This window comes from Planctomycetota bacterium (assembly GCA_035574235.1).
GTDB lineage: Bacteria > Planctomycetota > MHYJ01 > MHYJ01 > JACPRB01 > DATLZA01.
Map to the genome: position 1 here is coordinate 1 of DATLZA010000009.1, position 42,172 is coordinate 42,172.

General features: G+C 70.2%; 33 protein-coding genes. 16 read left to right on the forward strand and 17 right to left on the reverse strand.

Annotated elements, in window-relative coordinates:
* The first annotated feature begins 172 nt into the window (after positions 1–172).
* From VNO22_00515 to VNO22_00540, 6 genes are all read left to right on the forward strand, one after another.
* Positions 173–1,129 (forward strand): metallophosphoesterase, encoded by a 957-nt coding sequence (locus tag VNO22_00515; protein ID HXG59830.1) that lies wholly within the window; start codon positions 173–175, stop codon positions 1,127–1,129.
* Between the two features lie 33 nt (positions 1,130–1,162).
* Entirely contained in the window at positions 1,163–2,299 is a 1,137-nt protein-coding gene (locus VNO22_00520; protein HXG59831.1) for a FecR family protein, read from the forward strand.
* 3 nt (positions 2,300–2,302) lie between these two features.
* On the forward strand, positions 2,303–4,474 hold the full coding sequence (locus tag VNO22_00525; protein ID HXG59832.1) for a hypothetical protein: 2,172 nt from the start codon (positions 2,303–2,305) through the stop codon (positions 4,472–4,474).
* Between the two features lie 10 nt (positions 4,475–4,484).
* Positions 4,485–7,526 carry a hypothetical protein gene (locus VNO22_00530; protein HXG59833.1) on the forward strand — a complete coding sequence of 1,014 codons (3,042 nt, stop codon included), beginning with the start codon at positions 4,485–4,487 and terminating at the stop codon, positions 7,524–7,526.
* A 56-nt stretch (positions 7,527–7,582) separates the two neighbouring features.
* The gene (locus VNO22_00535; GenBank protein HXG59834.1) at positions 7,583–8,278 is read left to right on the forward strand and encodes a hypothetical protein; all 696 of its coding nucleotides are present in this window, start codon (positions 7,583–7,585) and stop codon (positions 8,276–8,278) included.
* 66 nt (positions 8,279–8,344) lie between these two features.
* Entirely contained in the window at positions 8,345–9,844 is a 1,500-nt protein-coding gene (locus VNO22_00540; protein HXG59835.1) for an AAA family ATPase, read from the forward strand.
* Between the two features lie 10 nt (positions 9,845–9,854).
* Here the strand turns inward: VNO22_00540 and VNO22_00545 are convergent, their stop codons facing one another.
* The 5 genes from VNO22_00545 to VNO22_00565 all read right to left on the reverse strand — a co-directional run bounded on the left by VNO22_00545 (position 9,855) and on the right by VNO22_00565 (position 15,071).
* Positions 9,855–10,721 carry a serine/threonine-protein kinase gene (locus tag VNO22_00545; protein HXG59836.1) on the reverse strand — a complete coding sequence of 289 codons (867 nt, stop codon included), beginning with the start codon at positions 10,719–10,721 and terminating at the stop codon, positions 9,855–9,857.
* A gap of 100 nt (positions 10,722–10,821) precedes the next feature.
* On the reverse strand, positions 10,822–12,669 hold the full coding sequence (locus VNO22_00550) for a protein kinase (GenBank protein HXG59837.1): 1,848 nt from the start codon (positions 12,667–12,669) through the stop codon (positions 10,822–10,824).
* Positions 12,670–12,756: 87 nt separating this feature from the next.
* The gene (locus VNO22_00555) at positions 12,757–12,960 is read right to left on the reverse strand and encodes a LapA family protein (GenBank protein HXG59838.1); all 204 of its coding nucleotides are present in this window, start codon (positions 12,958–12,960) and stop codon (positions 12,757–12,759) included.
* A gap of 47 nt (positions 12,961–13,007) precedes the next feature.
* Positions 13,008–13,727, reverse strand: a complete 720-nt coding sequence (locus VNO22_00560; protein HXG59839.1) for a hypothetical protein — start codon at positions 13,725–13,727, stop codon at positions 13,008–13,010.
* 24 nt (positions 13,728–13,751) lie between these two features.
* Entirely contained in the window at positions 13,752–15,071 is a 1,320-nt protein-coding gene (locus VNO22_00565; protein ID HXG59840.1) for an aspartate kinase, read from the reverse strand.
* A gap of 76 nt (positions 15,072–15,147) precedes the next feature.
* On the opposite strand from VNO22_00565, the gene VNO22_00570 reads away from it, so the two are divergent.
* Positions 15,148–16,551 (forward strand): hypothetical protein, encoded by a 1,404-nt coding sequence (locus tag VNO22_00570; protein ID HXG59841.1) that lies wholly within the window; start codon positions 15,148–15,150, stop codon positions 16,549–16,551.
* On the opposite strand, the gene truD is transcribed toward VNO22_00570, so the two are convergent.
* Together truD and VNO22_00580 are read right to left on the reverse strand one after the other, a co-directional pair.
* Positions 16,548–17,741: a tRNA pseudouridine(13) synthase TruD gene (gene truD, locus VNO22_00575; protein HXG59842.1), complete on the reverse strand. Its 1,194-nt coding sequence runs from the start codon at positions 17,739–17,741 to the stop codon at positions 16,548–16,550. The two genes, VNO22_00570 and truD, sit on opposite strands and share 4 nt — an antisense overlap.
* A 16-nt stretch (positions 17,742–17,757) precedes the next feature.
* Positions 17,758–18,114, reverse strand: a complete 357-nt coding sequence (locus VNO22_00580; GenBank protein ID HXG59843.1) for a metallopeptidase family protein — start codon at positions 18,112–18,114, stop codon at positions 17,758–17,760.
* A 60-nt stretch (positions 18,115–18,174) separates the two neighbouring features.
* Between VNO22_00580 and VNO22_00585 the strand changes: the two genes are divergently transcribed.
* Genes VNO22_00585 through VNO22_00600 form a run of 4 tightly spaced genes read left to right on the forward strand, consistent with a single transcriptional unit; the run spans position 18,175 to position 23,560 of the window.
* Complete coding sequence (locus VNO22_00585; GenBank protein HXG59844.1) at positions 18,175–19,344, forward strand: acyl-CoA dehydrogenase family protein; 1,170 nt, start codon at positions 18,175–18,177, stop codon at positions 19,342–19,344.
* An 18-nt stretch (positions 19,345–19,362) separates the two neighbouring features.
* Positions 19,363–20,517, forward strand: coding sequence for a hypothetical protein (locus VNO22_00590; GenBank protein ID HXG59845.1), 1,155 nt, complete (start codon positions 19,363–19,365; stop codon positions 20,515–20,517).
* Between the two features lie 53 nt (positions 20,518–20,570).
* Positions 20,571–22,445: a 3-deoxy-7-phosphoheptulonate synthase gene (gene aroF / locus VNO22_00595; GenBank protein ID HXG59846.1), complete on the forward strand. Its 1,875-nt coding sequence runs from the start codon at positions 20,571–20,573 to the stop codon at positions 22,443–22,445.
* Positions 22,446–22,486: 41 nt separating this feature from the next.
* Positions 22,487–23,560: a class I SAM-dependent rRNA methyltransferase gene (locus tag VNO22_00600; GenBank protein ID HXG59847.1), complete on the forward strand. Its 1,074-nt coding sequence runs from the start codon at positions 22,487–22,489 to the stop codon at positions 23,558–23,560.
* Positions 23,561–23,563: 3 nt separating this feature from the next.
* Here the strand turns inward: VNO22_00600 and VNO22_00605 are convergent, their stop codons facing one another.
* The 3 genes from VNO22_00605 to VNO22_00615 are packed head-to-tail and all read right to left on the reverse strand — an operon-like array spanning position 23,564 to position 27,284.
* Positions 23,564–24,430, reverse strand: coding sequence for a hypothetical protein (locus tag VNO22_00605; GenBank protein ID HXG59848.1), 867 nt, complete (start codon positions 24,428–24,430; stop codon positions 23,564–23,566).
* Complete coding sequence (locus VNO22_00610) at positions 24,427–25,701, reverse strand: DUF1501 domain-containing protein (protein HXG59849.1); 1,275 nt, start codon at positions 25,699–25,701, stop codon at positions 24,427–24,429. Before VNO22_00610 ends, VNO22_00605 begins: the two co-directional genes overlap by 4 nt.
* A 17-nt stretch (positions 25,702–25,718) precedes the next feature.
* Entirely contained in the window at positions 25,719–27,284 is a 1,566-nt protein-coding gene (locus VNO22_00615; GenBank protein HXG59850.1) for a DUF1549 domain-containing protein, read from the reverse strand.
* Between the two features lie 85 nt (positions 27,285–27,369).
* Here VNO22_00615 and VNO22_00620 point away from each other — a divergent pair, with 85 nt between their 5' ends.
* The 3 genes from VNO22_00620 to VNO22_00630 are packed head-to-tail and all read left to right on the forward strand — an operon-like array spanning position 27,370 to position 29,191.
* Positions 27,370–27,678, forward strand: coding sequence for a hypothetical protein (locus VNO22_00620; protein HXG59851.1), 309 nt, complete (start codon positions 27,370–27,372; stop codon positions 27,676–27,678).
* The gene (locus VNO22_00625; GenBank protein HXG59852.1) at positions 27,666–28,448 is read left to right on the forward strand and encodes an enoyl-CoA hydratase/isomerase family protein; all 783 of its coding nucleotides are present in this window, start codon (positions 27,666–27,668) and stop codon (positions 28,446–28,448) included. Before VNO22_00620 ends, VNO22_00625 begins: the two co-directional genes overlap by 13 nt.
* A complete protein-coding gene (locus VNO22_00630) occupies positions 28,445–29,191 on the forward strand; it encodes a hypothetical protein (protein HXG59853.1) in 747 nt (248 codons plus the stop codon). Before VNO22_00625 ends, VNO22_00630 begins: the two co-directional genes overlap by 4 nt.
* 10 nt (positions 29,192–29,201) lie before the next feature.
* Here VNO22_00630 and rpsD read toward each other — a convergent pair whose 3' ends face one another.
* The gene (gene rpsD, locus VNO22_00635; protein ID HXG59854.1) at positions 29,202–29,813 is read right to left on the reverse strand and encodes a 30S ribosomal protein S4; all 612 of its coding nucleotides are present in this window, start codon (positions 29,811–29,813) and stop codon (positions 29,202–29,204) included.
* Positions 29,814–29,969: 156 nt separating this feature from the next.
* Here rpsD and VNO22_00640 point away from each other — a divergent pair, with 156 nt between their 5' ends.
* Both VNO22_00640 and VNO22_00645 read left to right on the forward strand, forming a co-directional pair.
* Positions 29,970–30,974 (forward strand): mechanosensitive ion channel domain-containing protein, encoded by a 1,005-nt coding sequence (locus tag VNO22_00640; GenBank protein ID HXG59855.1) that lies wholly within the window; start codon positions 29,970–29,972, stop codon positions 30,972–30,974.
* A gap of 67 nt (positions 30,975–31,041) precedes the next feature.
* Complete coding sequence (locus tag VNO22_00645) at positions 31,042–31,938, forward strand: sugar phosphate isomerase/epimerase (protein ID HXG59856.1); 897 nt, start codon at positions 31,042–31,044, stop codon at positions 31,936–31,938.
* Between the two features lies 1 nt (position 31,939).
* Here the strand turns inward: VNO22_00645 and VNO22_00650 are convergent, their stop codons facing one another.
* The 6 genes from VNO22_00650 to VNO22_00675 all read right to left on the reverse strand — a co-directional run.
* Complete coding sequence (locus tag VNO22_00650) at positions 31,940–34,333, reverse strand: hypothetical protein (GenBank protein HXG59857.1); 2,394 nt, start codon at positions 34,331–34,333, stop codon at positions 31,940–31,942.
* A gap of 127 nt (positions 34,334–34,460) precedes the next feature.
* A complete protein-coding gene (locus VNO22_00655) occupies positions 34,461–36,164 on the reverse strand; it encodes an SMP-30/gluconolactonase/LRE family protein (protein HXG59858.1) in 1,704 nt (567 codons plus the stop codon).
* 80 nt (positions 36,165–36,244) lie between these two features.
* Complete coding sequence (locus VNO22_00660) at positions 36,245–37,642, reverse strand: hypothetical protein (GenBank protein ID HXG59859.1); 1,398 nt, start codon at positions 37,640–37,642, stop codon at positions 36,245–36,247.
* A gap of 76 nt (positions 37,643–37,718) precedes the next feature.
* A complete protein-coding gene (locus VNO22_00665) occupies positions 37,719–39,386 on the reverse strand; it encodes an FHA domain-containing protein (protein ID HXG59860.1) in 1,668 nt (555 codons plus the stop codon).
* A 23-nt stretch (positions 39,387–39,409) separates the two neighbouring features.
* A complete protein-coding gene (locus VNO22_00670) occupies positions 39,410–40,675 on the reverse strand; it encodes a hypothetical protein (protein ID HXG59861.1) in 1,266 nt (421 codons plus the stop codon).
* A 2-nt stretch (positions 40,676–40,677) separates the two neighbouring features.
* A partial coding sequence (locus VNO22_00675; GenBank protein HXG59862.1) for a PQQ-binding-like beta-propeller repeat protein occupies positions 40,678–42,172 on the reverse strand: 1,495 nt, incomplete at its 5' end.

The following is a 42,172-nucleotide window of genomic DNA, read 5'->3' on the forward strand; positions in this document are numbered from 1 at the left end:
CGTGGGGCCAGGCCGAGAACCCCGTGGGAGCCGGCGGAGGCATCGAACGCACGTCGACCCGCTGCACCATGGCCGGGTAGAGCGCCCCGTTCGTCCGAGCATCCGCCCCGTGATTAGGCGCGCGCCGGATTGCTATACTGCACGGACGTCCCTTTCCCGAAGGAGCGCCGCCATGCGGGCCCTCGCGCCGGCCGCCGCCGCCCTCGGCGCCCTCGCCCTGACCGCGGCCGCCCTCTGCGGCCTCCTTCACCTGGCCCTCGACGACCCCCCCATCCCCGGCGCCGGCGAAATCCCCTCCGTGACGGAGCCGCGCTACCGCGTCGCCGTCCTGGGCGACTCGCAGAAGGGCCTCCGCAACCTCGCCAACCTCCTGCGCGAAATCCGGAAGGAAAACGTCCGGTTCGTCCTGCATACCGGCGACCTCGTCTCCGACAACGACGACGGCCACTACCGCCTGGCCGCCCTGGCCCTGCGGCGCGGAAACCCGGGCGTGCCCTTCCTGGCCGTGCCGGGCAACCACGACGTCAAGGGCGGCTACGAACGCTTCGAACGACGCCTCGGACCGCCCGAACGCGCCTTCGTCGCCGGCCGCGTCGCCTTCGCCCTCTTCGACAACGCCCTCGGCGCGCCCCCCGATCCGGCCCGCATCGAACGCGCGCTCGGCGCCCTCCCGCCCCACGACGCCGTCGTCCTCGCGTTCCACATCCCTCCCTTCGACGCGCCGGGAAACGTCCTTCCCGGATACGAGCCCTTCCTCGAGTGGCTCCGGCGCACCCCCCGCGTCCGCTACGTCCTCTCCGGCCACGTGCACGACTACGTCCGACGCCGGATCGGCAACGCCGTCCTCATCGCCAACGGGGTCGGCGGCGACTACGAATCCTGGCAGCTTCGCCAGAAGGTCTACGCCACGATCCTCGAGGTGGACGGCGACCGCATCGCCGACCGGACGCTCGAGCTGCCCCCCGAACACGGCCTGCTCGAGAACTTCGAGCATCTCGCGCTCGGCCACGTGGGCGAGACCTACCGCCGGCGGCCGGCGCTCGCCTGGGGGGCCACGATGCTTGCCGCGTGCCTCACCGGCCTCGGCTGGGGCTTCTGGCGCCGCGGCCGGCGCGCGCGAATCGCGTGAACCTTCCGGACCCCGGCCGGTTCAAGAGATCGGATGGAGTGCGCGCGCTTCCAGGACGAGCTTCACGCGGTCCTCACGGGCCGCGCGGCGGCCGACCTCGCCCGCGAGGTCCGCGGGCATGGGAACGCCTGCCCCGCCTGCGCCGCCGAGACGCGCGGGATCGAAGCGGTCCTCGGGCTCCTGCGCCGGCTTCCCGAGGAGGCCCCCGCGCCCCGCGTCTGGGAAGGCGTCCGCCGCGGCCTCGCCCCCCGCGCCGCCTCCGGAGCCCTCGCCTTCTGGATCCGCACGGCCGCGGCCGCCAGCCTCCTCGTCGCCGCCTTCTCCTTCGCGCTCCTCTTCGTCCGCGCGCCCGCCGAGGCGCGCCCCGTCGTCGTCGAAACCAGCCGCGCCCTCGCCTGGAACGAAGTCCTCTCCGTCCAGGACATCGCCACGGTCAAGGTCCCCGACGTGGGCACCCTCAAGGCCGGCCCCGGCACGGCCCTTCGGTTCCTGGACGCGCGGCGCGCGGTCCTGGAACAGGGCGAGGTCTTCGCCGAAATCCTCCCCTCCGGACGCGGCTTCGAGGTCCGCGCCCCCGAGGCCCGCGCCCGCGTCCACGGCACCCGCTTCGGCGTCCGCGCGCCCTCCACCGTCTACGTCCTCGAAGGGCGCGTGGAAGTGGAAACGCCCGCCTGGAAGGGCGAACTCGGACCCCGCCAGGGCGTGGTGGGCCCGCGCCTCGTGGAAGTGAGCGCCGAAGACCACCTCCGCTGGCTCCTGGAGCGCGAACGGCCCGGCGTGCGACTGACGCTCGATCCCGGCGAAGCCGCGGTCGTCACCCCCGGCGCGCCCCTGCGCTGGCGGCTCATTCTGGAAACGGACGCCCTGGCGCCTCTGCGGCTCGCGCCGCTCTCCGATCCGTCGCAGTTCGTCTCGCTGCGGATCGACGGGGCGCTCGTTCCCCTCGAGCCCGGCCGCCTTTCGCTCCGGGAAGCCGCTCCCGGACCCAACGGAGGCGTGCGCCTGGACGTATCCCACCGATGCGTGATCGAATGCGCCGTGGACCCCGCGCTCTTCCGCGAAAAGGGGACCGCCCGCGTGCGCGCCTTCTTCTCCAGCGGCGCCCAGGCTCCGGAAGGGTTCTGGGTGGGCCTGGTCGCATCCAATGAAATCCTCGTGGAGGTTCGCTGACCCTTGAGCCCCCTGGCGGAACGTCTGGCCCCGGTGACCGGCCGTCTCGCGCGCCTCCGGCGCTCGATGCGGCGCCTCTTCGCCCTCGACGGCCTCTCGCGCCTGGCGCTGGCCCTGGGCGCCTTCGTCGCGGTGACGTTCGCGGCGGACTGGACGTTCCACTTGCCCGCGCCCGTCCGCCTGGCGCTCTCGATCGCGGGCGTGGGCCTCGCGGCCGTCCTTCTGGTCCGCCGCGTCCTCTATCCTCTCCTCGTCCGCATCAGCGACGACGATCTGGCGCTCTTCGTGGAACGGGAGTATCCCGAACTCAACGACCGCCTCCTCTCGGCCGTCCAGCTCGCCCGCGAGCCGCTCGACCCCGAAGGGCGCCGCGTCTCGCCCGAGCTCGTCCAGGCTCTGGTGGCCGAGGCGGAGGAGGCCTCGCGTGGGATCGATTTCGGACGGGTCCTCGTACGGCGGTACGTGCTCCGGGCCGCGGGGGCCGCCGCCGTCGTCGCGGCCGCCCTCACGGGCCTGGCCGTCTGGAACCCCCAGGACCTCGCCGCGATCTACGCGCGCCGCATGGCGGGCCTCGACGTCAAGTGGCCCCGGCGCACGCACCTTCAGGTCCTCGACTTCCAGGACCGCCGGCGCGTCTGGCCCCGCGGCGAGGACCTGCCGGTCGCCGTGGCCTACACCGGCGCGCGGCCCAAGAAAGTCACGCTCCGCTACCGCTTCCGCACGGGCGAAACCGGCCAGGAGCGCATGATCCCCCTGGCCGGCGACCGCTTCCAGTTCCTCTTCACCCGCGTCACCGGACCCTTCGAGTTCGTCGTCGAGGGCGGCGACGACGTGACCGACCCCCACGTCGTCGAGACCGTCACGCCCCCCTCGATCGACGCCCTGCGGCTCTACTTCGAGCATCCCCCCTACACGCGCAAGCCCGACACGCCGGCCGACCGTCCCGAAACGTCGGGGAACATCGTGGCCCCGATCGGAACGCGCGTGCGCTTCGAGGCGGAGGCCAACGAGGATCTCCGCTCGGCGCGGCTGTCGGTCGGATCCAAGGGGAAGGAGACGGTCACCGAGCTTCCCGTGAAGGCCGACGCGGCGGGCCGCCCGCGCGCGTTTTCCGGCGCGTTCGCCGTCTCGGAGCCTTCCGGCGAGTACGCGCTGCATCTGGAGGCCCGCAACGGCCTGTCCAACCGCGATCCCATCCGCTACACGATCCGCGGGATCGAGGACCGGCCGCCCGAGATCGTCGTCCGCGAGCCGCTCGGGGACGAGTTCGTCACCGAAGTGTGCGAGCGGCCGCTCGAGATCGACGTGCGGGACGATTACGGCGTGGCCCGGATCGTCCTGAGGACCGTGGTGGTGGCCCAGGGCCGCGCGCGCGAGGAGTCGGCGGTCGCCTTCACGCGGGAGCAGAATTCCCGCGACTACGGGGAGCCGCAGATCCGCAGCCAGGCGGTGCTCGACGTGGCTCGGCTCAAGCTTCAGGCCGGCGACCACGTGGAGATCCAGTTCCAGGCGGAGGACACCCGCGAGCCCGCGCCGCCCAACGCGCGGCCGTCGCGCGTGTACCGCCTCTCGGTGGTCTCCATGGCCACGCTCGAAAAGGAGCTGCAGGACGCGATCGAGAAGATCAAGGCGCTCCTGAAGACCCAGAAGGTCCGCCAGGAAACCGCCTGGAACCGGACGGGGCGGCTTCTGTCGACCCACGGGCGGTCGGACGCGCTGACTCCGGAAGCCCAGGGGGAAATCCGCCAGGCCGCCCTCGAACAGAACGACGTCACCTCCCGGCTCGACGGCGCCCGCCGGGAGATCCGGTACATCCTTCGGCGCGGCGTCTACAACAAGATCTACGACGAGACCGCGGCCCGGAAGCTCCAGTCGGCCGCGGAGGAGCTGGATGCGCTCGTGGGAGACCTGGCCGATCCGTCCCGGGGCGGCCTTTCGCGGATCGTGACGGCGCGGCTGGACCAGGCGTCCAAGCACCGTTCGGGCCGCGAGCGGGGGGAGGCCCTTCGCGAGGCGATGGACCTTCAGAGCCGCGTGGCCTCCGGCATCCAGCGGGCGATCGATTTTCTGGAGAACTGGTCGAGCTACCAGGAAGTCATCCGCATCGCGCGGGAGCTCAAGGAGTCGCAGGACCGCGCGAACCGGGAGATCAAGAGGATCGGGACCGGAAAGTAGGGGAGGCGTTATGCGCTTGGGCGGATGGATCGCGGCGGGACTCCTGGCGGCGCTGCCGGCGGGGGCCGGGGCGCAGGAGAAGCCCGAGGAGAAGAAGCAGGCCGTCCTGCGCGACCAGGCCCGCATCGAGGCCGAGCTCGAGAAGCTCGAAGCCAAGATGGGGGAGCTGACCGAGCAGCTGCGCAAGAAGGGCCAGGAGCACTACGCCGCCCGGCTGGAGCAGGGCCTGCGCAGGCTCCGGCAGGACCGCGTGGGCGTCCAGATCCGCGCGGTGATCGAGCACCTGGAGGCCAACCGCGTGGAGAAGGCCCTTCAGGCGGGCGAGGACGTGACGCGGGCGCTCGAGGCGCTGATCGCGCTTCTGGAGGACCGGACCGATCCGGCCGAGATCGAGAAGAAAAAGAAGGAGCTGGAGGAGGCGCTGGCGCGCCTGCGGGACGCGCGGCGGCAGGAGGAGGAGCTGCGCCGGGACACGGCGGCGCTGGGGCGCGAGCGGGAACGCGAGTTCGAAGAGGTCCTCGGAGCGCTCGCCGAGCTGGAAGGCCGTCAGCGGGAGCTCCGGGAGCGCACCGAATCCGGAAAGCCCGTGGAGCTTCTCAAGAAGTCGGAGGAGCTGGCGCGGGAGCTGGCGCGCCTGGAGGCGGAGCAGAAGCGGGAGGAGGAGGCCTTCGAGGCGTCCAAGTCCCGGGAGCTTCGGGACGTGGGGCGGCTGGCCCGCCGGCTGGACGACCTCATCGCGCGCGAGGAAGGGCTGCGGCGGGCGCTTTCGGAGCGCCGGGACCGGCAGGCGCTTCTGGAGAAGGCCGCGGCGGAGCTGGACCGCATCCTGGAGGAGCAGAAGCGGCTCCGGGAACGGGCCGGGAAGGCGGCGGCGGCCGGGGACAAGGAGGCCGCGCGGGGCCTGTCCAAGGAGCAGAAGGACCTCAACGACCGCACCTGGACGCTCGGCAACGAGCTTTTCCACGCCAAGGCGCTTTCCGAGGAGGAGCGTCCGTCGATTCTCAAGCCGCTCGTCGAGGCCAACGACGCGCAGGACGCGGCGCGGGCGGGCCTGGACGAGGGCGTGCCGGATCTGGCGGCGGGGGACCAGGAACGGGCGGTGAAGGACCTCGAGCGGGCGCGGGAGGCGCTGCGCGCGCTGCGGGAGAAGGACGCGCAGGCGCGTCCGGCCGAGGAGGAGCGGCTCCGGGGGGAGCAGGAGCGGGTGGGGCGCGAGGCCGCGGAGCTCGCCGGGGCGATGAACGAGGCCGGCAAGGCCGCCGAGAGTCCCGCGGCCGGGCGGTCGCTGGAGCAGGCCGGGCAGCGCACGGCGCAGGGGGCGGAGCACGCCCGCCAGGCGGCCGAGCGGATGGGGCGGTCCCGGCCGGACGACGCGGCGCGCGAGCAGGAGCGGGCGCTGGAGCGGCTGCGGGAGGCCCGGCAGGAGCTCGAGAAGCTCGAGAACGCCCTGGCGCGGGCGGAGCGGCCGCGCTTCGAGGAGTCCGCGCGGCGGCAGGAGGATCTGGCGCGCCGGGCCGCGGAGCTGGCGGATCGGCTGGGAGAAGCCGCCCGTTCCCCGGAGGCGCGCCGCCAGGACGCGGAGGCGCAGAAGGCGCTTCTGGACGCGGCGGGGGAGACCCGCGGGGGCGAGCAGGGCATGCGGCAGGCGTCCGGCGAAATGCGGCAGGGCCGGACCGCGCAGGCCCAGCAGTCCCAGGAGCAGGCGCGCGAGGGGCTCCGGCGGGCGCGCGAGGCGCTCGAGAAGGCCCGGCGCGGCATGGAGGGGCGCCCGACGCCGGATCTGGCCAGGCTCGCCGAGGAGCAGGCCCGGCTCGAAAAGGAGCTGGAGGAGAAGGTGACCCGCTGGCTGGAGCGCAAGGCCCGGGAGGAGAAGGACGCGCCGAAGGCCGAGGCGCTGGGCGGGGCGGCCCGCGAGTCGCGCGGGGCGCAGGAGGAGATGAAGGGGGCCGCCGGCGAGCTGGGGCGCAACGACCCGGAGGCGGCCCCGCCCGCGGCGCGCCGCCAGGGGGAGGCGCTCCGCCGCCTGGAGGAGGCCCGCCGGAAGCTCGAGGGGCTGGCCAAGCGGCCGCTCACGGAGGAGGAGAAACGCAAGGCCGAGGAGCTGGCCCGCCGCCAGGAGCGGATCCGGAACCTCACCGCGGAGCTCGAAAAGCAGTTCGAGCAGATGCAGCAGGAGCTGGCCCAGCGGTCGGCCCGCGGCGCCCAGCAGAACATGCAGCGCGCCCAGAGGAACCTCGGACAGGGTCAGCCGGACGAGGCGCTCGAGGACGAGGACCAGGCCATCAAGGATCTCGAGCAGGCGGAGCGGGACCTCGAGCGGGCCGCCGAGGAACTCAAGCGCCTGGCGGAGGAAGAGCGGTACGTGGAGCTTCAGACCGAGCTCCGGAAGGTCCTCGAGGTCCAGGAGGGCGCGATCACGAAGGCTACGCGGGAGCTCGACGAGGTGCGCCGCACGAAATCCGCGCTCAACCGCGAGGAGGTGATCCGGGCCAAGCGCCTGGGGACCTCGCAGGAGGAGCTGGCGCGCCGCGTCCTCGAGATCCGCAAGAAGCTCGTCCAGGAGAACGTGGACGTCTTCACCTACGTGCTCGACAGCGTGGCGGGGGACATGAACGACGCGGCGGCGGCGCTGAAGGAGGCGGAGACGGGGCCGCGCACGCAGGATCTGCAGGCGGACGCGGCGCGGAAGATCAAGGATCTCCTGGAGGCGTTCGATCTCAAGCGCCAGCAGGCGCGCAACCGGCCGCCGGGCGGGGGAGGCGGGGGCGGAGGCGGCGGCGGGGGACGCCATCCGCTCGTTCCGGATCTGGTGCAGCTCAACATGATGCGGCGGATTCAGGAGGAGCTGCTGCGCAAGACGCGCGACGTGCGCCGCCAGGTGCGGCCGGACCGCGAGGATCTGACGCCCCTGGAGAAGCAGACGCTCACGCGGCTGTCCGACGAGCAGGGGAAGCTGAGCGAGATCATGAAGAAGTTCATCGAGAAGTTCGAGGACGAGAAGCGCCGGCAGGAAGGGGAACCTCCGAAGAATCCCCGGCGGGGAGACGAGTGAGGGAGTCGGCCCGTCCCGGAAAAGAGGTATAATCCTTACGGAACGAGGAGGCGCGCATGAGGAAAGCGTGGACGATCTGGGGGGCGGCGCTGGGGGCGGCGCTGGCGGGTCCGGCCTACGCGCAGGAGGGGCCGCCGGCCCCCCGGAAGGCGCCGGCGGAGGACGAGGAACTCACGCCCGAGAGGGCGATGGAGATGCTCCGGGAAACCCACCAGCTCATGCAGCTGGCGGAGGAGCTTCTGAACGGATCGGCGCAGGGGAAGGCGCTCGAGACGGAGGAGGCGCTTCTGGCGCGCCTGAAGGAGCTTCTCAAGGAGGAGCCGCCCGCGGGAGCCGGGGACGCCCAGAAGAAGGCGATCCAGAAGATCGAGCGGCTCATGCAGAAGTCGGAAGGGTCCCAGCAGGGGGCGCTCGAGCGCCTGGCGGAGATCATCCGGAAGGCCAAGCCCTGCGCGAACGGCGCCTGCAAGCAGCATCAGCCCCAGTCGGGGCCTCAGCCGCAGCCGACGCCTCAGCCCAACCGCCCGCGGGAGCCCGGAGATCCGGCGCGGGAGCCGTACGACCCGAACCGCACGGGCGAGCCGATCAACAAGTTCCGTTCGACCGCGGACCGGACGGGCCGGTGGGGAGACCTTCCGCCGCGCGTCCGGGAGGCGATCCTTTCGGGGAAGCGCGACCTGGACGAGTTTCCGCCCGAGTTCCAGCAGGTCCTCAAGGAGTACATGAAGAAGCTTGCGGAGCAGAAGGAGTGACGCGGGGCGGAAGGCGCCGGAGCGCGTTCCGGGCTCCGGACGTGATATCCTAGTCCCGGGTTTCTCATGGTCGCTCCTCCCCGGGACGTGTTGAGAGAAGCGGAGCTTCTCGTCCGTTCCCGCTACGCCGTCCTCCTCTGCGACACGGAAGAGGAGGACCGGGCCGAAACCCTCCTGCGGTACCTGGCCGCGGCGCTCGGGATTCCTTTCTTCACGTGGACCCGGACCAAGGGGCTCGGCCGCGACGGCTCGGAGAACGCCGCCTACGGCACGGCCGATCCGTCCGGCGCGCTGGGCCACGTGGAAGCGTCGGGCCTTTCGGCGATCTACTTTTTCCGCGGCCTGCGGCGGGACCTCGAGGACAAGACCGTCGCCGAGAAGCTGGCGGACGCGGCGCGGCGCCTGTCGCAGAAGCTGGGGGCGATCGTCCTGGTCGGCCGCGGGATCGAGCTGCCGGACTCCGTCAAGCCGATGGCCGCCGTCGTCAAGCTTCCGCCCCCCACGGTGGAGGATTATCGGGATCTTTTGCGGAGGATCCTGGAGGATCTTTCCCGGAAGACGGGCGCGCGGGCGGAGCTGTCGCCGGAGGACCTGTCCCGCCTGCTTTACAATTTGAAGGGTCTGACGCTTCTGGAGGCCGAGAAGATCCTGACGAAGGCGATCATCGAGGACGGCCGGCTGACGGCGGACGACATCCGCAAGGTGATCCAGGCCAAGAAGTCGATCGTCGAGCGCGAGGGGGTGCTGGAGTATTTTCCCGCCGAGGAGAAGATGGCGGACGTGGCCGACCTGGCGGGGCTGAAGACGTGGCTGGCGGAGCGCCGGGCGATCCTTGCGGATCCGAAGCGGGCCGCGGAATTCGGCCTGACGTTTCCGAAGGGGATCCTGCTCCTCGGGGTCCCGGGCTGCGGCAAGAGCCTCTGCGCGAAGGCGGTGGCGTCGGAATGGGGCCTTCCGCTTCTGAAGCTCGATCCTTCGACCCTCTACAACAAGTATCTGGGGGAGAGCGAGAAAAACCTCCGGCGGGCGATCGCCACGGCGGAGAAGGTGGCCCCCGTCGTGCTCTGGATCGACGAGATCGAGAAGGCGTTCTCCTATTCGGGCGGGGCCGAGGACGGGGGCGTCTCGATGCGCGTCTTCGGGACGTTTCTCTCGTGGCTTCAGGACCGCACGGCGGAGGTCTTCGTCGTGGCCACCGCCAACGACGTGACGCGGCTTCCTCCCGAATTCCTCCGCAAGGGCCGGTTCGACGAGATCTTCTTCGTGGACCTTCCGGACGCGGAGGTCCGGAAGGCGCTTTTCGCGATCCACCTGCGCAAGCGCGGGCAGGATCCCGCCCGCTTCGATCTCCCCCGGCTCTCGGGGGCCACGGAGGGGTTCTCGGGGTCCGAGGTTGAGCAGGCGGTGGTTTCGGCGCTGTACGCCGCCTTTGCGGCGGGGACGGCGCTTTCGACGGAGGCGCTGCTCGAGGAGGTTTCCCGGACGCGGCCGCTCTCCCGGACGATGGCCGAAAAGATCGCCTGGCTGCGGGAGTGGGCCCGGGGGCGGACCCGGAGCGCGCACTGAGGCGGGCCGCCTACGGCTCGGAGCGCAGGCGGAGGAAGGGCTTGCGGTCGAGGAAGAGCTCGAGATCCTTGCGCAGGGCGCGGGCGTCCGGATAGCGGTCCTCCGGGCGGACGGCCAGGAGGCGCTGCAGGACCGCCTCGAGGGAGCGGGCCAGGCCCGGCCGGCGCGCCCGCGCCGAGGGACGCCGGGCGTCCAGGTGCTTGCGCACCACGGATTCGGGGGAGCGGCCCTCGAACGGGCGGCGGCCCGTGAGCATCTGGTAGAAGGTGACGCCGAGCGAGTAGAGGTCGGAGCGCCCGTCCGCGGGCAGTCCCTGAGCCTGTTCGGGGGAGACGTAGTACGGGGTTCCGAGCACCGTTCCGTCCTCGCCCAGCTCGCGTTCGCCGGCGGCGCGCGCCAGGCCGAAGTCGGTGATCTTCACCCGTCCGTCCTTGCGGAGGAGGATGTTGGCGGGCTTAATGTCGCGGTGGACGACGCCCGCCGCATGGGCGTGCTGGAGGGCGCGGGCGACCTCGCGGACGATTTCGGCGGCGCGGCGCACGGGGAACGCGCCGCGGCGCCGGATCGCCTCCTCCAGGTCCTCGCCTTCGACGTACTCCATCACGATGAAGGGACGGCCCTGTTCCTCGTCCACGTCGTAGATGCGCACGATGTTTTCGTGGTCCAGGCGGGCGGCGGCCACCGCTTCGCGCTCGAAGCGGGCGGTCTCTTCGGGGTCGGCGGAAAGGTCGCGGGAGAGGATCTTGATGGCGACGCGGCGGCGGAGGAAGAGGTGCTCCGCGAGATAGACGCTCCCCATCCCCCCCTTGCCCAGGAAGCGCAGGAGCTGGCACTTGCCGAAGGTCTGGCCGACCAGCGGCGCGGACGTCGGTTCCATGGAGAACGACCCCTCCCTCTCGGGTCCCGCGAGGGCGGCCCATTATAGCATCGGGCGCGGCGGCCGCAAGGGCGAATCGGGCGCGGGCGCGGGAAAGGGTCTAGCGGCGGGAGGCGCGGGCGGCGTCGATCCGGGCCACGAGCGCCGGGTCGAGCCCTTCGCGGACGGCGGCCAGGCGTTCGAGGAGCTCGGCCGGGGCGCCCTGGGCGAGAGCCGCCTCGACGAGTTCCCCCAGCCAGGGACGGATTTCGGGGCCGGGGGCGCCGCGGCGCAGGGCCTCCTCGAGGGCCCCGCGGGCGTCGCCGTCGACCAGGCGGAAGAGGACCAGATCGAGCTCGGTGACGTCGGGCGCGCGGCGCGCGTACTCGGCGATGGAATCGGCATGGAGGGCGGCCGTGGGGGACGCCCCCGAGGAGGCGGGGCGGCCGTCTCGAAGCCGGAGGCGCGGGCGGGGATCGGCGTCCGCGGCGGCGCGGAAGCGGGCGACCACGCGCAGGGCCGCCGAGAGCTTCAGCCCCAGGCGGGAGAGCTCCGCGCGCTCGACGGGCGGGGCGGAGGGGTGACGTTCGAGGAGGCGCCGCAGGACGGGGGCGTAGTCGCGCTCGGCGATGCGGCGGCGGTCTTCTTCGGTCAGGAGATTGGGGCCCGAAGGGGCCGCGGCGGCGCGGACCGGTCCGTCGGAAGCGGGGCGGATCTGGAGTTTGGAGTGCACGCGGCGGAGGCCCTCGGCGGCTTCGGGGGGTGCGGGATCGCGCCGGGCGGCCTCGCGGTAGAGGGCGAGCGCGCCGGTCAGGTCGCCCTTGGCCTCGGCCAGGGCGGCGCGGGTGACGAGGTCGCCGCGGGCGGGGGGAGCAGGAGGATCGGCGGGGCCGGTGAGGAAAAAGGCCAGCACGGCCGCTCCGGCGGCCAGGGCGGCGGCGGTCCAGGCGGCGGCGGGACGTCCGAGGAGGGCGGAGAAGCATCGGGCGGCGAGGCCGGGGCGCGGCGAAGCGGCGGCCGGACGCAGGAGCGCCGCGGGGCGGGGGCGGGGGAGCGGAGCGCCCTTGAGGAAGGCTTCGAGCTCGCGGGCCATCTGGGCGGCGGTGGCGGGGCGGCGCTCGGGCTTTTTTTCGAGCGCGCGAAGGATGATCTCGGCGAGCGCATCGGGGAGCCCCGGCGCCAGGAGCCTCGGATCGCGGGGCTTCTCGTGGATCTGCTTGAAGAGGACGGCCATGTGGCTTTCGGCCACGAAGGGGCGCTGGCCGGTGACCATGAAGTAGAGGCACACGCCCAGGGAGTAGAGATCGCTGCGCGGGTCGGCGCGGCGGCCTTCCGCCTGCTCGGGGGAGAGGTACCACGGGGTGCCCATGATCGCCCCGGCCACGGTGAGCGTGGTCTTGTCTTCCGCGTCGAAGGCCAGGCCGAAGTCCACGATCTTCACTTCGCCTTTCGAGGAGATGAGGATGTTGCCGGGTTTGATGTCGCGGTGGACGATGCCTTCGGCGTGGACGGCCTGCAGGCCGCGGGCGACTTCGAAGGCGATGCGGGCCGCCTCGCGCGGCTCGAGGCGCCCCTTCCGGTCCACGAGGTCCTGGAGGTTCTCGCCTTCGACGTAGGCCATGACGAGGTAGTGGTAGCCGTCGTCCTCGCCCACGTCGTAGATTTCCACGAGGTTGGGGTGTTCGAGTCGGGCGGCGGATTCGGCTTCCCGGCGGAAGCGTCCCACGAGTTCCTCGTTGCGGGTGAGGTCGGGGGGCATGATCTTGACGGCCACGGTCCGGCCGAGCTCGGCGTGGACCGCCAGATACACGTCCCCCATGCCTCCGCGCCCCAGGCGCTTGAGGAGGCGGCAGGGGCCGATCGTCTTTCCGGCGAGCCGGTCCGGCGTCCCGGCCGACGTCCGCGTGACGGGTCGGACGGTCGCGCCGGAAGCGGCCGCGCGCCGGGGCGTCGGCGCCTCGGGCGGCATGGCGTCCCCTCTCTCCAGTTCGAGCGTTATAAATTATAACATATAATCGACGGGAGGCAAGCGGGCGCCGCGATTCGGATCCCGGCGTCAGCGCGCCGGGGGTTTGCGGAAGCGCTTGAGCGTCGAGGCCGAGACCGCTCCGAGGACCGCTGAAAGGAGAATCACCATCCCCACGGGCATGCTCACCGTGCCGATCAGGATGTGCACCGTGACGGCGCTCCAGTTCAGGACCATGAAGATCCCGAGCAGGACCAGGAGCCCCCATCCCACGACGGTTCGGAGCTTGGACATGCGGATTCCAGTCTACGGAAGGCGGCCGGCTCCGGACAAGTCCGACGCTATTTCGACGGCGCTCCCGCCGCCCCGAGCGTCCCGTCCCGCAGCGCCCGCCGGTACCGAAGGAGGAAAAGCTCGGCCGACACCTCGGCCAGGCGCCGCTCCACCGCCGCCAGGCGCCGCTCGACCGCCGCGGCGTCCGGAAGGGAAAACTTCTCGTCCCCCGCGGCGAAGGTCCCGGTCTCGCGCCGCGACTTGAGGTCGCCGGCCAGCGCCAGCGCCTGCTCCTCCAGGTCGCGCTTCTCCGCTTCCTTGAAGACGATCGCCGATTCGAGGGCGGTGGCGCGGCGGGCCTCTTCGATCGCGTGCCGTTCGTTGAAGTAGCGCAGGCGCTCCTCGTCCCGCCGCGCGGCCCACTCGGCCCGGAAGAGCTCCCACGCCCGGGCGTCCTCCGCCGGGGTCGCCAGGCGGAGCCGCCGGGAGGCGGGCGGCTCCTCGTGGTCGAGCACCAGCACGAACTCGTCGCGCACGTCCCCGGCCTCGTAGGCGTAAAGCCAGTACTCCTTGCGGCGCGCCGCGTCGGTCAGACGGAAATCCGGAGGCCGGCGGACCCAGCGCTCCGAGAAGGGCGCGTCCACGACGAGCGACAGGATCAGGTCGCGGGAGACGATCTCGGGATTGTCCGCCACGGCCGGCGGCTCCTCGACGCGGTTGGACCAGGTGTCCACGGGGCCGCACGCCCCGAGCGCCGCCGCCGCCGCCGCGATCGCCAGCTTCCTCATCGGTCCTCCTGAGAAGAGGACGGCCTACGCCCCGAAAAACTTGCGGTGGAGCGCCTGGACCGCGCGCGCGCAGTCGGCGTCCTCCACGACGAAGGCGACGTTGATCTTGGAGGCGCCCTGGGAGATCATGAGCACGTTCACCTGCGCCTCCTTGAGCGCCTGGAAGATGTCCCCCGCGATCCCGGGGATCGAGCGCAGCCCCTCGCCCACCACGCAGACGATCGCCTTGTCCCGCTCGACCGTCACTTCCGCGAACCGGCGCAGCTCGTCCACGGCCAGATCCAGGTTCCGGTTCGTGTCGAGCGTCACCGAGACGGACACCTCGCTCGTCGAAACCATGTCCACGCTGATCCGGTGCCGCGCGAAGACGTCGAAGATGCGCGCCAGGAAACCGTGCCCGTGGAGCATCCGCGGGGTCGTGACCGTCAGGATGAGGTTGTGCAGGTTGTGGGCGATGGACTTCACCCCCCGGGCGGGGCCGCGCGGTTCGGCCACGATCGCCGTGCCCGGATGGTCCGGCTTGAACGTATTCAGGCACCGGACGGGGATCTTCTTGCGGACCGCGGGCGTGATCGTGGCCGGGTGCAGGACCTTGCCGCCGTAGTAGGCCAGCTCTCCGGCTTCGTCGAAGGTGAGCGTGTCGATCGGCCGGGCGGAGGGGACCAGGCGCGGGTCGGCCGTCATGATGCCGTCCACGTCGCTCCAGATTTCGATCTCCTCGGCGTCGAGGGCCGCCCCCAGGATCGTGGCCGAAAAATCCGAGCCGTTGCGCCCGAGCGTGGTGATGTCGCCGGCGCGGGTCTTGCCGATGTATCCGGTCACGACGGGAAGCTTCGTCATCCGGGAGACGTGGCGGCGGATCTCCGCATCGGCCTCGGGGAGGGGCTGCGCGGCGCCGAAGTCGTCGGTCGTCAGAAGCCCGATGTCGAAGGCGTCGTGCTGCTCGGCGGGAATCCCCGCCCGGTTGAAATAGGCGGCGATGATCCGGGTGGAAAGGCGCTCCCCGAAGGAAACCACGTAATCGAGCGTCCGGGGCGTGAGCTCCCGGACGAGGGAGATCCCCTTGAGGAGCACGGCCAGCTCGTCGTAGAGCGGCTGGAGGAGCCCTTCCTCGACCCCGAGCTCCCGGATGACCTGCTGGTGCCGGTCGCGGAGCGCCTGGATCGAGACGTCGTGGCCTTTGACCGCCTCCTCGCCCAGCTTGAACAGGTCGTCCGTGACGCCGCGGAAGGCGCTGGCGACGACAAGCGGCTTGCGGGAAAGGCGTCCCCGCACGATCTCGAGGACGTTGCGGATCCGTTCCGCATTGGCCACGGAGCTGCCGCCGAATTTCATGACGATCATAAGAGCCGACATTCTACCTCGGCCGGGGGGGAATTCAAGGACGCGCCCGGCGGGATATACTGGGGAGGGAGGGCGCATGCCTTTTCGGAGACGCCTCGGGACGGTGGCGGCGGCGATCCTCGCGGCCGCGGGAACGCTCCGGGCCCAGGACGACGCGGCGCTCCAGGAGCGGACGGACCGGCTGGCGGCCCGCGCGGAGGAAATGCTCGGGATCCGCCGGCGCGCGCGCGTGGCGGCGGTCCGGCAGGACCGCGACGCCTTCGAGAAGTTCCTGCGGGAACGGCTGGAGCGCGAGTTCCCGGAGGCGCGGCGCGAAGCCCTGCGCTCCTGCTGGAGGCTCCTCGGACTCGTTCACGATCGGTTCGACCTCGGCGGCGGCCTGGTGGCGCTTCTTCGGACCCAGGCCGGCGCCTACTACGACGCGGAGACCAAGCGCCTCCACCTGCCGGCGGCCGGCCTTCCCGAGGCCGTGCTCGACGGGATCCTCTTCCACGAGCTGGTCCACGCCCTCCAGGATCAGGAGCACGACCTGGGGCGCCTCCAGAAAGCGCTCGCCGAAGGAGGCCACGACGACGCCGCCACCGCCTGGCGCTTCCTCGTCGAGGGCGAGGCCACCTTCTGGACGCAGATCTTCATGCTGGAGTCGATGGGCCAGACGTTCGCGGAGACCCCGGCGGCCGCGCGGGAACTCGCCTTCGGCATGGGCCGGAACTGCACGACGCCGGACGTCGTGCGCCACATCGAACTTCAGGCCGCGCGCCTGGGGCCGGCGATCCCGGACCTCAAGGCCGCCGCCGCGCAGATCCGCACGACGCCGCCGATTCTCGTCCGCAGGCTCGCCGATCCCTACCTGCGGGGTCTCTACGCCGCTTACCGGATCCACGAACGCGCGGGAGCCGCGGGATTCCGCGCTCTCTTCCGGAAGGACCCGGCGCTTCTTTCGACCCGGGACTTCCTTTTTCCGGACGAGGCGCTCCGCCGGCCTCGCGGGATGAGCCTTCTCAAGCTCTCCGCGCTTCCCGAAGCGGTGGGGGAAGGCCCCTCGACGCCGCCCGAGGCGCGCTGGTCGAAGGTGTACGAGGGAACGCTCGGAGCGCTGACGCTCCACGTCCTTTTCGAGCAGGAGCGCGCGGAAGCCGATGCGGCGGCGCTCGCCTGGCAGGGGGACCGGGTGGAGGTCTGGAGGAGGGGCCAGGACGCGTTCCTGGCGGGCGTCTTCGATTTCTCGACGGACGAGGCGGCGGCGCTTTTCGTCCGGCGCCTGGAGCGGCTCTACCGGGAGCGATGGGCGCGCGGGGGGCCCGTGCGCCCGGAGCCCGGGGAAGGGGTGCGGCTGGCGAGCGGCACGGACGGCTTCTGGATCCAGAGTCAGGGACGCACCGTCGCCTTCTGCCGCGGCCGTCTTCCCGACGATCCGGCGAAGCTCCTTGCGGCGCTCTGGCGCAGCGAGGTGCGCCCCGTCGAGCCCGAAGAGCGCTAGGACGGCCCGCGCCGAGGACGTCCGCCCGATTCCTCCGGCGCGCGTTCGGGTCGCGGCTCGTGGAAGAGCCGCTTGAGGAGGACGGTCGCGTAGCTTCCCTTGGGCAGTTCGAACGAGAGCGTCAGCTTCCGCCGCCCCGGATTGAGCTCGTCCGGCCCCTCGCGCGCTTCGAGGGCCCCCGGGGCCGCCAGCGCCGCGCGCCGGCCCTTGCCGAAGAACGTCCGGCGCATCTTCTTCAGGCGGAACTGACGCGGCTCCACCCCTTCCTCCGCGAGAACCCGCGCCAGGGCCTCGGCCGCCTCCCCCTCGAAGCGCTCGGCCGGCGTCAGGAGCGGAATCTCGAGTTCCGCCAGGCGGTCGTGCTCCCCGGGTCCGAGCGAGCGGTAGAAGACATGGCGCCCGGCCGCGTAGGGGACCTCGAACGTGTCCGGGAGCTTCCGGAGGATTTCCGCCAGCGTGCGGTTCCACAGGTAGCTCTGGTAGGCCGACACGTAGAGGATCCGCAGGTCGGGATCCAGAAGCTCGAAGGCGAATCCGAAGGCGCCCGGATGATCGGCCAGATACGCCGCGATCGAGCGTTCCGGCCCGCGCGGAAGCTCCCGCCGGAGCGCCGCCCAGTCCCCCCACCGGTCCCGAAGCAGCGCCTTGCGCTCCCGCGGGGCGCGGCGGTCTTCGGGCGAGGGGGACGCCAGGGCGAGCCGCAGCGCCTTCTCGTACTCGCCCCGCACGAGCGCGCGGCCGATGAATTCGCCCCCCGTGCCGCGGAGGGATCCGAAGCGCTGGTCGTCGAAATAGTTCGGAAAGCCCCAGCGGCGCACCGGCCCGAGATCCGGAATCTCCTCCAGGTCCCGCACCGTGATCTCGAACCGGTTGGCCGTGAAGCTCGCCCGGGTGATCGGGTCCCGGGAGCGCCCGAGATACTCCAGGCGGAACGCGGAGCCTTCGAAATGGCGCTCCGGGCCGCCGCGGATGGAAATCGTTTGCTCGGTGCGGGCGTGGCGGTCCTTGAGCCCTCCGAAGGAGATCTGCGCGCGCGAGAGCTTCCAGTTCCGGGCCACGTTCCGCAGCGCTTCGATCGTCCCGATGTTCCACTTGACCAGCCGGTAGAGCGCGAAAGGGCCCGACGCGGAGCGCTCGTAGCGGTCGAGCTCCACGACGACGAAATCCTCGGGACGCTGCCGGATCTTCACGGGGCCCGCGGGCGCCTCACCCGATGCCGTGGGCGTCGAGCTGCTCGTCGTCCATGCCGAAGTAGTGCCCGATCTCGTGCAGGACGGTCTCCTGGATGCAGCGGATCATCTCCTCGCGCGTCCTGCAGTCCCGCTCGATCGCCCGCTTGAAGAGCGTGATTCGGTCGGGAAGCGCCAGCTGGTAGTTCGTTCCGCGCTCCCCGTAGGGGATGCCTTCGTAGAGCCCGTAGAGGCCCCCCGGGTACTCGCGGGCCTGGCGGCGGTTGGGGGATTCGGCCACCCGGAACTCGACGTTTTCGATCTTGCGGCGGAACATCTCGGGCAGGGACGCCACCGCCTCCTCCACGACTTTCTCGAACTCCCGGCGCGTCATGACCGTTCCGTTGCAAACCCTTCGGCGCTATGATACCGTCGTCGCCGGTCCCTGTCAGCGATGAAAAAGTTCCGCGGGGTGGACTTTTACGAGGCGGACGCCCTTCTGACCGAGGAGGAGCGCCTGGTCCGCCAGACCGTCCGCGAGTTCGTGGACGCGGAGGTCCTTCCCGTGATGCGGGACGCCTGGGAGAAGGGCGAATTCCCCCGCGGCCTGATTCCGAAGATCGCCCAGCTCGGCCTCCTGGGGGCCACGCTTCAGGGATACGGATGCGCCGGCATGGGCCCGGTGGCGTACGGCCTGGCGCTGCAGGAGCTGGAGCGGGGCGATTCGGGCGTGCGGAGCTTCGCGTCCGTCCAGAGCGGCCTGGTGATGTACCCCATCCACGCCTTCGGGAGCGACGCTCAGAAGGAGAGATACCTGCCCCGGCTGCAGCGCGCGGACCTCATCGGCTGCTTCGGCCTGACGGAGCCGGATTTCGGATCGAATCCCGCCGGCCTGCAGACCCGCGCCGTCCGCAAAGGGGACCGGTGGATCCTCAACGGCACCAAGATGTGGATCACGAACGCGAATCTCGCGGACCTGGCGGTCGTCTGGGCGCGGGCGGAGGACGGAACGATCCAGGGGTTTCTCGTCGAGCGGGGCGCCCGGGGTTTCTCGACGCAGGAGATCCGGGGGAAGCTGTCGCTCCGGGCCAGCGACACCGGAGAGATTCTTCTGCGGGACTGCGAAGTGCCGGAGGAGAACCGCCTGCCGAACACCCAGGGCCTCAAAAGCGCCCTCTCGTGCCTCAACCAGGCGCGCTACGGGATCGCCTGGGGCGCCGTGGGGGCCGCCATGGGCTGCTACGAGGAGGCGCTCGACTACGCCCGCCAGCGCGTCCAGTTCACGCGCCCCATCGCCGGCTACCAGCTCGTCCAGCGCAAGCTCGTGGAGATGCTGACCGAGATCACGAAGGCGCAGCTTCTGTGCGTGCAGCTCGGGCGCCTCAAGGAGCGGGGCCGGGCCACCTTCGTGCAGGTCTCGCTGGCCAAGCGCAACAACGTCCACCACGCGCTCGAGATCGCCCGCATGGCCCGGGACATCCTGGGGGCCAACGGCATCCTGAACGAATACTCCGCGATGCGCCACATGTGCAACCTCGAGACCGTCTACACGTACGAGGGGACCCACGACATCCACACGCTGATCGTGGGGGAGCACATCACGGGGCTGGCGGCGTATTATTAGGGTCGCCTCGGAGGTGCGATGATCGCGCGTCTTGCCGTCCTGGCCGCCGCGGCGCTCCAGGGGCCGCCGCCTCCGACCGCCTCCTGGAAGGCGGACTTCCGGCTCGCCGTCGAGGAGCGCGACGGGCACTACCTTTTCGTCGTCGAAGGCTCCACGAACATCCCCGCCGAGGTCGTTCTTCGCGCCCGGGTCTACGCGGTCGAAAAGCTCGATGCCGGAGGGGAGGACGAGGAGCCCCTCGTCTGGGAGGACGACGAGAGCCGGCCCGCCTGGAAGGTCGTCGAACGCCGGGACGGGAAATTCCGCGAGGAGGTCTACCGTTTTTCCCGCCGGCCCTGGGCGATCCGCTACCGGGCGCGGCTCCACTATCGGCCGCGCGACCAGTCCGACGAGGTCGTCCGCAAGTACGGGGCGGACGACTGGTCGGCGGCGGCGGATCTCCGGTACGGGACGGACGAGGAGTTCGCCCGCCAGATGCGCGACCGGGTCCAGGAGGTGATGCGGGATCTGGAGACGATCGAGGGGCTTTTCGCGGAGCTGAAGAAGCAGTTCGAGCGCCATCGCGCCGCGTACGACGCGCCGGCCTGGAAGGCCTGGAAGGATTCGTGGTACGCGCGGGTGGAGGAAATCGCCGAGCGCAACCGCGAGCGGTACAACCTCTGGGCCGTGTGGATGGAGCGCCAGGCCCGGATGCGCGTGGGGGGGATGTGCGAGCTTCTGCGGTGGATTCTCGTGGCGGCGGGGGACCTTCTGGCGGAGGGCAAGGGCAGCGAGGATTTCGTCCGCCGGAAGATGGAAGACTTTCACGGGTACTTCGAGGAAGCCATCGAGGTGATCGGCGTGCCGATGCCCCTGGATGCCTCCCGGGTAGGGCCGATCCTGGCGGCGTATGAGGAGGCGTTCCGGCCGCTGCGGGAATGGGTGAAGTCGGGCGGAGCGGGTCCCGATCCCCGGCCTCGGGCGCGCCGGGCGTGCCTGGAAGCGCTCCTGCGCCTGCCGCCGTTCCTCAAGAACCGCAAGAGCGCCTACCGGTTCGTCAACGACCTGGGCCTGCGCTTCCGGGAGCTTCTCGAGGCGGTGGGGCGGGACCCTTCGTCCGAGGCCGCCCGCAAGGCCCTGGCCGCCCACGACGAGGCGCTGCGGGACATCCAGAAACTGGCGGGGCTGCGGTGAGCGCGCTTTTCGAAGGTTGAACTTTTCCCTCCGTCCGGCTCTAATCTCCCACCATGATCATCGTCCTGCGGCCCGGCATCGCCGAGGGAGAGCTTCAGGCCATCGAGGAGGCCGTCCGAAAGGCCGGGGCGAGTCCCGTCCTCGTCGAGGGGAAGGAGCGTTCGGTCGTCGCCGTGATCGGAGCCTCCAAACTGGACGAGCGCCAGTTCGAGCTGCTCCCGGGCGTGTCCCAGGTCCTGCGGGTCGGCAAACCCTACAAGCTCGCCAGCCGCGAGGTGAAGCCCGACGACACCGTAGTCCGCGTCGGCGACGTGTCGATCGGCGGGGAGCAGATCGTGGTGATGGCCGGGCCGTGCTCGGTCGAGAACCGCAAGATGCTTCTGGAGACGGCCGACCGGCTGGCGGCGCTCGGGGTGACGGTCCTACGCGGAGGGGCCTTCAAGCCGCGGACGTCCCCCTACTCGTTCCAGGGTCTCGGGGAAGAGGGCCTCAAGATTCTGGCGGAGGCCCGGGAGCGCACGGGGATGCGGATCGTCACCGAGGTCATGGCCCCGGACAAGGTGGACCTCGTGGCGCGGTACGCGGACATCCTGCAGATCGGCGCGCGGAACATGCAGAACTTCGATCTGCTCAAGGAGTGCGCCGAGGTCCGCAAGCCCGTGCTCCTCAAGCGCGGGCTGTCCGCCACGATCGAGGAATGGCTTCAGGCCGCCGAGTACATCCTTTCGAGCGGGAAGAACCGGGACGTCATCCTCTGCGAGCGCGGCATCCGGACGTTCGAGACCGCCACGAGGAACACCATCGACCTCAACGCGGTGCCGGTGCTTCACGAGCGCACCCACCTGCCGGTGGTCGTGGACCCCAGCCACGGCACCGGAGTGCGGACCTATGTCGAGCCCATGGCGCTGGCCGCGGTGGCCGCCGGCGCCGACGGCGTCATGATCGAGTGCCATCCGGATCCGGACCGGGCGCTCTCCGACGGCCCTCAGAGCCTGACCCTCGAGATGGTGGAGCGGCTGCTGCGGGAGCTCGAGGCGATCGCGCCCGTCGTGGGACGGCGGCTGGACCTTTCGACCAAGCGTCCCCCGAAGCCCGCGCGGCGGGCGGGGGCCTCGGGCGGGGACGCCGTGGCCTTCCAGGGCGAGCACGGCGCCTTCAGCGAGAAGGCCGCCCGGCAGATCTTCGGCGACGGAGTCCGGACGTCGCCGACCCCTTCGTTCCGCGAGGTGTTCGAGAAGGTGGTTTCCGGGGAATGCCCCTACGGCGTCCTGCCCGTCGAGAACACCCTGGGCGGCTCGATCCACCAGAATTTCGACCTTCTCGTCGAGTTCGACGTGCAGATCGTGGGCGAGACCAAGCTCCGGGTCGTCCACAGCCTGATCGCCAACCGGGGGACGCGCCTGGACCAGATCCGGCGCATCTACGCGCATCCGCAGGCGGCCGCGCAGTGCGAACGGTTCCTCCGCCAGCATCCGTCCTGGTCGATCCTGCAGGTCTACGACACGGCCGGCAGCGTCAAGATGATCAAGGAGGAGAAGCTCCTGGACGCCGCGGCGATCGCCTCGAGCGAGGCGGCCCGCCGGTTCGACATGGAGGTGCTCAAGGAGGGAATCGAAAGCGATCCCCAGAACTACACGCGCTTCATCGTGATCGCGCGGGAGCCGGCCCCGTCCGGCGACAAGGTCTCCCTCGTCTACGCCACGGAAAACAAGCCCGGAGCGCTTTTCCGGACGCTCGAGGTCTTCACCCGCCGGGGGCTGGATCTGACGAAGCTGGAGTCGCGGCCGATCGCGGGCAAGCCCTGGGAGTACCTCTTCTACGTGGACTTCCGGGGGCCGCTGAACGAAAAGCTGGTCTCCGCCACCGTCAAGGACCTCAAGGAGCACACGACGTTCCTCAAGGTCCTGGGCTGCTATCCGGCCGCGTAAGGGAGGCCGCCATCGAGACCCGCCCGGCCGTCCACCTGCGCGTGCCCGGCACCCGCCGCCATCTTTTCTTCTACCGCAAGATGGTCCGCCGCCCGGACGCGCCCGTCGAGCCCGGCTCGCTCGTGGACGTGTACGACCGCGGCGGGACGCTCCTCGGATGCGGCTTTTACAATCCCCGGAGCGAAATCGCCGTCCGGATGCTGGGTCCCTGGGAGGAGAACCTCATCGAGACGCGGCTGCGCCGGGCGATCGCGTTCCGGGAATCGCTCCGGATCGACGCCGACGCCTACCGGGTCTGCCACGCGGAAGGGGACGGTCTTTCGGGGCTGGTCGTGGACCGGTACGCGGACGTCTACGCGGCGGAGATCTTCTCGCTGGGGATGCTGCGCCAGATCGACGCGGTGCGCCGCGTCTTCCCGAAGCTCCACGTGCGGGCGGACGAGCGCGTGCAGCGGCTGGAGGGATTCCGCCTGCCGTTCGAGCGCGCCCCGGAGGGGGTGGTCGTGCGGGAGCACGGCGTCCAGTATCGCGTCGATTTCCGCCGGGGCCACAAGACGGGATTCTTCTGCGACCAGCGGGAGAACCGCAAGGCGGTGGCGGATCTGTCGGCGGGGAAGGACGTGCTCGATCTGTGCTGCTACACGGGCGGATTCGCGGTCGCGGCGGCCCGAGGCGGGGCCCGGCGCGTCGTGGGCGTGGATCTCGACGAGGAGGCGCTCGAGACCGCGCGGCAGAACGCCCGCCTGAACCGCGTGAAGGTGGACTTCCTGCATCAGGATCTCTTCAACTACCTGCGGCAGTGCCGCGACCGTTTCGATCTGGTGGTGCTGGATCCCCCGAAGATGGCGTCCGAGCGGTCCGAGCTGCCCAAGGCGCTCCGGGCGTACCACGACATGAACCGGCTGGCCGCGCGCGTGGTGAAGCCCGGGGGGATCCTGGTTTCGTCCTCCTGCACGGGCCTCGTCGGGGCGGAGGAGTTCCTGCGGATCGTGCAGGAAGCGTCCGAGCGGGAGCTGCGGATCTTCCGCGTCTCGGGGGCGGGTCCGGACCACCCCGTCTCGAGTCTCTATCCCGAGGGGCGCTACCTCAAGGTGATCTTCAGCGTCGTGGTCTGACGCCTACCGCACCCGGACCTTCCCGGAGGCCGTGAGGGTCAGGGTGAACTCGTTCTTTCCGCCGTCGCCGGCCGGCGCGCGGTAGTAGCTGACGACCTTTCCGGACCCCTCCGAGGAGAGCACGCGCCCGCTTTCGACTTCGATCTCGGCGCGCATCTTTCCCTCGCACCGCGTCCAGGCTTCCTCCGCCGTCCGATCGCGCTCTTCGGGAGGAGCCTCGAGCGTTCCCGAAAGCTCGGAGGAGACCGTCGCGACGCGGGTTCCGGACCGGTCCTCGATCTTTTCGACCACGGCTTTCTGGCGGAAGGCGTACCGGCCTTTCTTGTTCTTCTCGGAGCGCTCGCCTTTCCACTGGACCTCGAAGGTTTCCCCGGGCCGGACGGAGCCCTCCGGAAAGCGGATGGCCGCCAGAGCGACGAGGTCCATCGCCTCCCCGTTGTGGTCCTGGTTGGGGTCGTCGCTACGGTACTCTCCCCGCGGCGAAAGCGTGAACGTCCGTCCGGCCGCCATGAGGTACCAGAGGAACTGCTTCATCTTGTTTTCCTCGAGGTCGGGCGGCGGGACGCCGCGCTCGAAGTCGATCTGGTAGTCCTCGTCGTCGTAGCGGGCCTCGACGCGGGCTTCGTCGTATTCGAACCGGACGCGATTCCCCTGGACCTTGCGGGACCCCTCGGCCCGGAGGACGAGCTTCTCGAGGCTCAGGAAAGGATGCAGGCTCCGCACGAACGTGACGGCCTGATCCGTCCCTTCGAGCGTGAGCCCGAGCGTCCACTCGACGTACACCTTGTCCTTGGCGTTCCGGGCGCCGTACCGGAGGGAGACCCCCTCCTGCGGAAGGGCCAGGAGCGCGACCAGCAGCATTCTCGTCATACGAAAAGCTCCTTCACGGGTTCGCCCCCGTCCAGGATCCGGATCGGCCGGCCGGCGGGGGTCTGGAATTTCTTTCCGACGTCGATGCCGAGGCGGTCGTAGAGCGTAGCGAAGAAGTCCTGGACGGAGACGGGCCGCTCGACGGGTTCGAGCCCCAGCCGGTCGGTGCGGCCGACGACGCGTCCCCCCGCCAGCCCCCCGCCCGCCACGACCGCCGCGAAGTTGCGCGTCCAGTGATCGCGCCCCTGTCCGGCGTTGACGCGCGGCGTGCGGCCGAACTCGCCGAGGCACAGGACCAGGGTTTCTTCGAGCATTCCGCGCCGGTCGAGGTCCGCCAGCAGCCCCGCCATGCCGGGATCCAGCTGCGCCATGAGCGCCCGCGAGCGCTCGAAGTTGTCCTGGTGGGTGTCCCAGTCCGCCAGCGTCACCTCCACGAAGGGAACTCCGGCCTCGACCAGCCGCCGCGCCATCAGGCACGCGCGTCCGAAGGGACCGTTTCCGTAGAGCGCGCGCGTCTCCTCGGGTTCGCGCGAAAGATCGAACGCCTTCAGATGCGGCGAACGCACCAGCTCGAACGCCCGGGCGTAGGCCGCCTCGTGGGCCCGGAGCCGCGGATCCGGATGAGCCCGCGCGAAGGCCGCGTTCTGAGCCTCCAGGAGGGCGCGCCGGTCCTCCATCCGGAACGTGGACACCCCCGGGGGGAGTTTGAGGTCCTCCAGGGGATTTTCGATCTTTTCGATCTGCAGCGGCGCCGTCTCGGGGGGAAGGTATCCGGAGCCCGTGGGCACATCCTTTCCCAGGAGGATGCAGCCCGGCAATCCTTCGGCCCGCCGGCCGAGCTCCGAGGAGACGAGGCTTCCGACATGCGGATGCTCCAGCGTGGGGTCGGTCCGGTACCCCGTGTGCAGAAGGTAGCGCGCCGTGTCGTGGTTGGGATCCTTCGAGTGCAGGGTGCGGAGGATCGAAAAGCGGTCCGCCAGGGCCGCCAGGCGGGGCAGGTGCTCGGAGATCTGCAGGCCGCGGACGCGGGTTTCGATCGCCTTGAAGGGGCCTCCCGTTTCGGTGCCCGGTTTGGGGTCGAAGGTGTCGATCTGGCTGGGGCCGCCCTGCATCCAGAGGAGGATGACGGCCCTGGCGCGGGCCCGCCCCTGCCCGGCCGCCGCCGCGGGCGCTCCAAACCGGGCCGTCAGCCCCGTCGCCGCCCCCGCGCCGAGCGCGATCCGGACGAAATCCCTCCGCCCGAGGGGGACTCCGCATCCGCAGGTCGTCATGATCCGGCCCTCCGCGATCAGTGGTTGAAGAAAAGCTCCGTGGAGTTCAGAAGCGCCCAGTAGATGTCCTCGTAGGCCTGCGGGCGGCCGTCCCGGCGGCGGATGAAGGCCAGGTAGCGGTCGCGCTCGCGCCCGTCCGGCGGACGGCCGAGCAGCGTCAGGAAGATCTCGACGAGCCGCCCTTCGGGCGTCGATTCGCGCGCGAGGATCTCCGAGAGAGGTCCCGCCTCCGCGCGCACCAGTCCCTGAAGGTCGTGGGCGTTCATGAGCTTGAGGGCCAGGCGGACGCTCCCGGTGTAGGCGGAAGCCTCGGGAGCCGCGCCCGAGGGCGCCAGGAGCGACTGCGCGTAGAGATGCAGGTACATTCGGAAGACTTCGCGGTTCCCGTAGCTGCGGGCGAAGAAGTTGTCGTCCCCGAACGCCTTGAGGTACTGCTGGTAGAACTGTTCGAGGAACCCGTCCAGCCGGAGCGCCCAGGTGAGCGTGTTGAGGAGCTGAACGGGGTTCTGAGGCTTCAGGGGCATCGCCGTATAAGCCTCGGGATCCGGCGGTTCCCCGTCCGGCGCGGCGCAGGAAACCTGGTAGACGCGCGAGCGGAGGATCGTCCGGACGAGAGGTTTCAGGCGCGTCCCCGCCCGCTCGAACTCGCTCACGAGCGCCGCCAGGAGCGCGGGGTGGGACACCCGCGTCCGTTCGGTGTAGCGGTCCACGGGCTCGTAGAATCCGCGTCCCAGGAAATGGGCCCAGACGCGGTTGACGATCGCGCGCGAGAAGGCCGGGCTCTCGGTGACGAAGCGCGCCAGGGCCCCGAGGGGCGCCTCTCCGGGATCCGGCCGGCGGCCGTCGAGGAACGTGGGCTCGACCTCGCCGGGGCCGTCGGGGATTTTCATCCTCATCCCGGGCCGTTCCTCGCGGGAGAGTTTGACGCCGAAGCCTTCGAACGTCGTGCGCGCCTTCGGCTTGAGTCCGCCGAAAAAGGCGGCCAGCCCCCAGAAGTCCTCCTGCGCGATCTTGTCGAACGGATGATCGTGACAGCGGGCGCACTGGATCTGGATTCCGAGAAAGACCCGCGCCGTCCGCGAGGCGATTTCGTGGGGCGGCTCGCCGGGGTCGAGCGCCGCCAGGATGAAATTCGAGGCGGGCTTCTTGACGTTGTCCCCGTGGTCCGAGAGGAGTTGCCGGGCGAACTCGCGGTAGGGAAGATCGCGGGACCAGACCTCCTTGAGGTAGGCGCGGAAGGCGGGGAAGTGGATCTTGAGGGGCAGGGTTTCCTCGAAGCGGTAGTTGAGGAGAATCCGCAGCCACGTGTCCGCGAAGAATTCGGCGGCGTCCGGGTGGGCCAGGAGCGCCTCGACGGCCCGCCCGCGGTCGGGAGCCTTTTCGAACGCGCGCACCTCCTCCGGGCGGGGCGGGCGGCCGAGGACGTCGAGGGTGGCGCGGCGGAAGAATTCATAGTCGTCGGCCGGCGGGGCGGGAACGAGGCCGCGCTCGGCCCAGAAGCGCGCGAAGTGGCGGTCGATGGGGTTCTCCGGGGCATCCTGCGCGCCCGCGGCGGTCAGGATCGCGGCCAGGATTGTCCTCATGGGTCGTTCCTCCTGTCCGGATGTACAGGGCGGGAAGCGGGAACGGTTTCACGATGGCGGGCGGGCGGGGTATACTCTCCCTGCGATGCAGAGGCCGCACGTCGTCCGGATCACGGAGGTCCACCCGCGGCTTCGGAGGATCCACGTGGCGGGCGAGGTGCATCCCGGCGAGCTGGCGGCGCGCGGATACGTCCGGCGCGGGAACGAGTGGGTCCTCGACCTGCGGCGTCCGGACGCGCCCGGCCGGGACGCCGACGGCCTGGCGGCGGAGTTCGAGGCGCTGAGCGCGCTGGGCTACGGCTTCGCGGAGGGGGACGAGTGGTCCCCGGCGGAACTGTTCCGGAAATATCTGGGATCGGCCGGGGGCCGGGGAGGAGCGGCATGGGCGCGGTGAAGATCCAGGTGGGCGGCGGGGGGCTGGTGGCCAAGGTGACGCTGTCCCGTCCGGAGCGCATGAACGCGTTCGACCGGGAGATGCTGCGGGAGCTGGGGGATCTGGTGCGGGGCGTAGGGGATTCGGAGAAGCTGCGGGTGCTCGTCGTGACGGGCGAGGGGAAGGCCTTCTCGGCCGGGGCGGATCTCCAGGCGGCCAAGGCGAGCGATTCGACGTCCAACTATCTGGGAGGGCTGGCCAAGGCGCTCCACGTGGTTCTCGAGACGCTGGCGCAGGCGCCGGCGCTGATCGTGACGCTGGTGAACGGTCCGGCGGTGGGCGGAGGGTTCGCGCTCGCGCTGGCGGGGGACGTGCGGCTGGCGCTTCCCGAGGCGCGCTTCCGGCTGGGGTACGGCCGCGTGGGGCTGACGCTGGACGGGGGGCTCTCCTGGTCGCTTCCGCGTCTGGTGGGAATGGCTCAGGCTCAGAGGCTGGTCTTCGAGGATCCGGACGTGGATGCGGATGAAGCGCAGGCGCTGGGGCTGGTCCATCGAGTGGTGGCCGCGTCGGAAGTGTCGCCGGTGATCGAGGAGCTGGTGGCGAAGGCGAAGCTTCAGAGCCGCTCCTCGATCCAGCGGAACCGCCAGCTTCTCCTGGAGAGCGCCGGGCGTTCGCTGGCGGCCAGCTACGAGGCCGAGGCGGTCGCGATGAAGGCGAGCGCGGGGATGCAGGACGGGAGGGAAGGGATTCAGGCGTTCGTGGAGAAACGTCCCCCCCGATTTTCTTCATGAAGAACGCCGGCCTGAAGGAAGTCCTCGACGGACTGGACCTGCAGACCGACCTGTGGTGGCTGGCGATGGTCCTTTCGGGCCTGGTGGCCAGTTTTCTGGCGGCCTTCGCCTTCCCCGAGTCGGGAACCTTCTGGGCTTACCTTTCGGCCGGCGCGCGCCTGTCGCTGGCGCTGTGTCTGGCGGAGCAGCCCTGGGGGGGCGTCTTCCGCCGGTTCCTGGCGCTGGGGGGGGCGGCGGGGGCGTTCTCGATCTTCGCCGACCACCTGCTCGTCCACTGGAAGGCCGGAGGGCAGCGCGTGTATCCGGAGGGCGAGGCGCTCGTCCTGAGCTCGCCGCTGTTCATCCCGATCCTCTGGACCTGCACGGTGGTGGAGTTCGGGTACGCGATCGTGCGCCTCTATGGGCTGGCGGCGCGAAGACTGTCCGGCGAGGCGAGCCTGGGAACGACGATGGTTGCGGGAGGGTTCCTGGCGGCCGCCTGGACGGTGTGTACGGAATTCTGGGCCGTGAAGGCGGGGTGGTGGAAGTACCGGCCCGGCTACGCGATCCTCGGGGAAGGCTGCGCGCTCTACGTGGTCATGGCGTTCTTTTTCATCTTCTTCGGCTTTCTGCCCCTCTTCGCGCGGTACGTGTCCAGTCCGCGCCGGCCTCTTGAGGCGGCCATCCGTTACGGGGCGCTCCTGGGGGGGCTGATCTTCGCGAGCTTCCTGGCGGCGCACTATCTCGTGGAGCGGAGTTTCTGACGGCGTCCCGTCACCGGCCCATGAATTCGACGACGAGCCTCATGTCGAAGGGGGACGTCAGATCCGCCGCGCCGGGGAGGCTCACCACGCGCCCGCGCCGGCCGGGCTCCTCAACGGCCAGCCAGGCCGGGACCGGCCGGTCCTTGGCGCGCGCCGCGTCGGCGAGAATCGGGCCGCGGCTGCGGTTCCGGGGCGCCTGCTCGATGACGTCTCCCGGCTCGACCGGGTAAGAGGGGACGGTGACCTTGCGTCCGTTGACCCGAAGGTGGCCGTGGACGACCCGTTGCCGGGCCTGGGCGCGGGTAAGGGCGAAACCCAGCCGGTAGACCACGTTGTCGAGACGCCGCTCCAGGAGGCGCAGGAGATTGACGCCCGTGTCGCCGGGCTCGCGCACGGCCTGCCGGTAGTATCGCCGGAACGGGCGGTCGAGCACGCCATAGGTCCACTTGACGCGCTGGACTTCCCGCAGGTGCACGCCGTAGGCGGTCAGGCGGCGGGGTCGGTGCATGGGTCCGGGGGGACGCTCGAGGTCGCCCTTGGTGGACTCGTCCCGGAATTTAAGGCCGAGGGGCATTCCGGCGCGGCGGCTCAGGCGAAGCTTGGGTCCGGTGTAGCGGGCCATCGAGGGTTCCCTCAACGCCGAGTCGGGAGAAGGGAGGCGTGTTACGGAAAGGGGCGCGCGAAGCGGCCGCCGGGCGGCCCGGCGTCGCGGAGCCCCGGGGAACCTTCTTTCCGGGGCTTGCCTTTCCACGGGGGCGTGTCTGTATATTGCTCCTTCGTGGACCGACGCAAAACCTTGATCGGCTTCGTCTCGGGCCTGCCGGACGCGGTCGTCTGGGGCGTCCTCCTGGCGGCCGCGGCCGCGGCGGTCGGCGCGCTTTTCCTGGTGCGCCGCAATCGGCGTCCTTCGTTCGCCCGGGACTTCCTGCTCATCCTGGGGCTTTCCCTGCCGATTCCGGCCGCCGCCCTGGCGATCGTGCATTTCCTGCCTCCCGACTCGCCCTGGCGGATGCGCGCCCAGCATGTGCTCACGTTCGCCGTGGCGGCGCTGGGGACGTACGCCGCGGCGCGCCTGGCGGTGACGGCGGTCCGCTGGGGGGCGGAGTATTCGGACGTGGTGCGCGCCTCGCGCACGACGTTCGAGCGTTTCGCCCAGTTCGTCGTCCTGGTCGTGGGGGCGCTCGTTCTTCTGGACGCCCTTCGGGTTCCGATCACGCCGCTTCTGACGACGCTCGGCGTGGGGACCCTCGCGGTGGCTCTCGCGCTCCAGGATACGCTGGCGAACTTCTTCTCGGGCCTCTACCTGGCGGCGGACCGGCCGATCCGCGAGGGGGACTACGTGCGCCTGGATTCGGGCGAGGAGGGGTACATCCTCTCCGTGGGCTGGCGCTCGACGCGGATGCGGACGATCGCCGGGAACGTGGCGGTGGTGCCCAACGCGAAGCTCGCGCGGGCGTCGATCACCAATTTCGACATGCCCGCGCGGGCCGTGCAGACGACGATCCGGGTGCCGGTGGCGTACGGCCAGGACACGCGCCGGGTGGCGCGGGTGCTGGCCGAAACCGTGGCGGGGGCGGTGGGCCAGGTGCCCGGCCTTCTGGCGACGCCGGCGCCCGCGGTTCTTTTCGCCCCCGGCTTCGGCGACCTGGCGCTCGAGTTCAGCGTGCAGTGCCACGTGGCCGGGGTCGAGGCGCGCGCCAAGGTGGAGGAGGAGCTCCGGCACCGGATCGCGGAGCGGTTCCGGGCGGAGGAGATTTCGTTCCTGCGGGCGGCGCGCCTGTAGCGGCGCGCAAAGCTCGACGGGAGCCCGCCGGCGTATCTATAGTGTCTCGAGCGAAAGGAGGCCACCCATGACCGCGTCTTCCGACCTTCGGATTTCCCGCCGCCGGCTGCTGGGCTGGACCGCTGCGGGCGCGCTCGGGCTGGGCGCGGGCCGCCCGCTCGGGGCCCTCTCCCGGCTTCAGGCGCGCCGCATTCCCGTGGGGGTGCAGCTTTATTCCGTGCGGGCCGACTGCGCCAAGGACTTCGACGCCGCGCTGGCGAAGGTCGCGGAGATCGGCTTCGAGGGGGTCGAGTTCGCCGGCTATTACAAGTACTCGAAGGATCCCGAGGGCCTGCGCAAGAAGCTCGACCAGCTCGGTCTGAAGGTCGCCGGAACCCACATCGGGGCGGGGGCGCTCGTGGGGGACGCGCTCAAGCAGACCGTCGCCTTCCACAAGACGATCGGCTGCCGCTTTCTCATCTGTCCGGGGGACCGCCGGTTCACGGATCCGGAAAAGAGCAAGGAGTTCGCCGAGCTCATGAACCGGGCGGCGGAGGCGCTCCGCGAGGAGGGGATGTTCTGCGGGTACCACAATCACGTCGACGAGTTCACCAAGAAGGACGGGGACAAAAACTACTGGGATCTCTTCGCGGAGCGGACCTCCAAGGAGGTGCTGCTCCAGCTCGACGTGGGCCACGCCCGCTTTGCGGGGCTCGATCCGGCGGAAGTGGCGCGCAAGCATCCCGGACGCACGAAGAGCACCCACATGAAGGGGCGGCTCCCGCGGGGCGCGGAGGGAAAAAAGCCCTTCATCGGCCAGGACACGATCGACTGGAAGGCCCTCATCACGGCCTGCTATGAGGTGGCCGGCACGGAGTGGTTCGTGGTCGAGCAGGAGGACTATCCGGACGGCCTGAGCCCCATGGAATGCACCCGGATTTCCTTCGAGGGGCTCAAGAAGATCCTCGCGGAAATGGGCAAGTAGCCTACGGCCGGTCGAGGGCTTCGAGGGCCGCACGCCGGAGCGCCTCGAAACGGTCGGGATCCGTGTTCCCGAAGTCGAACCGTCCGGCGTCGTCGGCGCCGGCCTGGCGGTACGAGGCCGCCAAGCCCAGAGGCGCGGCGAGCCCGCGGCGGATTTCTTCGCGGGTCCAGCCGCGCTTCGCCATGAGAAGCCGCAGGATTTCGGCGTCCTGCTGGCCGCGCCGGAGGAGCTTCAGGCGCAGGGTGGGGTAGGGGCGCGGGTCCAGGCCGGCGCGGGGGGGAAGCAGAAGCGCCGTCTCGGAGGGTTCGCTCCAGGCTTCCGGCGTTCCGAGGGCCAGCCACGGGACGACGCCGTCGGCTCCGTCGAGGAAGGATTGCAGGACCCAGGCGCGTCCCGATCCGGGCGGCGTCGGGGGGGCCGCGACGGCGCCGTAGACCCACACCTCTTCTCCCGGAATTCCGAAGACGAAGTGCGGGTAGCGGACGTAAGCGCCGCTGACGACGTCGAGATCCACGACGCCGTCGAGCAGGTCGCGGCGCCACTGGGGGCGGGAGAGGTCGATGCGGAAGCGCAGGCGGGCGCCGGCCGCCTCGCGGGCGCCTTCCTTGAAGATGCGGCCGAAGTAGCGCAGGGCCAGGAAATCCTCGAGGTACATCGGTTCGTCCAGGCACCACCAGGCGCCTTCCTTCTCGCCGCGGTTGTAGCGGATGTAGTTCTTGTTGTTGAGGTAGAGGTGATAGTCCGTGCGGGTCCAGCCCCGCGCGGCCAGATGGCGGCCGAAGGCGGCGGTGACCGATTTCAGCGTGCGCGCGTAGGATTCGGGGAAGGCCTGTTCGATGGGCGGCGCGTCCCTCCAGTGGTCTTCGATGGGCCCGCGGTAGGCGTAGAACTCGTTGATCGGCAGCGGCCACTGCTCGTGGAGGGGCAGATAGAAGTGGTCGACGGGAGTGCCGGCGCGCGGAAGTCCCTGGAAGGCGCTGCCGTCCAGGAGCGGCCCGAAGCGCGCGTCCCAGGCGTCCCAGGAGACGATCTCGACGTCGGCGCCGCGGCGGCGGATCTCCGGGGCCATGCCGTGGACGATGCTTCCGCGGTGCGTGTAGGGCAGGACCGAGAGGGTCGCGCGATGTTCGTGGGCCAGGCGGTGGGCGGCGCGTTCCATGGCCAGGAAGTCGCCGCCGGGGCCGGCCCACTCGCCGGGCGACCGGTAGGCGTTGAGCGACACGCGGAAGGAGAGGGCGTCGGGGAGGCGGGACGCATGGACGCGGAGGGAGACGGGGATATCGACCTGGGCACGGCCGGTGGAAAGGCGCAAGGGGTGGCGGAATTCGCCGGCCGGAGCGTCTTTGGGGACGTACCTCTCGGCGTGGAGGAGAACCTTGCCGGAGGCGGTTCCGGCGGCGGGGACCAGGGGATCGTAGCCGGTTCCGACGGGAAGGACCTGCGCGACGGACCAGCCTTCGCCGGCGGCGCTGACGGTGCGGGTCTGGCCGGCGGGGACTTCGACGGCGATCAGAAAGCCGACGTGTTCGCCGCGGGCGGCGGCGAGCGACACGGCGCGGCCGTCCCAGAGGCGTCCGGCGGCGGGCGCGTCGGGGGAGCCGTGGTCTTCGTAGAGGATTTTCCAGGAACATCCGTCCGCAAGGCGCGCGGGGGGCGGCGGGGCGGGCTTGGGCGCGGGACGCAGGAACTCGGCCGTCCGGTCGGCGATCTGTTTCTCCTGGGGGCGCGGCAGGTCCGAATAAAGCCTGGCGCCGGACGGGGGCGGGGCGCCGGGGCGGGCGCGGAGGATACGGATATACGGGGCCTTGCCGGATTGTTCGCGCGCGTAGATGTCGTTATTGGCGCCGCTTTGGCCGCTTTCGTCGGAGAGGACCAGGCCGAAGGACTTCCCTTCGACCCTGGCGTGGAGGAGGGCGGGCGGGAGATCGACGGAGATCCAACCGTCCGGTTCGGATCGGATTTCGCGGACGAACCAGATGGAGCCTCCGCGGCCGAAGGAGACGGCGTGGAAGTCGAGGTCCGGCGGCGCCCAGGGACGCTCTCCGCGGGCGGCTTCGCGGAAGCAGGTTTCGCCCGCCCGGGCGGGCTCGCCGGCGCCGCGTCCTTCGGTCCAGGGGGAGGACACGGTAGAGAGGCCCAGGCGGCGGAGCTTGTGGGGGCCGGTCGGGTGGAGGAAGAGGCGGGCTTCCTCGACGGTGCGCCCGCGAAGGGGCGTCACGTCGAAGTCCAGGAGCATGAGGTGGAGGATTCCCTTCAGGCGGATGGAGGCCCGCGCGCCGCCGTTGACGAGCTCCTCACCCTCCCCCAGACAGAGAGCGGTATCGGCGGTGCAGGTGAGGCGCTCGCCGTCGGCGGGCCGGGTCAGGAGGGGCAGCAGGAGGATGAAAGCGCGCATGGGGCGGGATCTCCGTGCGATTCGATCCCGCCCGAAATGATACGCTCTTGGAGGATTTCCGAGGACTCGACTCTTACATTTCCGATCCGAAGCCGAGGGCGTTGCAGGACGCCCGGCGGACTTCGCTTCAGGGACCGGCAGCGGCGCGGATCGTGGCGGCGTAGAGGGCGGTGTTCGTCGTCACGAACAGGGTACGGCCGTCCGGTCCTCCGAACGTGAGGTTGGTGCCGCTTTCCCTGCCGGGCAGGGGGAGACGGCCGACGGCCTTTCCCTCCGGGGAGTAGACATGAATCGCCGGACCTGCGGTGAAGAAGACGCGGCCGTCCCCCGCGACGGCGATGCCGTCGGGACCGGGGACGGGCGCCCAGGGGGCGCTCTTTCCGGCGGCCACGTCCACGGAACCGTCCGGGCGGAGGGGGAAGCGATAGACGCCGGACCGGGCTCGATTCTTGTAGTTCGAGATCCCCACGTAGAGAAATCGTCCGTCGGCGGACAGGGCGACGCCGTTCGGGTTGGCCAGATCCCGGTCGTTCGCTCCGTCGAACTGGACCCGGACCGTCCGGGAGCCGGGGTCCGCCAGGGACAGGCGCCCGTGTTCCGGGTCCTTCAGCGTCGTGAAGTAGATCGCTCCGCGGCGGTCGACGGCAAGATCGTTGAGCGAAAGCGGACGCCCGTCCGCCGCCCGATCGGCGAGAACCGCCGGCGTCTCTCCCGGTCTCCAGGAGGCGAGTTTGCCTTCGAAGAGGCCGTAGAATCTCCCGTCGGGCCCGGTCTTTCCGCGGACGGCGTCTTCCCAGACGACCTCGGCCGTGAAACGGGGGGGATTGAGCTTCCAGAGTTTGCGCTGTTCGAGATCGGTCACGAGAAGGCACTGTTCCGCGGGCAGCCACGCGGGGGTATCAAGTTTGGAGAAGCCTTCCCGGAGGCGTTCGAATGTTACGTCCTGATTTTTTGAGGATGTTCCGGCGGAAGGAGACTCGGGGGACGCGGAGGTCTCCCGGAGGCGGCCCGACCGGCGGACCGGATCCAGGCTGGGCTGATAGCGTTCGATCGAGCGCGGACCGAGCACCGTTTGACGGATTTCTCCGACATAGGAGGGCACAGGAATTTTGTCCGCGGTCGTCGGCCAGTTTTCCGGAGCGAGGACGGAGCCGTCCGTCAGGGAAATGCGGACCCTGCGTCCCGGGGACCGCGCGCCGCGGGGCGGTTTCAGGGTCAGCTCCAGGATCGTATAGTCCGGACTCACGCGGCAGAGGGCGTACGCGGGGCGAACGACTTGCTTGTGCTCCAGGCCGTCGTAGGGGGAAAGCCATTCCATCCGGTTGAAGAGCGGCTGAAAGGAAGGCCATTCCTCCGGCGTCGCGATGTCGCGGATGGCCAGGGAGCGGAGGATCTCTCCGTTTTTCCGATAGACCAGGACGCGGTGGCGGAAGTACTCCAGATCGGGCCATTCGGGGGTTCCCATCTTCTCGCGCAGTCCGGCCGGTCCGTGCATGCCGGATTTTTCGGCGGACCAGAGGGTCACGTGATTGAAGAGGGCGAAGGTTTCCCCGTCCGGAGCCACGAAGAGCTGGGCGTACACCTGGCCGCCCTGGACCCCCCGGGCGTCGGATACGAGGACCTGGCCGGTCTGGGTATCTTTCCACACGAAGCGCCAGCGGTTGGGGCCGTGAATTCCTGCGTACACCACCGGTTCGGCGGTGACGACGAACCGGCCGTTCATGGACTGGGCGCCGTCGATGAAGCAGGGAGGTTCGTATCCGGCGGAAGGAGAAACGGCCACCGCCCAGGGCAGGAACAGAACGGCCGGGAGCACGCGGGCGAAGGTCATGGGTCGATCCTCGAGGACGGGACGCTTTCCGCCCCGAGCCTTATATGCCGGCGGGAAGGATTTCTGACGCGTGCCGGCGGTCACCGAGCCGTCGGACGGACGTCCCATCCGTCGACGGTGAATTCTCCGGCCACGCCGCATTCGAAGCGGAGGGGCTGTTCGAGTCCCGCAGGGCGGTCCTCTTGGGGGTTGGCGTACCGGTCGCTGTCGGAGACGTTGACGAGGACGTTGTTGCGGACGACGGCACGGTAGCTTTCCGCGTTGCGAAAGAGCGGCCGGGGCTGCCCTTCGCATTCGATGCGGTTGTCCCGCAGGACGATCGTGGAGAAGTCGGTTCTCGGATTGAAGCCGAAGAGGCCCTCGGTGCGGGGCGTCGCCGTGGTTCGGGTCCGGATGTGGTTGTTGCGGATCTCGAGGCGGTCGTACGGTTCGTTCATCCAGACGACGCCGCGGCCCGGGTTGCGCACGAGGTTGTTATGGAAGCGGGCGGGACCGGGGGCGGGCGCGTTGCCGAAGGCCGAGATGAGGTTGCCGTGGTCCTTCTGGGGATCGAAGTCGAAGAAATTGTGGCTGATTTCGACGCCGTTGCGGACGAATTCGATCGAGTAGCTGTCGCGCATCCAGTTGTGGTGGATGTGGAACGTCCGGCCGCTGGGGGGCACGGGGCCTCCGGCGTGCTTGGGGATCGAGATCGTGCCGGCGCATACGTTGTGGTCGATTTCGACGTCCGCGTCGTTCTCGAAGGGGAACTCGATCGAGAAGTTCACGAGGATCGTGTTGTGATGGATGCGGACCCGCTGGCCGAGGCGGCCTTTGATGCCGAAAAAAGAGTCGGCCGGGTTCGTCTGGGTGCGGACGAAGCGGTTGTTGAAAATCTCGGTGTCGGACGTCCAGACGCAGAAGATGGCTCCGCCGGTGATGCCGCCCTGGGTGCCGGGGCGTCCGCGCTCCCAGCGTCCTCCGGCGTCGATGAATTCGCAGTCGTGGATCCTGGCGTTCTTCAGGAGGAACGTGCGGATGCCCGTCCAGAGGGTGTCCTGGATTTTGAGGTGGTGGAAGCGCGCCTCCGGGTTGTTCCAGCCGAAGATCGCGCCGTGGACGCGCGGTCCCCGGAGGGTCATGTGGGAAATCTCGACCCGGGCGGCTTTGTCCGGAAGACGCAGCAGGTACGCCTGGGTATCCATCCCCTTGGTGGTCATTTCCGGGTCGGGAAGACGGTCCGTCGAGGGCGTCCAGGAGGGGGCGGGCGTCAGCACCGTGCGGTCGATCCCGGCGCCCGTGAGGGTCAGGCCCGATTTGAGGTCCAGAGGCCCTTCGAGCTCGTAGGTGCCCGGAGCCAGGCGGATGAGGGCGCCTTCGGGGGCGTTTCGGACGGCTGTCACGAGGTCCCGGACGGAAGCGACCTCCTGAACGGGGCGCGGGGGATCCGCCTGCGGGATCGGGCTTCCCAGGAGCCAGGCGAAAAGTAGAGCGCTCATGGATCACCTTCCGGAATGCGGACCGCGGCGTTCGACAAGGGACGCCGCGGGGCGATTATAACGGCGCCCCTCGCCGTCAGTCGAGGGTCTTGGAAGGATCCTTGGCGGGCCGCAGGCGGACGCCGAGGCCCAGGCAGCGGGGACAGAGGTCCGGCGCCTGCGGGCCGGAGGCGGTGGGACACCGGCACGGTTCGGCCGTGAAGACGCGCGAAAGGGGGACGCCGCGGAATCCGCCCCGCCGCTTGGAGAAAGCGCCCCCGCATTCCGGGCAGGTCGTCCATCCGTTCCGGCGGCAGTCGGGGCAGTTCTTGCGCAGCGTGCCGTTTCCCTGATAGCCGTCGATGGAGCAGGTGCGGCACTTCGTCGTGACGTCCGCGTCGCCGACCGCCCCGCTCGGGCGGACGCGGCCGTTGACGCAGTGGGGGCACGGAACGGAAACCCATCCGCGGCCCCGGCAGCTCCGGCACGGAATGCGCCCGTTCCGGCATTCGTCGGCATAGCATCGGGCCTCCCGCCAGGGGGAGCCGCGGCAGGAGGGACACAGGATCGATCCCGAGCGGGAGCAGGTTTCGCAGGTCACGTCCCGAAAGATCTTCAGTCCCTCGCAGTTGCGGCACTTGACGGTGACGTCGGCGTTTCCGACGGCTCCCGAGGCGCGCACGCGGCCGCGCCCCTCGCAGACGGGGCAGTTCCGATCCCGCCGTCCTTTTCCCGAGCAATCGGGACAGGTCCGCCTCCCGCCGGTGCAGTCGGTGCAATAGACCGCCTCTTTGAGGCTTTCGGCAAGGGCCCGCACGTGCTCCCGGGCGGAAGGGGGACCGCCCTGGGGGGAAGCCTCGAGCAGGGCGCGGTACGCGGCCTCGTAACCGGTTCCTTCGGAAAACGCCCGGTGGAGCCGGACGAGGAGGGCGGCGTAACGGACGGCGAAAGAGGACGACCTGAGCGCGGCGGCTTCATCCTGGAGGGAGACATGCTCGGGCCGGTTCCAGTTTCGCACCCAACAGAGAGCTTCCGAAGACGGCCCGGGAGCAGGGCGGGGGCTTTCCATGGGAAGCGGGGCATCCGACTCCGACCGTTCGCGCGGGAAAAGGGAGCGCGGGAGGGGGCGGACGTCCGGGACCTCGGCGAGGGGGGCGGGTGCGGTTTCCTCCGATCCGCGGAAGGAAGGGGCCTCCACGAGAGGTGCCGGCGCCGGCGGCGGGGCGGACGTCGAGGAATCAGGAGGGAAAGAGCGGGGGGTGACTTTCAGGACCGGCCGGGGAGCTTCGGGAGGGATCGACGCGTCCTGTCGCGAAGAAAGCAGGATCAGCAGGACCCCGACGATCCCCGAAACGATCGACGCCGCGGCGAAAACGGGTCGCCTCCACCCCGGCCGCGCCGGGGCCTCCGGGCGCCTTGGGGAGGGCGGACGCCGCAGGGGCGCCGGCGCCACGGAAGGGTGAGGTTCGACCCGTTCCGGCTCCTTGCAGACGACCGTTCGGAACTCGACGGAGCCGATCCTGAAGAGGTCCCCTTCCCGAAGCAGGTGCTGTTCGACCCGGCGGCCGTTCACGGCGATCAGGCGCTGGCCCGTCAGGTCGCGCAGAACGTATCCTTCCGGAGCGCGCCGGATGACGGCGTGGCGAGGGGCGGCGTCCTTCACCCGGATCGTGGCGTCCGGGGCGCTTCCGATCGTGACGGCTCCGTCGAGGGGTTCTCCTTCCTCCCCCTGAGGGCCGATCCAAACCAAGCCGAGTTTGTTCATGGGGCGGACGCCCGAAGGGTGTCTCACTCGACGATGAGGAACCCCGGGCGACCCGCGGTGCGCCCCCCGTCCGGCGCGACGCCGACCGGGAAAAGAGCGTGCAAACCCCGCTCGAGGCGGATGCCTTCGATCTGCCAGGGCGGTCCGTGGGCCGTTCCGAGCAGGCGGTGTCCGTCGCGGAACTCCACCGCGGTGTACGTCCCCTTGACCTCGGCGGCGAAGCGCAGAGGGGTGCCGGCCGGGACCTGTCCGCCGTATCCCATGCCGCAGTCGGGCCCATGTCCTCGGCTGCGGTATTCGACGACGGGAGAGGTCAGGCGCAGGTCGGGCCGGGCGGAATGGTAGGAGCGCCACATCCAGGCGGCGTATTCATCCGGGAGCCAGACCGGCTGGATCATGCCGGAGGCCTCGCGGACGGGCGCGATGGGATTCCACGAGCCGACGGGGTTGTAATCGCCCGCCCAGCCGTTCTCCCGGACGACCGGCCGGAGGCGGACGGGCTGTCCCGGCGGCGGAAGCTCGTCCGGCAGCCTCAGGGCGATGCAGCGGTCGAGGAACCCCATGAAGAAGTTGAATTTCGAATAGATTCCGTGGGGAAAACCGTACGTGTTGGCCCGGCACGAGAGGTCGGGCGGCGGCGTGGGCCGGTTTTCCACCTGGGCGCGGCGCGCGTCCCCTTCCTCGCGACGGGTCTTCTCCTCGGCGGGCGTGAACTCCCACGCGTAGGCGAACGGCACGTTCCGCGTCAGCTCGGGAACCTGGGCCAGTCGATTGGGAAAGGAATCCGTCCACGCGATCACGCGGTCCGGCGCCCGCCGGTAGAGATCGTGGCCGAGATGACTTCCGTTCTGGCCCAGCCAGCCCACCAGAGGAGCGGTCGCGAGCTCGGGGTGGCGGGTGTCCCGGGCGGCGTGGACGAGATACCGCAGGAGCAGGTCCATGCTGCCCACGGGATGGCCGAGGGTGTGCCGGCCGTTGCGCTTGTCGTTGTGTCCCAGGTCGTATTCGAAGGGCCAGGGGACGGTGACGAGCGCGAACCGCCAGAGACGGGCGAGCTCGCGCGGATCGGCGCTGTGGAAGACGAAGCATACGAAGACGCCCCGCACCGCGGGAACGTCGGGCGGCAGATAAAGGTGAATCCGGTCCGCGATCTTCCGGAATTCCGCCCAGGACGTGCGGTCGTCGAGTTTCTGTACGGGCAGCCAGCCGGGGGGGAAGTCCCGTCCGTCGGGAGGCGGGTCGGCCTGGAGCGCGATCAGAAGGACCGCCAGAACGCCCGGAAGAGTCATCCTTACGCCCTCAAGTCGTAGCAGGAAAGATGTCCCGTCACGGTGCGGAAGAAAAGGCAGCCGTCCGCATAAGGGACTTCCATGTACACTTCGTAGCCCGTGGCGGCCGATTCGGCCGGTTTCCAGGGGGAGCCCAGCTTCCGGAAGTCGGCCGGATCCGCCCGGAACATCTCGATCTCATCCTCATCGTGATGCACGGCGTCTTTCCAGTGGAGGAGCCGGTCCTCGACCACGGAGAGGAGCGATCCTTCCCAGGGATTTTCTTCCACGTGGAGGACCTCGCCGGTCTTCTCCTCCACGACGGCCAGATGTCGTCCGTCCGCTCCGTCCAACCCGTCATGGCGGGCATAAAGATAAACCCGCCCGTCCCGGACGGCCGTGCAGCGGTGGGCCGCGCAGTCCATCCAGTTGGCCAGGAGCAGCTCGGAGCGATCCGGCAGCGTCCAGGCCGGTTCGGCGCGGGAGGGGGTCACGCGAAAGGCGGCCAGGCGGGCGAACGTCCGGCCCAGCCGATCCTTCATCGCGGAATCCACGTAGGCGAAGACGTGTTCCGCCGAACAGACCAGGGAGGCGTAATTGGGAGCCAGTCCCTGGACGGTCCAGAGGACCTTTCCGTCGCGCGGGGAGATGAGGTGCATCGCGCCGCCGAGGGTGGCGGTCAGGAGGCAGGAACGTCCCTCCGTCTGGAAAAGGGCGGGCGTGGCGTAGGGGGAGTTGACGCCGGGACGTTCCCAGAGCCGGCGTCCGGTGTCCGGATCGATGCCGAGGAGTCCCATCGCCCGGGGGTCGTCGAAGGCCGGAGCCACCAGAACTCCGTCCGCCGCGATCAGGGAGGAATTCCATCCCCAGGAACCGGGAAGGTTTTTGGACTCCAGGCAGCGGCGCTTGCGCTCCTCGGCGGCCCGGTGCGCCTTTCCGATGTCCGTTTCCCAAAGTTTCCGGCCGTCCGCGGCGTCATACGCGTACAGGCGACCGGTCGTTCCGAGGGCGAAGACGCGCCCGGCGAACCACACGGGAGCCACGCCGAAGCCGAGGCGCTTGCCCATGTAGCGGTTGACCCCTTTGCGTTCCTCCACGGCCTTCCACACGGTCCGGCCGGTTCGACGGTCCACGGCCAGAACGAGGTCGTCCGCCTCCAGGCGCAGCTCCTGCTGGAGCTTCCGAAGTTCCTCGTCCCGGAGCGGGGTTTTCATGTTCTTGAGATGGGGCAGGTTTTCGGCCCACACGGAGCCTGAAGGCCGGAAGGAGGAGGAAAAGATCCGTTGATCCGCAACGATGGGACCGGAGCAGGAGCCGGGATGCGCGGGGCGTTTGAAGAGCACCGCGACATAGCCGGAGGCCGAGCCTTTTCCGTACCCCAGGTCGTTGTCTTCGCTCAGCCACAGGCGGCGGGCGCGGCGGAGGTCCTCCACCAGGCGATGGCCCCATCGCCGGGGGGTGAAGTTGCCGAAAGGGCCGTGGGCCATCGGCCACTCGGGCGAAGCGGCGGGGGCGTCC

Coding starts and splice junctions, on each gene's coding strand:
- VNO22_00515 (HXG59830.1), top strand. CDS start 173: ATGCGGGCCCTCGCGCCGGCCGCCGCCGCCCTCGGCGCCCTCGCCCTG.
- VNO22_00520 (HXG59831.1), top strand. CDS start 1,163: ATGGAGTGCGCGCGCTTCCAGGACGAGCTTCACGCGGTCCTCACGGGC.
- VNO22_00530 (HXG59833.1), top strand. CDS start 4,485: ATGCGCTTGGGCGGATGGATCGCGGCGGGACTCCTGGCGGCGCTGCCG.
- VNO22_00535 (HXG59834.1), top strand. CDS start 7,583: ATGAGGAAAGCGTGGACGATCTGGGGGGCGGCGCTGGGGGCGGCGCTG.
- VNO22_00540 (HXG59835.1), top strand. CDS start 8,345: ATGGTCGCTCCTCCCCGGGACGTGTTGAGAGAAGCGGAGCTTCTCGTC.
- VNO22_00545 (HXG59836.1), bottom strand. CDS start 10,721: ATGGAACCGACGTCCGCGCCGCTGGTCGGCCAGACCTTCGGCAAGTGC.
- VNO22_00550 (HXG59837.1), bottom strand. CDS start 12,669: ATGCCGCCCGAGGCGCCGACGCCCCGGCGCGCGGCCGCTTCCGGCGCG.
- VNO22_00555 (HXG59838.1), bottom strand. CDS start 12,960: ATGTCCAAGCTCCGAACCGTCGTGGGATGGGGGCTCCTGGTCCTGCTC.
- VNO22_00560 (HXG59839.1), bottom strand. CDS start 13,727: ATGAGGAAGCTGGCGATCGCGGCGGCGGCGGCGGCGCTCGGGGCGTGC.
- VNO22_00565 (HXG59840.1), bottom strand. CDS start 15,071: ATGATCGTCATGAAATTCGGCGGCAGCTCCGTGGCCAATGCGGAACGG.
- VNO22_00570 (HXG59841.1), top strand. CDS start 15,148: ATGCCTTTTCGGAGACGCCTCGGGACGGTGGCGGCGGCGATCCTCGCG.
- VNO22_00580 (HXG59843.1), bottom strand. CDS start 18,114: ATGACGCGCCGGGAGTTCGAGAAAGTCGTGGAGGAGGCGGTGGCGTCC.
- VNO22_00585 (HXG59844.1), top strand. CDS start 18,175: ATGAAAAAGTTCCGCGGGGTGGACTTTTACGAGGCGGACGCCCTTCTG.
- VNO22_00590 (HXG59845.1), top strand. CDS start 19,363: ATGATCGCGCGTCTTGCCGTCCTGGCCGCCGCGGCGCTCCAGGGGCCG.
- aroF (HXG59846.1), top strand. CDS start 20,571: ATGATCATCGTCCTGCGGCCCGGCATCGCCGAGGGAGAGCTTCAGGCC.
- VNO22_00605 (HXG59848.1), bottom strand. CDS start 24,430: ATGACGAGAATGCTGCTGGTCGCGCTCCTGGCCCTTCCGCAGGAGGGG.
- VNO22_00610 (HXG59849.1), bottom strand. CDS start 25,701: ATGACGACCTGCGGATGCGGAGTCCCCCTCGGGCGGAGGGATTTCGTC.
- VNO22_00615 (HXG59850.1), bottom strand. CDS start 27,284: ATGAGGACAATCCTGGCCGCGATCCTGACCGCCGCGGGCGCGCAGGAT.
- VNO22_00620 (HXG59851.1), top strand. CDS start 27,370: ATGCAGAGGCCGCACGTCGTCCGGATCACGGAGGTCCACCCGCGGCTT.
- VNO22_00625 (HXG59852.1), top strand. CDS start 27,666: ATGGGCGCGGTGAAGATCCAGGTGGGCGGCGGGGGGCTGGTGGCCAAG.
- VNO22_00630 (HXG59853.1), top strand. CDS start 28,445: ATGAAGAACGCCGGCCTGAAGGAAGTCCTCGACGGACTGGACCTGCAG.
- rpsD (HXG59854.1), bottom strand. CDS start 29,813: ATGGCCCGCTACACCGGACCCAAGCTTCGCCTGAGCCGCCGCGCCGGA.
- VNO22_00645 (HXG59856.1), top strand. CDS start 31,042: ATGACCGCGTCTTCCGACCTTCGGATTTCCCGCCGCCGGCTGCTGGGC.
- VNO22_00650 (HXG59857.1), bottom strand. CDS start 34,333: ATGCGCGCTTTCATCCTCCTGCTGCCCCTCCTGACCCGGCCCGCCGAC.
- VNO22_00655 (HXG59858.1), bottom strand. CDS start 36,164: ATGACCTTCGCCCGCGTGCTCCCGGCCGTTCTGTTCCTGCCCTGGGCG.
- VNO22_00660 (HXG59859.1), bottom strand. CDS start 37,642: ATGAGCGCTCTACTTTTCGCCTGGCTCCTGGGAAGCCCGATCCCGCAG.
- VNO22_00665 (HXG59860.1), bottom strand. CDS start 39,386: ATGAACAAACTCGGCTTGGTTTGGATCGGCCCTCAGGGGGAGGAAGGA.
- VNO22_00670 (HXG59861.1), bottom strand. CDS start 40,675: ATGACTCTTCCGGGCGTTCTGGCGGTCCTTCTGATCGCGCTCCAGGCC.